Raw genomic sequence first — 55,897 nt, forward strand, 5'->3', positions numbered from 1 at the left:
CCGGATCGACCGGATCAATATGGCGCGCTACGGCCTCGATATTGGTGGCGCGATCATCCTGCGCGAACAGGCCGAAGGGTTGGAGGCTGAGGCCCCTGATACCGTGCGTTTCACCCGCGCCATCAAAGAGGCCGTGGCGCTGGACAACAGAATCGCTGTGATCGAGTCCATGTGGCAGGTCGCCCTTGCGGATGGCGAACGTGACGCCCAAGAAGACGCATTGATGCGGATGGCGGCGAACCTTTTGGGGATCAACGACGTTCAAAGCGCCGCCGCCCGTCAACGGGTCGAAAAAACCACAAACGGCGGTTGAGTGCGCCGATTTTTTCGCCTCACCTTTTATCGATCAGACCAATTATGCCGACAATTTGCATAGAAGGTGGGATCTGCCGCCGGTTTGCCAGTTGCCATTGCCGACATTTTTTGTCCAATTAGTCCGATCAGCATTGAAATGGACTGACTGACCTTGACCGACACATCTTCTGTTCTTGAAATCCGCGGCCTCCACAAATCTTACGGCGAGTTGGAGGTGATCAAGGGCGTCGATGTCAGCGCCAAACGCGGCGATGTGATTTCCCTCATTGGCTCCTCCGGGTCTGGCAAATCCACCCTGCTGCGGTGCTGCAATCTGTTGGAAGACAGCCAACAGGGCGACATCCTATTCAAGGGCGAAGCGATCAAGTGGAACGGCAGCGACCACAACCGCCGCCCCGGTGATGCCAAACAGATCATCCGCATTCGCACCAATCTGTCGATGGTGTTTCAGCAGTTCAACCTGTGGTCCCATATGACCATTTTGGAAAATGTCATGGAGGCCCCGGTGACCGTGTTGGGCCGCGACCGCGACGAGGTGGAAACCAAAGCTCGCCAGTATTTGGACAAGGTTGGCATCGGCGACAAATGCGACGTCTACCCGGCGCAGCTGTCCGGTGGCCAACAGCAACGCGCCGCCATCGCGCGGGCCCTGTGTATGGAGCCCGAGGCGCTGCTGTTTGACGAACCCACATCTGCGCTGGACCCGGAACTGGAACAAGAAGTGATCCAGGTCATCAAAGATCTCGCCGCAGAAGGCCGCACCATGTTGATCGTGACTCACGACATGGACATGGCGGCAGAGATCTCAACCCATGTGATATTCTTGCATAAAGGTTTGATCGAGGAGGAAGGCTCCCCGGATCAGGTCTTTGCAAACACCCAATCTGATCGGCTGCGCAGCTTCTTAAAATCGACGCGCCACGGATAAGACCAATAAACGACAACAAACTATCGGGAGAAACATTCATGAAATCATTGATTTTGGGAACTGCCATTGCCGCATTTACCGGCACATTGGCCTTTGCCGAAACCACCGTGCGTCTGGGCACCGAAGGGGCCTATGCGCCTTGGAACTTCCTCAACGATGCTGGCGAAGTAGATGGGTTCGAGCGCGAGCTAGGCGATGAGCTGTGCACACGCGCAGAACTCACCTGCGAGTGGGTCACCAACGAATGGGATTCGATCATCCCCAACCTGACCTCCGGCAACTATGACGCCATCATCGCGGGCATGTCGATCACCGACGAACGCGATGAGGTCATCGACTTCACCCAGCCTTACACTCCGCCAGATCCCTCGGCCTATGTTGCGCTGTCTACAGATGTTGACCTGGCCAGCGGTGTGATCGCTGCGCAAGCGACCACCATCCAGGCGGCCTTCATCGCGGACCAGGGCTGGACCGTCATTGAATTCGCAACCCCCGAAGAGACCGTAGCAGCCGTGCGCAACGGCGAAGCAGATGCGGTTCTAGCCGACAAAAGCTTCCTCGACACCGTTGTGGATGACCAGCTGGTGATGCTGGAACGCTCCGAGGCCATCGGTGGCGGCGTTGGTCTGGGCCTGCGCGAATCTGACACGGAACTGCGCGACAAGTTCGACGCTGCCATCCAGTCGATGAAAGACGACGGCACGCTGAACACAATGATCGCCAAATGGGAAGTTGCCTCCCAGTGGTAATCTGATCCTTTCCGGATCCCGCAGGCCCGCCAATTGCGCGCGGGCCTGCCTCATTCTCTCCCGCGCCCCACCTGGGCATGATCAGAGAAGACAGGTTTTATATGTTTTCCTACTGCACGGACCCATCAACGCTTGAAGGGTTGTCTTGGCTCAGCTGCTATCTGAGCACCGGCAAACACATGGCGTTTTACGCCTCCTTCGGCACCGTCCTTTTGCTTTTGGCGATCACCGCCCCGACCGCCTTGTTGTTCGGCCTTGGTGGCGCTGTGGCAGCACGCGCCTCTTTTGCGCCGCTCAGCTGGTTTGGGCGCGGCTATATCGCCATTGTGCGCGGCGTGCCGGACATCGCATTCTTTTTGTTCTTTGTGATCGCGCTGGATCAGGGCATCGAATGGCTGCGTCACAAGGTCAAATGCCCCGACTGGTCCGAACCCATCCGCCAGGGCAGCGACTTTCTGGTCTGCGATATCGCCAAAATGCCGCTCAGCGCCTCACCGCAATGGGTGCATGAGATCTATGGCTTCTGGCTCGCGATTTTGACTTTTGCCATCGTGTTTGGCGCCTTTGCGGCCAATGTAATTTATGGTGCGATGCAGGCGGTTCCACGCGCGCAGTTGGAAACCGCCGCCGCCTATGGTTTGAACCCACGCCAGACCTTTCGCCGGATCCTGTTGCCTCAGATGTGGAGTTTTGCGCTGCCGGGCCTGTCGAACCTTTGGATGGTTTTGATCAAAGCCACGCCGCTGCTGTTCCTGCTGGGCGTCGAAGACATCGTCTATTGGGCTCGTGAATTGGGCGGCACCAAGAACGCGCGTTTCACCGACTACCCCCATGGCGATTGGCGCATGTGGTATTTCCTGGCGCTTCTGGTCTTCTACCTTGGCTTCACCAAAGTCTCGGAAATGGTTCTGTCGCGGATCACGGTCCGCCTGTCGCGCGGACAGGCCACAGTTGCAGGCGAAGCCCTGCGCAAAGCGAAGGGGTGATCACATGAACTGTCTTGAGACCATCCAGGCCTATGCCTTCCGCTCCATCGGGTTTGGCGAACGCCTCCTGCCCCGCAGCGATTTTACCTTGTGCGATCAATTCACGCTGATCGGCTCGGGCATGTTGTGGAACATCTATTTCGGAGCCATCGCCCTCGTGTTTGGCTTTGTCTTTGCAACCGCATTGGCGCTGGCCAAGAACAGCCCCTTCCGGGGCCTGCGCAAACCAGCCGAGTGGTTCATCTTCCTGTTCCGAGGCTCGCCGCTGTTTATCCAGTTCTTCTTTGCATACTTCCTGTTTTTGAACCTCAAAGCACTGTCGCCGCTGTTTGATTCCTTCACCGCAGCCGCCGTAGGTGCGTTGATTGTGCTGTTCCTCAACACCTCAGCCTATTCGGCAGAGATCTTTTACGGCGCGCTGCGCTCGGTGCCCAAAAACGATATCGAGGCGGCAGACGCCTATGGGCTGACCGGCATGGCCAAGTTCCGCCGCATCGTCTGGCCGACCATGATGCGACTGGCCTGGCCGTCCTACACGAACGAGGCGATCTTTCTCTTTCACGCCACAACGCTTGTGTTCTTTTCGGGCTTTCCCTCGTGGAAACAACAGGGCGATGCGCTCTATTATGCGAGCTATTTTGCGGACAAGACCTTTAACCCCTTTGTCCCGTACCCGATCCTCGCCTTCTATTTCATCCTGCTGACACTGTGCGTCATCTCTCTGTTTGGCATGGTGAACCGCAGGCTGAACAGACATGTCTCCCAAACCCAACGAAAGCGAATGCGCATCAGGATGAACCTGATCCGATGACCCAAAACCCAACGGCTCCCCTTGCGGGAGCCGTTTTCACATGCAGATGCGAAATATTTTGATCAAATTTCCTTGTCCTTCCCCCGTGACCTCCGCTAGGCTGCGGTCAACGAACAAAGGTTAGCCCATGGATATCAGCAGTTTTTCCACCATTCGCCTTGGCTGTGTCGATCTGAACGGGATCTGGCGCGGCAAACGTCTGGCCAGCGCCCAGGCCGGAAAGCTGGACGCGGGCGGCGTGCGCATGCCTTTGTCCGCGCTCAACGTTGATATCTTTGGCTGCGACATCGAAGACAGCCCGCTGGTTTTCGAAAGCGGCGATGCAGACGGCATGTTGCTGCCCACTGACCGCGGCGCTGTGCCGATGCCCTGGCTGGGCGCGCCGACCGCGTTGGTGCCGATGATGACCTACCGCGACGATGGCACACCGTTCCTGGGCGATCCGCGTCAGGCGCTGGTGCATGTCCTGGACCGTTACGCCGCAAAGGGATGGCAGGTCGTGGCCGGCACCGAGATGGAGTTCTGCCTGATCGACGACAGCGGTGACCAGCCCAAGCCACCCGCAAACCCAATCACCGGTCGCACCCTCGCCCATCAGGAAGTGCTGTCGCTGGCTGAACTTGATGCCTTTGATGCGTTTTTCACTGACCTTTATGACGGATGTGATGCGATGGGAATCCCGGCGCAGGCTGCGATTTCGGAATCGGGCCTGGGCCAGTTTGAGGTAAACCTCAATCATCAGAGCGCCTTGCGCGCCGCAGATGACGCGGTTCTGTTCAAAACTTTGATCCGTGGCATTGCCCGTAAACACGGGTTTGCCGCCAGTTTCATGGCCAAACCCTATGGGGACGAGGCCGGAAATGGCCTGCATGTGCATTTCTCGGTGGTGGATCAGGACGGGCAAAACGTCTTTGACAATGGCGCCGACGACGGCGCCGATCTGCTGCAACAGGCCGTAGCCGGCTGTCTGGCCGCGATGCCTGCCAGCACCCTGCTGCTCGCGCCGCATGGCAATTCCTATGACCGTCTGGTGCCCGGAGCCCATGCGCCCACGGCCGCGTTGTGGGGCTATGAAAACCGCACTGCCGCGCTGCGCATTCCCGGCGGCTCGCCCAAGGCACGCCGGATCGAACACCGCACCGCCGGTGGCGACATCAACCCCTATCTGATGCTGGCAACCGTGTTTGGAGCCGCATTGGTTGGGATCGAAGATCAGATGCAGCCCCCCGCCCCCATCACAGGCGACGCCTATCAGGTCAGCGATGCACCGCAGCTGGCCCCCGATTGGGAAACCGCGATAACCTGGCTAGAGCAAGACCCGATGATGGCGCGCATTCTCCCGGCTGAGACCATTCGCAATCTGGTCATGACAAAACGTCAGGAGCTGCGCAGCTTTGCGGCCCTTGACCCCAAGTCCCATTGGCAGGTGCTTCTGGAAGCCGTATGAAACGGATCAGAGGCACACGCCACCCTGCAATTTGATCATATTTGGTGACCCATGAAGATCGGCATCCTGCAAACCGGCCACTCCCCGGATGAGATGAAGCACAGCCACGGCAATTACGACGAGATGTTTTTCCGTCTGCTCGATGGCAATGGTTTCACGTTTGAGACCTTCTCAGTTGTGGATGGTGTCTTCCCCAGCGGCTTGGATGCGGCTGAGGGCTGGTTGATTACCGGCTCCAAACACGGCGTCTATGAAGATCACGCCTGGATCCCACCACTGGAAGATCTGATCCGCGCGATCCACAACGCGGGCCTGCCGCTGGTTGGTGTCTGTTTCGGCCATCAGATCATCGCCCAGGCAATGGGTGGCAAGGTCGAGAAATTCGCTGGCGGCTGGGCCGTCGGGCGCACCACGTATGAGCTGGACGGCGAACGCGTTGCCCTAAACGCTTGGCATCAGGATCAAGTGGTCGAACCGCCCTCCGGTGCAGAAGTGATCGGCCAAAACGCCTTTTGTCAAAATGCGATGTTGGCCTATGGCGACAAGATCTGGACGGTTCAACCGCATCCCGAATTCGACGCTTCTTTTATCGACGGTCTCATCCAATATCGCGGCAGCGGGGTCGTCCCGGATGACCAGCTGGCCCAAGCCCATGAAGATCTGAACGCCCCCGTCAACAACAGTGATATGGCGCAACGCATCGCCGCCTTTTTCAAACAAGTGAGGTCCTAATGGCCGATTGGTACAAAGACGTCCCTCAGGCGGCGATTGATTATCTGGGCGAGCATCGCCTGGATGAGGTGGAGTGTATCATCTCGGACCTGCCCGGCATCGCGCGCGGCAAGGCGGTGCCCGCCTCCAAATTCGCACGTCAGGAATATTTCCACCTGCCCGACAGCATCTTTTATCAAACGGTGACCGGCGATTGGGCCGATGCCGCAGATGAGGACGGCTGGATCGAAAAAGACATGACCCTGCGTCCGGATTTCTCCACCGTATCAGCCGCGCCCTGGACTGGTGATTGGACGTTGCAGGTCATCCATGACGCCTATGACCGTGACGGCGCGCCGATCCCCTATTCGCCGCGCAACGTGTTGAAACGGGTGGTCGACCTGTATCGCGCCAAAGGCTGGGAACCCGTCGTGGCGCCTGAGATGGAATTCTATCTGGTCGCCCGCAACACGGATCCCGGTCAGGAAATCAAGCCGATGATGGGCCGCTCGGGCCGACCCGCCGCCGCTCGCCAGGCCTATTCCATGACAGCCGTGGATGAATTTGGCCCGGTGATCGACGACATCTATGATTTTGCCGAGCACCAAGGCTTCGAGATCGACGGCATCACCCAGGAAGGCGGCGCGGGCCAGCTGGAGATCAACCTGCGCCACGGCGATCCGGTCAAACTGGCGGATGAGGTTTTCTACTTCAAACGCCTGATCCGCGAGGCCGCACTGCGCCACAATTGCTTTGCCACCTTTATGGCGAAACCGATTGCGGACGAACCCGGCTCGGCCATGCATATCCACCACTCGATCATTGATCGGGAAACCGGTGAGAATATCTTTTCTGGCCCCCAGGGCGGTGAGACGGATGCGTTTTATCACTTCATCGCCGGGCTCCAAAACCACCTGCCCGCAGGTCTTGCGGTGATGGCGCCCTATGTGAACTCCTATCGCCGCTATGTGAAAGAACACGCAGCCCCCATCAATCTCGAATGGGCTCGGGACAATCGCACCACCGGCATTCGTATTCCCCTGTCCGGGCCTGCCGCGCGTCGGGTGGAAAACCGCATTGCCGGCATGGATTGCAATCCCTACCTAGGCATCGCGCTCTCGCTGGCCTGTGGCTATCTTGGCCTCATCAAAGAAGAGCGCCCGCGCCGCCAGTTCAAAGGCAACGCCTACGAAGGGGATGGCGACATTCCCCAGGTCATGGGCCAGGCGCTCGATCTTTTTGATGAGGCGACCGAACTGCACGAGATCCTGGGCGCCGATTTCGCCCGCGTCTATTCGATCGTCAAACGCACCGAATATGATGAATTCCTACAGGTGATCTCACCCTGGGAACGCGAGCACCTCCTGCTCAACGTGTGATTCACCCCGATTTGCGCTGAATTCAATCACCCGTCGCTGCAAAGCGGCGGGTGATTTCGCAACACAGCCACAAAATATCGCCAATTTCGCACCTGTTCGGCGGCTTTGTCTTGGAATGTTTACCTGATTGTTTTACGTTTTTGAAAGTCTGAATTCAGGATTTTGAAATATGCAGCAGATTCCAAACGTTCACGAAGCTGAGCCCATCCCCGAAGCCGCCCGCGCCGAGATTGACGCGCTGCTGCAGTCGGGTGACCTGTTCCGCTACACCGCGCCGGAAAACGCCCCTGTGACCTTGTTGGAGCAGGAATTTGCCAAGCTTCTGGGCACCAAATACGCGCTGGCCGTCTCATCCTGCTCGGCCGCACTGTTTCTGTCGCTCAAGGCGCTTGGCCTGCCGCGCGACGCCCGGGTGCTGATCCCGGGCTTCACCTTTGCCGCCGTGCCCTCAGCCGTGGTCCACGCCGACTGCATTCCGGTTCTGTGCGAAGTGGGTGAAAACTATCGCATCGACATGGCGGATTTCGAGGCCAAGCTGGCCCAGGGCATCCAAGCCGTGATCATCAGCCACATGCGCGGTCATACATCAGATATGGATGCGATCCTGTCGCTGTGTGAGGCGCGTGATATTCCAGTGGTTGAGGACGCAGCCCATTCGCTTGGCACCACCTGGCACGGACGCAATATCGGTACCATCGGCCAGGTCGGCTGTTTCTCGTTTCAAAGCTACAAGATGATCAACGCAGGCGAAGGCGGCATTCTGGTCACCGATGATGCAGACCTTGTGGCGCGGGCGGTGATCATGTCCGGTGCCTATGAGCACAATTGGAAGAAACACAAAGGTCCCGAGGGACAAAACGATCCGGAACTGGCCGAGGCCTTTGCCAAATGGCAAAATCAACTGCCCCTGTATAACCTGCGCATGTCCAACCTGTCGGCGGTAGTGATCCGCCCGCAAATCCCAGAACTGGCACGCCGGGTGACCGATGGGCTGGCCAATCACGATTATGTGGCTGCGCAGCTGAACGCCCACCCGCATTTCCACGTGCCCGCGCCGCTGGCGCCAGAACGCCGCGCGCCGGATTCGATCCAGTTCAATCTGGTCGATCTGTCAGATGCCCAGATCCAGGCCTTCTCAAACGCCTCCGCCGCACGCGGGGTCAAGGTTCAGATCTTTGGCCGCTCAACCGACAACGCGCGGGCCTTCTGGAATTGGCAGTTTATAGGAGAGGTGCCCGAACTTCCGCAAACCCGCGCGATGTTGATGAACGCCTGCGACGTCCGCCTGCCCGTGCTCCTGACGCGAGACGAGCTTGACGTGATCCTCTCGGTCCTGACCGGTGCGATGTCGTACACCCTTGCCAAAGAAGCCGCCTGACAATCTAGACGCAACCGCGCCGCGCGCCAGTGCGGCGCTTGGCCCAACTGTGTGGTTGGATCTGTGATTCAAACAAAACAGGCGGGAGCTCCCGCCCCTTTGACATGGCAGTAAACTGCCACGCAAAGCGTTGGGCGTGGCAGCGGGCTGGCGCCCGCTGCGGTCGCGCAAAACGAAACCAGGCCAAACCAAAAAGGCCGCTCTCCTCCGGAACGGCCTTTTATTGTCGGAGCAGTCGCAGTGCTTTAGCCTGCTACTTCAGTTTGGACAATTTTTCCTGCAACTCCGCCAGCTGTTGTTTGATGGTGTCCAGGTCATCTTCTTCATCCGTTGCACCACCTTCACGCTCTGGACTGCCGCCGCCGGTCCATCCGCTGGAAAACCCGCCAGTCATCGCTTTCAAAAACGCTTCCTGCTGCGCCTTCATGGCTTCAAAGCCGGGCATCTGCGCCATCGGGTTCATAGCCGTCATGTTCTCGACCATCTTCTCCTGGCTCTCGCGCAGCATATCAAACGAAGACTGCAGGAAATGCGGCATCACGCCACCACCGGGCACCATATAGCTGCGCACCAGATCGTTCAGCACATTGACAGGCAGCACATTCTCTCCGCGGCTTTCGTGCTCCGCTATAATCTGCAACAGATATTGCCGCGTCAGGTCATCTCCTGACTTCAGGTCGACAATCTGGACCTCCCGACCTTCGCGAATAAAGCCCGCTATATCTTCCAAAGTGACGTAGTCACTGGTCTCCGTATTATAGAGCCTGCGACTGGCATAGCGTTTAATTAGCAAGGGTTTGTCCTGATCCGCCATATTTTCCCTCTCAAGACCATGATGCGATGCAGAAAATCCTATGCGAGCGCAGCACAAAAAGAAAGCTTTCCTTGCGCTTAGGACAAATGGCTGTCGCCGCACACCCGGCGCAACCAGAAAAATTGCGCTTGACCTAAACCAAGGTTCAGGTCCTATCCAAGGATCCGCAGCGTTTCTGAATGAAGGTTTGTTTATGCGGATTGTAATTCTTGGTGGCACCGGCAGCATTGGCACTTTGGTGACGCAACGGTTGGTTTCGGACGGGCATCACGTCACCGGCGTGGTGCGCAATGAGACTTCTGAACGACGCCTCAAACATCTCGGTGCTCATCCCCACCGGGGCGACATCCGTACCGCTTCCAGTTGGTCCCGACTGCTTGATAGGGCGGATGCTGTGGTTCACTTAGCGGCCACCTTTGATGATCGGATGGCCGAAGCAGATCGCAGTGTCGCCGAGGCAATTTGTGCCCATACCAGCCAGCAGGACCGCAGGTTGCGGGTGCTCTATACCGGTGGCTGTTGGCTTTATGGTGAGACCGGCGACAGGGTGGCGACGGAACGCACGCCGTTGCGCCCGATTGCGCCCTTTGCCTTTATGGCGCGCCATGCGGCGCAGCTGCAGGCGGCCGCGAACCTGTCGGTCGCCACAGTCCACCCTGCGCTTGCCTACCACAAAGCTCCGAACCATGCCCAAGGCGCGTTCCATCGATTTGTCAAAGATGCGCAAACCACCAACCCGATTGAGGTCTGGGGCAGTGTGAAAACCCGTTGGCCACTGGTCGAAGCCGATGACCTCGCCGCTGCCTACGTCGCATTGGTGACACGACCGGATCTGACAGGCGCCTTTAACGTGGCGGCCCAACAGGGCGTGCCTGTGCAGAACATCCTACGCCACATCAGTGAGAGCTTTGACCACGACGGCAGTTTTCTGATCCGGGATGCGGCCTACGTCCTGCGCAATTTTGGCCCCATGGGCCAAGGTCCGATGCTGGATCAGCAAATGGATGCGCAAAAGATCACAGCCGCCACGGGCTGGCAGCCAAAGCTGCGTGATTTTCGCGATGCTTTCAATCTGCACCAACTTGCCTAGACGTCTCAGACCCGCGCGTCACAACAGAAAAAGGACAGGCCGGGCAGCCTGTCCTTTCTTCACGCACGGGAACGGTTGGGAGGAGAGCTTGTTCCCAGGGCGCGGCCGTTTCGATTAAGCGGCAGTTGCTTTCTTTGCAGCCGTTGTCACCTCTTCGGTGGCCTTCTTAACAGCTGCGGTTGCTTCTTCGCCCATGTCTTTGCCAGCCGCCATCAGCAGCTCAACTGTGTCCATCTGAACTTTCTTTGCGATCTCAGCAAAGGCCGCCATGTTTTCGGCAGCAGTTTCAGCAGAAGATGACGCCAGATCAGTTGCCGCTTTTGCGTATTCTGCAGGCTCGGTTTTTGCTTTGGACATTTCGCCCATTTTAGACAGCGCGTCTTTGGCCCAAACAGTTGACAGCTCGGTAGACTTTTCAGCCGCGTCCAGAGCAACAGATGCCAGCTTCTCGTTCAGAGCGGCAGCGCTTTTGAATGCGTCTTCCAGAGCAGCGGTGTCTACTGGAAATGCGCCCATCATTTCTTTCATGAAGGCGGTGAAATCTTGGGTCTTAGCCATTGATCGTAATCCTCTAGATGTGTCGCGGGGCGCTTGCGAACCGCTCTGTGTTACTAAAGACAATATGCATGCTGCGACGCAGCAATTCAAGGAAAATCATGCTGCGCTGCAGAAAAACACCGTAAAACCACTAAATTTAGAGATTATTTCTGCACTGCAGCATTGCGATTTTGGCACGTATTGTGGCGCCCTTCGTCACGCTGCATCTGGCAGGCTCAGGCGACACACGACTCAAAGATATGTCGTTCGACCCGATAAAAGACCCCGCAACCATGTGCGATGCGGGGTCAGCTTATGTTCTCATTGCGACAGCCACATTAAAGGCTCGCCTTGACTTTGACATTCTGTCCCGGCGCGGCTTCGAGCGCGGGAAAGCTCTCCGATCCAGGCACGCGCCCTGGCACCTGTTTGCCGGCCCGCCCCTTTAACCATTCGCCCCAGACCGGCCACCAGGACCCATCGTGGAATTCGGCGTTTTCCATCCAGGTCTCGGCATCGCCCTTAAGGCTCTTGTTCATGTAGTGGCCATATTTGTTGCGGCTTGGCGGATTGACGATGCCCGCGATATGGCCGGATTGCGAGACCAGGAACGTCTTGGAGCGCGATCCCATTTTCTGAACCCCCCGGAAGCAATCCTTCCAACGGGCGATATGGTCGTTTTCACAGGTGATCGCCATCACCGGCACGGTGACGTCTTTGACATGGAGCGTCTCCCCCATCAGTTCAAACCCGTCGCTGGCGAACCTATTGTCCTGACAAAGGCCGCGCAGGTACTCGACCGCCATCTTACCCGGCAGGTTGGTGCCATCGCCGTTCCAATACAACAGATCAAAGGCCGGCGGGGCCTCCCCCATCATATAGCTGCGGATCGCGGGGCCATAGATCAGATCGTTTGACCGCAAGAACGAGAAGGTCCGCGACATGATCCAGGATTTCAAGATACCGTCTTCGTCGATCTGTTCCTCGATGCCATCGACAAAATCATCCTGCAGGAAAGGCGTGAACTCGCCCTGATCGTCAAAATCGGTCAGCGTGGTAAAGAAAGTCGCCGATTTGACCGAGGTATCGCCGCGCTTTTTCAACAAAGCCAACGTCAGGTTCAATGTGGTCCCCGCAATGCAATAGCCCACCGCATTGACCTGTTTGACGCCGCAGATCTCTTTGACAACGTCGAGAACTTTCAGATAGCCGTCCTCAACATACTCCTCCATCCCGACATCGGCGTAGGTTTCATCCGGATTGACCCAGGACACCACAAACAGCGTGAAACCTTGATCGGTGATCCATTTCACCAGACTATTCTTTTCCTTCAGGTCGAGGATGTAGAATTTGTTGATCCATGGCGGGAACAGAACAACCGGCGTTTCACAGACCGTTTCCGTGGTCGGACTGTATTGGATCAGCTCCAGCATCCGATTGCGATATACCACTTTGCCCGGCGTGGTGGCAATATTGCCCCCGACCTCAAAGGCGTCTTCATCCGCTAGCCGTACCACCAATTCGCCATTGTTGGCTTCCAGATCGGCCACCAGATTTTCCAGACCATCAATCAGCGACTGCCCTTCGGTGGTCAGCGCCTTCTCCAGCGCATCCGGGTTGGTGGCCAGGAAATTGGTCGGTGCCATCATCTGTACGATCTGGTCGGCAAAGTAATCTAGACGCTGTTTGTCGACCGGATCTAGATCCTCAATCTCGGTCACCGCGTTGCGCACGGCCTCGGCGTTGATCAGATATTGCTGTTTGACATAATGAAAATATGGGTTGCTGTCCCACAGCGGGTTTTTGAAACGGCGATCCCTCTCTTCGCCTTCAACGGGTTCGCGCCGCAGCACTTTTTTCTGCGCCTCTGCAAAATTCAGAACCGTTTTGCCCCAGAATTCAACCTGCTGTTCCATCAGCTTGGCCGGGTTCATCGCCATTTCGGCCCAATATGCACTCGCTGCGCGTGCGAATAACCCTTGATTCGGTCCGTCTAAACCGGGGTTATGGTGGGGCTTTGCGGACATCACCTGCACCAATCGCTTCGAAAGCCCCTCAACCCGGGCCATATTTTCTTTAAGCCGTTCAAGCGCTTCTGGCGAAGTGGCGGTGGAAATGTCGTCACTAGTTGTCATCTTAATGTTTCCCCCGTAATCTTTCTGCTGTGCAGAATTCTTGCTTAGGTATTCTACGACATAGCGACCCCACCAAGAGAAGGTGAAAATGTCGCAATTCGATGTTACCTAGGGTTGTGGTCCTTTAAGGAGACACAAATGCGATATATGATGGCGTACGACCTAATGGAAACCGTACGTAACACCAATCAATGGCTGGGCGCCTCTGCCCTGTCCCTTGCATCCTACCCCGCTTTTGCCGGCATGCCAAACCCAGCGCTCAGCTGGATGGCCGCCTGGGGTGAGGTCACCGAACGTACGTTTCAGCGCATGATCGCCAAACCCGACTGGGGAATCCACACGATGACCTGCGCGGATGGCAAGGATCATCTGGTGGAAATCGACACGGTGGTTGAACGCCCCTTTGGCGATCTGATCCACTTCCGGGTCTCTGGCCGGGAGGAACAGCCACGCCGCGTTTTGCTGGTTGCGCCCATGTCAGGCCACTATGCGACGCTGTTGCGCTCCACTGTCAAAAGCCTGATGGAAAACTGCGAAGTCTATATCACCGACTGGCACAATGCCCGTGATATTCCAGTCTCCGAGGGCAAATTCGACGTCGAAGACTACACAGCCTACCTGGTTGATTTCATGCGCGCTTTGGGCCCTGACATCCACGTCGTGGCCGTCTGCCAACCGGTGCCACTGACGCTTGCGGCCACCGCCTATCTGGCAGAGCAGGACCCAACCGCGCAGCCCAATTCACTGACGTTGATCGGTGGTCCAGTGGACCCTGATGCGACCCCAACCGATGTGACCGATTTTGGGCGTCGCGTGACCATGGGCCAGCTTGAAGAAACCATGATCCAACGGGTCGGGTTCAAATACCCGGGCGTCGGGCGCAAAGTTTATCCGGGTCTTTTGCAGCTGCAGTCGTTCATGTCGATGAACATGGACCGCCACTCCAAAGCCTTCATGGATCAGATCTCTCGCGTCGCCCAGGGCGAGGCCACGGATCACGATCCCCACAACCGCTTTTATGACGAATACCTTGCGGTGATGGATATGACGGCAGAGTTCTACCTGTCCACGGTCGAGCGTATCTTTAAAAATCGCGAAATCGCCAAGAATGAATTTGTGGTCAACGGCCACAAGATTGACATCGGCAAGATCACTGATGTCGCGGTCAAAACGGTCGAAGGTGCCAACGATGATATCTCGGCCCCTGGCCAATGTATCGCGGCGCTGGATCTGTGTACCGGTCTGGATGAAAGCAAAAAGGCCAGCCACGTCGAACCCGACGCGGGCCACTACGGTATTTTTGCAGGTCGCAGCTGGCGTAACAATATCCGCCCGCTGGTGATCGAATTCATGAACGCCAACACCCGCCATCCGCGCAAACCACAATCGCGGTCAGCGGCCGAATAAGCGACATCTGCCGACCGGGAGGCACGCGGCGATGACACAAGACACAAATCAAAACCCGCTGGCGTTTTCCTGCGCCTGCGGGACCGTCCAAGGGCACCTGTCACCTGATGGGGCCAAGGTCGGCACCCATGTGGAATGTTATTGCGCCGATTGTCGCGCGAATGAATTGCTGCACAACCAACCCGACCCGGCACCAGAGGCCGTGCGCTTGCTGCAAATCTCTCCCGATGCGCTGACCGTGACCCAAGGAGCAGAACACTTGTGCCCGATCCGGCTGAGCCCGCGCGGCATACTGCGCTGGCACGCCAGCTGCTGTAAAACGCCGATCGCCAATTCCCTGCCCAACCCAAAGCTTCCCTTTGCAGGTGTGCGGACCGCGGTTTTTGCCGATCCCAGTACATTCGGGAAAGTCCGGGTCAAAGCCTTTATCCCCCAGCCCGGCAAACAGCCCCGCACCAAAGGGGCGATGCTGATGGTGATATCAATGTTCAAACGGATGGGGGCCGCGCTGTTGTCAGGGGCTTGGCGCAACACGCCGTTTTTTGACACTGACACCGGCAAACCGATTGCTGAGGTCAAGCTGCTGAGCAAAGAAGAGCGCGCGCCGCTCTATCGATAACTGAGACGGTCGACGCTTAAGCCGGCATCGCAAGCCATTCTGCCAGTGCCTGATTGACACCTTGTGGGTTTTCCAATGTGGGCAGATGCGCCGCATAGGGCACCTCGATCACTGTGCCGCGCGGCAGCATTGTCGCCACAAAATCTAGCCGCTTCTTAGGCACCACGCGGTCATATTCACCGCGCAATACCAAGCCAGGACCCGTACACCGCCGCAGCGCATTCTGCATGTCACTGCGCCGCTGCATGGCGCGAGATTGGGCGACAAAGACCTCACCCCCAAGATCCAGCCCCATATCGATCAGACTTTGCGCCAGCTCCATCCGGTTGCTTGCCGGAGCCAGCAGATCGGGTTCGACAATACTGCGCACGGCTTCCGGCAACCGGCCCGTGCGCGCGCCAATGATATGGGGTTCACGTTCAGAGGATGTTCCAGGACTGTCCGGTTGGGCCGAGGCCGACATCAGACACAGACGCGACACGCGTTCCGGCGCGCGGCGCAGCAATTCCATCGCAACCACACCGCCCAGACCCAGCCCCACCAGCGCAAAATGCAGCGGCAGCTGTGGCAGCATCTGTGCGGCGATCTGCTCCACCGTATCACCACTGATCGGGGGCGCGATCATCACCGGCATAAACCCAGAGAACACCTCTAATTGCGGTGCGAACACCCGGGCATCTGACATCATGCCGGGGATCATCACCATGGGCTCCAGTTCCAGCAGAGCGCTGCCTGTCATCATCTCACCACCACATTGCGAAGATCGCCGCCCGTGGGGTCCTCGCATGGCCCCAATTTGCGGCTTTCCCATTGAAATCGCAAGATTTGCATGCGACTCGAACGGGCAACCGTGACTTTAATACCCGTCCCAGCAAAAGGCACCATCTTTGCGCAGTGGTGCAAACGGGTTCATGGTTACCTCCCAGAAATGGCCCTCGGGGTCGCGGAAATATCCGCCATAACCGCCCCAGAACACCTCTTTCGGTTGCTTTAGGATCTCCGCTCCGGCCTTGGCCGCTGCCGCCATCACCGCGTCCACTTCGGAGCGGGTGCGCCCGTTGTAGGACAGGGTGCTTGCGCCCTGCCCCAGGCTTTCGACCGGCAGTCCCATGTCCTTGGCCAGGGCTTCAATCGGGTAGAGCCCCAGCGTCTGCCCTAAAAGATCAAAGACCACGATCCCATCCGGGCTTTCCAGCTCTTCCCAGCCCATCGCGCGGTAAAAAACTGTCGCCTTTTCGATGTTCTGCACGCCCAATGTGATCAAACTGACCCGCTGTTCCAAACCGATACCCTCCCTCGTCTTTTGCGGCCCACCGCCGCCGCCACAACTATAGGTACTGTGCATTGGCGACACCACCGGTGAAGTCAAAACAGATTTCATCTGCGCCAAGATGTCGGCGCGACTGCTTAGCCAACAGGCAGGTGCCTAGGCTTACGTATCAACCGTCTCAATTGCGCGCCATCCGTGGATCAAGCTCCAATCCGCCAGATCGATCGCGATGACATTGCCACCGCCGCCGCCGGGCTGGTCCCATTTGCGATCAATCGCAACGCCCATGACATGGCACAGGGTCAAGGCGCCGACGCCGCCATGGGCCACAACCGCAATATCGCCATCGGGCGCCTCATCTGCGATCTGGCGCAGGGCGGCGATCACCCGGCTCTGCGCGTCAATTGCCCGCTCCCAACCGCGGATGCTTTCGGTGGGGTTGGCAAAAAACGCATCTGCGGTGCGCTCGAATTCTTCCTTGGGCAGGAAGCCGGTGGCCGAGCGGTCATTTTCATGCAACGCCTCAACCACATGGTGGCGCGCGCCGACCTGCGCACACAGGATTTCAGCCCCGTCGCGCGCCTTTTTCTCGGCGCTGGAATAGACGCTGGTGACCCCGCGCACATAGGCGCTGGCCGAAAACACGTCGTGACGGGCGCGGCCTGTGGCGCTTAGCCCCCAATCGGGAACCGGCACTGCGGGGTCAATTTCGACCTCACCATGGGTGACAAACAAAAGACGACGTACCATTTACAAAACCTCGTTTACGGCGGCCTCTATCAAAGCAAGGCAAGCCTCATCAGAAAATCGGTGATCTGCATCTTTGACCAGGGTCAGACGCATGTCGGTGCAGGTGGCGTGATCCATCAACTTCAATGCGGTCTCGGTGCTGACAGCCGTATCAGCCGTGCCTTGCAGGCACCTAACCGGGAACGGCAAATCCAACGGGTCGCGCAGCACCAGATGGGCGCGGCCGTCCTCGATCATCCGTTTGGTCACCACATAGGGCTCCATATAGTCGGACGGCAGGTAGACAACGCCTTTGCTTTGCAATTCGGACTTTTGCGCATCAGTGAAACTTTGCCACCAGCCGTCCTCGGTAAAGTCAGGCGCGGCCGCGATGGTGACCATCCCCTTGATCCGGTCGGCGCGCGCCTTGGCCAACAGAAGGGCCTGCCAGCCGCCCATCGAGGAGCCAACCGGCACGATTTCACCTTCGGTCAACTGGTCAATCACTGCCAGCGTGTCCTGATGCCAATCGCCGATGCAGGTGTCCTCATAGCGCTCAGAGCTGATCCCGTGACCGGAGTAGTCAAACCGCAAAAACGCCCGTCCTTGCGCTGCGGCCCAAGCTTCCAGATGCACGGCCTTTGTGCCCTCCATGTCTGACTTGAGCCCGCCCAGGAATACAATGGTCGGCCCCATGCCCGCGTGCCTGTGATAGGCGATCCGCCGGCCTTGGGGGGTGTCCAGATATTGTGCGTCTTTGGCATCCGACATGGGGGTCTCCGTCACAGGTCTGTTGGTCCTTGGCATGGCATGTTTCGCCAGATTCGCAAACAGCTTCGCCTGTTGGTGGGCGTGTATGCGGTGGACCGCACCTGCACGCCTAAAAGGTGACCATATTGACACGTGACTAAAGAATCACATATCAACACCACATGGACAAGATCTTCAAAGCCCTCAACGACCCGGCCCGACGCGCGCTCCTGGACAGTTTGCGCGCCAAGGACGGTCAAAGCCTCAGCGAGCTGGAAAGCCAGTTCGACATGACGCGGTTCGGGGTGATGAAACATTTAGGTGTTTTGGAGGACGCCGGTCTTGTGCTGTCCAAGAAACAGGGGCGGTTCAAATACCATTATCTGAACGCGGTGCCCCTGCAAGAAGTCATCGATCGCTGGATCGAACCCCTGCTCGCCAAGCCGCTTGCACGCGGCATGATTGATCTCAAATCCCACCTGGAAGGGACTGCCCAAATGTCTGCCACTGCTGCCAAACCCGATTTCATCCATCAAACGCTGATCCGCTGTAGCCAGGACGCCTTGTGGGACGCGTTGACTGTTGCCGATCAGGTCGCAGCCCACCATTTTGCCTGCGACCGCGCAGAAGGCGATGCGATTGCGCCGGATGCGGCGTTGCAAATGATCCGCAAAGACGGCTCCACCATGCTGACCCAGCGGGTGATCTCTCTGACGCCAAAGTCACGCATCGATATGACGTTTGAGCCGAATTTTGGTGGTGGCGATGGCAAAGCCAGCCACATCGCCTTTTTGATCGATGTGGAAGGCGATCACTGCAAGCTGACTTGCGAACATTATGCGGTGCCGCCTGAGATGCAGGCCATTCGCGACGGTTGGATGCGCTTTGCGTCCTCGATCAAATCCTGGCTGGAAACCGGTAAACCCATCAAAATGGACGATTGAATCCTATGATAACGAGTATGACTTCCGAACTTGTCTATCTTACCCTCAGTGCGCTTTTGGCCGGATCGCTGTGGATCCCGTTTGTGATTGGTCAGGGCGGTGATCCCAAGGGCCATACCGATTTCACCCGACCGCCCGATATCACCCAATTGCGCCCCTGGGTGCAGCGGTCCTTTCGCGCCCATCAAAACGCGATTGAGACCACGTTGCCCTTTGCAATTGTGGTTCTGGTTGCCCATGTGGCCGGTCTGTCCAATAGCGTCACGGGCACGGCGGCAGCGGTGTTTTTCTGGACCCGGCTGGTGCATGCGGCGGGGATGATTAGTGGCCTTGCTATCTTTCCCATACGTCCGATCATTTTCTCCGTGAGCTATGCCTGCACGGTGGTGATCGCGGTTATGGTTCTGTTGGGCAGCCTTGGACAGCACGCGCATGTGGAGGGGGCTTAAAGGCAGACCAACCCCTCCCGCCCGTCGCAAGACAATCACAGATTGCCCCGCTCCCGTTGGGCCGCGCGCTGCGCCAAAGGCGCAGCGTACCATCGCCCAGCCGCACCCCTTCAAACATCTCGAAACGGACGTGCCCAAGGGGTTGACGCTGCTGTTTCTTTTCGTCATCAACGCGGGCGAACCATAACCCGCAACCGGGCGTTCTGTGGGCGCCAAACCGACGAGGAGAGCCAGACCTATGGCCCAAGTCTCCCTTACCTTTCCCGATGGCAATGCGCGATCCTATGACGCAGGAGTCACCGCTGCCGAAGTCGCATCCTCCATCTCCACCTCGCTGGGCAAAAAAGCGATCTCGGCCACTGTGAACGGCCAGCACTGGGATCTGCAATGGCCCATCGACGCGGATGCCTCCATCGCAATTCACACCATGAAGGACGATGCGCAGGCCAATGAGCTGATCCGCCACGACCTTGCCCATATCATGGCACGCGCGGTGCAAGAGATCTGGCCCGACACCAAAGTCACCATCGGCCCGGTGATCGACAATGGCTGGTATTATGACTTTGACCGTGCAGAGCCCTTCACCCCCGAAGATCTCGGCGCGATTGAAAAGAAGATGAAGGACATCATAAACAAGCGTGATGCAGTCCGCACCGAGGTCTGGGACCGTAACCGCGCGATCCAGCATTACACCGACAACAACGAACCCTATAAAGTCGAGCTGATCGACGCCATCCCCGGCGACGAGCCGCTGCGGATGTATTGGCACGGTGACTGGCAGGATCTGTGCCGGGGTCCGCACCTGCAACACACTGGTCAAGTACCAGGTGATGCGTTCAAACTGATGTCCATCGCCGGTGCCTATTGGCGCGGTGACAGCGATCGCGCCATGTTGCAGCGGATCTACGGCGTCGCCTTCACCGGCAAGGAAAAGCTGAAAAAGCACCTCAATATGCTGGAAGAGGCCGCCAAGCGCGACCACCGCAAATTGGGCAAGGAAATGGGCCTGTTCCACATGCAGGAAGAAGCCCCCGGTCAGGTGTTCTGGCACCCGAACGGCTGGCGTGTCTACACGACCTTGCAGGACTATATGCGCCGCATGCAGGACAAGGACGGCTATGTTGAGGTCAACACCCCGCAGGTGGTTGACCGCAAACTGTGGGAAAAATCCGGCCACTGGGACAAGTACCAGGAAAACATGTTCATCGTCGAAGTGGATGAGGAACACGCCCGCGAAAAAGCCGTCAACGCGCTCAAGCCGATGAACTGCCCCTGCCACGTGCAGATCTTTAACCAGGGTCTCAAATCCTATCGCGATCTGCCGATGCGGATGGCGGAGTTCGGCTCTTGTGCGCGTTATGAACCCTCGGGCGCGTTGCATGGTATTATGCGGGTCCGTGGCTTTACCCAAGACGACGGCCATATCTTCTGTGCCGACGATCAGATCGAAGCAGAGACCGCAAAATTCATCGCCTTCCTCGCCAAAGTCTATGCCGACCTCGGCTTTAATGACTGGACCATCAAACTCTCCACCCGCCCTGAAAAGCGGATCGGCTCGGATGAGACCTGGGATCAGATGGAACAGGCGCTGGGGGATGCCTGCAAGGCTGCGGGATATGACTATGAGATCCTCGAAGGCGAAGGCGCGTTTTATGGACCCAAGCTGGAGTTCACTCTGACGGACGCCATTGGGCGGAACTGGCAATGTGGCACGCTGCAAGTGGATGCCAACCTGCCAGAGCGTCTGGAGGCCAACTTTATCGGTGCCGATGGCCACAAACATCGCCCGGTCATGTTGCACCGCGCCTGCCTTGGCTCCTTTGAACGTTTCATCGGCATCCTGATCGAAGAGCACGCGGGCAAACTGCCCTTCTGGCTGGCGCCGCGTCAGGTGGTTGTCGCCTCGATCACCTCGGATGCGGATGCCTATGTGGCTGAGGTTGTCGCCGAGCTGCAAGCAGCCGGTGTGCGGGTCGAAGCCGACATCCGCAACGAGAAGATCAACTATAAGGTCCGCGAACATTCGCTGGGCAAAGTTCCGGTCATTCTCGCCGTTGGCCACCGTGAAGTGGAGGAACGCACCGTATCCGTTCGTCGCCTCGGTGAAAAACAAACAAAGGTTGAAACCCTGGCAGATGTAACAAATGCGCTGAAAATCGAAGCAACCCCGCCCGACATTCTGTAACATTTGCTCACGACCCCCAATTAAGCGGCCCGGAGACGGGCCGTTTTTTGTTACAAAACCGTCAACACTGTAGCAAACGGCGGAAATCGGCCCGTAAATTGCGAAATTTCGTAACAGTCACTGACGCGCGCGTTACTAACAGCCTCGTGACTTCACGCAGGCTACACTTCGGGTTAGGTTTTTCATGTCATCACGACGACACCGCATGTGTAATCAAAAGGATTATTGAGATGTCGAACACCGCAAAAACTTTTGCAGTTGCAGGCGCAGTAGCCGCAGCAATGACCGCAACCCTGACCGGTTCCGCTTCCGCTCAGTCCAAAGAGAAGTGCTACGGCGTTTCCCTGGCTGGCCAGAACGACTGCGCCGCAGGCCCCGGCACCACCTGCGCCGGCACCTCGACCGTAGACTACCAAGGCAACGCATGGACCCTGGTTGACGCAGGTTCCTGCGCTTCCATCGAACTGCCAGCACTGGCAGACGGTTCCGAGCGTAACGGTTCGCTGGAAGCCCTGGAGCGTGACCTGCCGGCATAAGCCGCAGACACCGCATATGGTCTGATTTGTACATTTGGGGCGGAGCATGCCGCGTCCGCCCCTTATTCTTCGGTAACCAGGAAACGCGCAGAACGGAGAACAGCAATGCTGGATAAATCCACATTCACGCATCTGCCGCAGACACCTGGCGTTGGCTACAAACCCCAGCATTTCAACGACATTATCTCGGACCCCGGCTCGGTCGGCTGGCTTGAGGTACATGCCGAGAACTATATGGGTGACGGCGGCCGTCCCCTGGCGCAATTGCGTCATCTGGCCGAAGAGTTTCCAATGTCTGTGCATGGTGTTGGCCTGTCCATCGGCGGCGAAGGCCCGCTGGATGGTGACCATCTGGCCCGGCTCAAACATCTTGTCGACTGGCTGAACCCGGCGTCCTTTTCCGAACATCTCGCCTGGTCGACCCACGACAGCGCCTTTTACAACGACCTGCTGCCGCTGCCCTATACGGATGCAACGCTGGCGCGGGTTTGCGCGCATATCAATCAGGTGCAGGACCTCTTGGGGCGCAAGATGCTGCTGGAGAACCCCTCCAGCTATCTGGCCTTTGCCGAAAGCACCTGGAGCGAACCTGAGTTTCTAAACGAAGTGGCCCGTCGCACCGGTTGTGGCCTGCTTTTGGATGTGAACAACGTCTTTGTCTCTGCCACCAATCTCGACTTCAGCCCACAAGGCTACATCGATGCTTATCCGCTGGATCTGGTGGGTGAAATCCATCTGGGCGGTCATGACGAAGATCACGACGACCACGGCAAGCCCCTGCTGATCGACAGCCACGGGCGCGCAGTTGTGGATCCGGTCTGGGCGCTGTTGGACTACACGTTGGAACGCTCCGGCCCCCTGCCCTTGTTGGTCGAATGGGACAATGACGTGCCCGATTGGCCAACGCTTGAACGCGAGGCCGCACGCGCCGCCTCCGCCTTGGACCGCGTTTTGGTCGAGGTCGCCAAATGACCACCGACACGTCCCCCGCCAATGCGGTCAACCAGGCCGCGTTTACCCGCGCGATGATGGATGCCAGCATCACCACACCCCAAGGTCTGCGCGACAGCCAAAACCGCCCCGCCGGACGCCGGTTCAACGTTTATCGCAACAATGTCGCGGTCTCATTAACGGATGCGCTACTACAGGCCTTTCCGGTTGTGACCAAGCTGTTGAGCGAGGAAAACATGAAAGGGCTCGCTGGGATTTTTCTGCGCGCCCATCCGCCGCAATCGCCGCTGATGATGTTTTACGGCGCGGAATTCCCGGATTTCATCGCGCAGATGGAGCAGCTGTCGCATTTGGGCTATTTGGCCGATGTGGCACGCCTGGAACAACACATGCGGCGCGCCTATCACGCCGCCGATGCGACGCCGATTGACCCAGACGCGCTTGGTAGTATCGCCCCCGAAGACCTGATGCAAACCCGCGTCAGTTTTACGCCTGCGATGCAGGTGATCCGCTCTCCCTGGCCGATCTTTGATATCTGGCGGTTCAACATGGAACAGGACGCGCCCAAACCGCAAGCCGGGGCGCAGGACGTCCTGATCACCCGGCCCGAATTCGACCCAACGCCCCAGCTTTTGCCGGTTGGAGGTGCTGCGTGGATCACTGCCCTGACAGGGGGCAAAACGATTGGTGAGGCTTTTGAGGTCGCCAACCAAGACGCTGATAACTTTGACCTTTCGACAACACTTGCCTTGCTTTTGCAAGGGAACACACTCACCGCACTTCACAGGAAAGACTAACGCATGACTTCCCTCCTCTCGCTCCACGATAGCCTTGTTGCTTGGGTTGACAAGATCGGCGATCAGCTGACACCCCTGCTCGCACGGTTCATTTTTGCAGCCACGCTGACGCTCTATTACTGGAACTCTGGCCTGACCAAATTGGGCGATGGGATCCTGGGGCTGTTCTCCCCGTCCATCGGCGCCTACAGCCAGATTTTCCCCAAAAAGCTCGAAGCGGTTGGCTATGATGTCTCCCAATTCGGCCTCTTTGAATGGGCTGTGGTCATGGGAGGTACCTATGCCGAATTCATCCTGCCCGCGCTGATCATCCTGGGCCTGCTGACCCGCCTGGCTGCCGCCGGCATGATCGGTTTTGTCGTTGTGCAGTCCCTGACAGATGTCTACGGCCACCACGCCACAGATGACAAAACGCTGGGCGCGCTGTTTGACCGCTTCCCAGATGCGGTCATCCTGGACCAACGTCTGTTCTGGTGCTTCCTGCTGCTGATTATCGTGATCAAAGGCGCAGGCATCCTGTCGCTGGACACGCTGTTGCGCAAGAAACTGACCGCGTCTGCGACCATGGTTTAAACGCCAATCTGAAGACGGCTTAATCGCCAACACCACTCACATAAAACACTCAAAACACCCCGCCCAACCGGCGGGGTGTTTTGTTTTTCACCCCAGTCCCAGGGCCGTCTGCGCGGCCTTGTCAAACCCCAGCACCATGCGCACACCGTCCACAATCAATGGCCGTTTCATCAAGGTTGGGTGCTCTGCCAGCAGTTCAAGCGGTGCTTTTGTGCGCTCCGCCTCGTCCAACTGGCGCCACGTTGTTGACCGCGTATTCAGCAGCTTGCTTTCAAATTGCGCATGGGCCTGTTGCAGCACCTCTGCTGGCACACCCTCGCCGCGCACATCAACGAATGTGGCATCTGGTAATAGTTTCAACGCCTTACGGCAGGTGTCACAGTTTTTCAGCCCGTAAAGGATCATAAAAAGCTCCTATCGCACAGCTCACTCCAACACAATTTATGGTAGTAGACCTGTGTTTTGCTTGATTTTTGCAATCCGCGTGCAACAGTTAATGCAGGTTCGTCAAGCCATTCAGACCTTTGCGCGGTCATATTTTTGATCAAGCTCAGATCCGGGGTGCGGCGTAACCAACTCATGGGGGAGGCCTCGTGAGAATGTGCAAGGTAGAAGGAGACACGGGATATGCCAACCGGCACCGTGAAGTGGTTCAACACCACAAAGGGATATGGCTTCATCGAACCAGACGAAGGCGGCAAGGATGTGTTTGTACACATTTCTCAAGTTGAACGTTCTGGGCTGACGGGCCTGACAGACAATATGAAGGTAGACTTTGAGCTGACCGAAGGGCGTGACGGGCGCCAGATGGCCGGCGAGATCAAGCCGCTCTGAACTAAATCAATCCGCTGCGCCCATCTCAGGGGGTGGGCGCAGCAGATGCTTCTCCCCTTTTTAATATCCTGCATCTTCCCCTTGGGGATGCAGATATCTGCGCTGCGCCAAGCGTCCTGTCGCGGCCTTACGGCTGTTGCGGCAGAAAAAGCAACACAACCCCAATAACATATATTTTAGATGCGCCATTTCAGAACCGACCTAAAGTCGCCCGTGTTCTTACGGGCGTTCCTGTCGGCCTGCCATCCACGCAAAGCTTTGGGATGGATCAACTGCGCTCCGGCAGGTCACGTCCGAATACATTGATCGGAGTAATCTAAATGACCCATTTCCCCGCATCCCGCACTGTTTTGACCGCAGTTGCACTGACCCTTGGAGTCGCAACGCCGGTTCTGGCCGCTGGCGATGCCCATGTCGACGACGGCGTGATCGCCGAGCAACGCGCCGCCCTGGCCACCGCGACCAAAGATGCCGGCTTTGGCCCGCAAGCACCGCGCGACTTGACCAAAACCGACGGCGTCAACACCCGCGCCTTTTCCACCGCGCCGGCCTATACGACCATGAACCTGTGCGACATCCACTTCCATGAAAACGCCGAACACAAAGGCGGCGAATTCACCACCTTTGCCGGCAATGGCGACGGGCATGGCTATGGCACCGGGTTCAAATACGATGGCACCTTGACCACTGCCGAGCTGGCGCCGGTCGGCCACCCTGTTGGCGCCGGAGAGCACGGTGATCTGCAAAGCGGCGACACCATCGAAATCCACTTTGTCCACTCCACCGCCCAGGCCCAGCCCGGTCCCACTCTTGGCACCTGCCTCAGCGATGCCATCGCCAATCCGCAGCTGCGCGTGGAAACCGTGGTCGCCGTGTTGGTCAACGATGCCGAGGCCACTGATTTCACCGAAATGGCCGCCATCAGCACCGTGGACGGTCTGCATCAGGCCGAAAACATTCCCAATACGCTGGGCACGCCCATTGTCTACGAAGGTTCCACCACCGGTCCCAGCTACAATGAAAAAGGTTCACCGTTTCAAGTCACATGGAGCGTCCGCCCGCAGGTGATCAAAGTCGACATCAACTCGGTCGATGCCTGGTTCAAAGCCAATGTGTTTGAAGAAGACCATGCACACGGCGTCCGCAATCTGGTCGAAAATCTCGAACTGCTGTCGCCGATCTCTCACTAAACGGGTTCAAACCGCCTCTGCCACAACAGGAGCGGTTATTCCTGTCGGATCAAACGCGTAGGTATTCCACCATGACGCAAGCCGGATCGGCAGTGCGCAGCGAATTGCGTGCGGCAACCTTCCAGTTGGTCTCCTGCACCTCGGGGAAGAACGTATCCGCTCCCTCGACCTCGGTCTCGACCTCGGTGATCAACAGACGATCCGCGATCTCCATCATGCCCCGATAGATCCCGGCCCCGCCGATCCCATAGATGCGCATATACCCTTGCGCGCGGGCCTCAACGACAGCCAGATCGACGGACGACACCACCAGATCGGCACAGTCCGGGTTGGACGACACCACGATATTCAGCCTATTTTTCAACGGCTTCACCGGCAGGCTATCCCAGGTGTTGCGCCCCATGATGATCGCACCGCCATGGGTCTCCCGCTGAAACGCTTTCAGATCTTCGGGCGCAAACCAGGGGATCGTATTGTCCTTGCCAATCGCCCCATTGCGGTCACGGGCAACAATCAATGTAATCATAACTCAGCCTCTTAGACGGCAACTGGTGCTTTGATGTTGGGGTCGGCCTCATATCCAACCACTTCGAAGTCTTCGAATTTGAAGTCAAAGATTGATGTGACGTCGCGCAGAATATTCAGCTGAGGCAAGGGTTTTGGCGTCCGGCTCAGCTGCCGATCCACCTGTTCCAGATGGTTGGAATAGATATGCGCATCCCCCATCGTGTGAATAAAATCGCCTGCCTCATAGCCGGTCACATGGGCCAGCATTTTGAGCAGCAACGCATAAGAGGCGATGTTGAACGGCACGCCCAGGAACATATCGGCCGAGCGTTGATAAAGCTGCAGATGCATTTTGCCGCCCGCAATCCGTACCTGCCACAAGGTGTGACACGGCGGCAGCGCCATATCCGGCACATCGCCCGGGTTCCAAGCAGTGACCACCATGCGGCGGCTGTCGGGGCTCATTTTGATCAGCTCCACCAGGTCTGTGATCTGGTCCACCGTGCCCGCACGATACAGCGGCTCGTCGCCGGTGGTGCCCTCTACCAGCTCTAGCTTGGGAAATTGCCGCCATTGGTGGCCATAAACCGGCCCCAGATCGCCATTTTCATCGGCCCATTCATTCCAGATCCGCACACCATTGTCCTGAAGATAGCGGATATTGGTGTCACCCGACAAAAACCACAGCAATTCATGGATGATCGATTTCAGATGCAGCTTCTTGGTGGTGGTCAGCGGAAAGCCATCAGCCAACGGATACCGGCACTGCATGCCAAAATGCGAGATCGTGCCGGTGCCAGTACGATCAGTTGATTTTACGCCGTGATCGCGCACGGTGCGCAGGGCTTCAAGATATTGCTGCATGGCTCTTCCCCCGGGACAAACCTCTATCTGTTGTGGTCTTTTTTGCATGCCCCCCCAGAAATAGCCAGAGCCCCGCCCAGGGCATGCTTGGGAAATTTTATGCAGCCTCTGGTTTTATCGCGATGCGCGCCCTAGATGTTGAGCGCCAACATGGCTCCAACATCGGAGAATGAGATGCCCCTCACCTATTTGCACACAATGGTCCGCGTGAAGGATCTGGAAAATTCCATGGCCTTTTTTGAGCTTCTGGGCCTCAAAGAGACCAAGCGCATGGACAGCGAAAAAGGCCGCTTTTCGCTGATTTTCATGGCCGCCCCCGGTCAGGAAGACACGCCGATCGAGCTGACCCATAACTGGGACGGCGATGACGCGCTGCCCAGCGACAGCCGTCACTTTGGCCACCTAGCTTACGGCGTTGATGATATCTATGCGGTCTGCCAGCACCTGATGGACAATGGCGTCACCATCAACCGCCCGCCGCGCGACGGTCACATGGCTTTTGTCCGCTCGCCCGACAATATTTCAATCGAATTGTTGCAAAACGGCGAACGACTGGAGCCCGCAGAACCCTGGGCCAGCATGGAAAACACCGGTAGCTGGTAGTCGGTCTCTGGTTTGTCCCGACAAGAAAATAGTGTTGGCCTGCGGGAAGGGCCAACACAACACTGCTCAATGCTCGATTGGCTACGAGCCGTTTTGATCCCAAGAGTTTTCCAACCAAATGGGCGCGCTTACCGCTTGTGGGATTTGTAGTTATGACCCCTACGCGACAAGGGGTCTTTATCCTCATGTTGGCACGCAAACTGTTCCGGCCAATGTTTTTGAGCGATCACTCATCTTTTCAATTCTACCTTCACGTGCCCTTAACTCAACACATAGGAGTATTCAAATTACGTATTTACACCTAATCTGAATAAGGTCCCCCTATGAAACCTACACTTCTGAGCACGGCAATTTTGCTGTCAACTAGCGCAACGCTTGGACAAGCCGCCACGGTGAACTGGGCGCTAGAAGGCACTGCAACCGTATCGGCAGGGGCGTCAAGCGCGTCCTTGGCAATCGATGGCGACACAAATACGTCTTGGAACGCAGGCAGGCATCCGTTTAACTTCATTGAAATCGACCTTGGTCAAGTACGCGAGTTTTCCGCAGTGCGTGCTTTGGTGGGACAGCGGCCAAATGGAAACACGCTGCACAATGTCTTTTTGGACAACGTACTTAGTTACACCTGGGACCAACACACGAGTGGCGGCGACTGGTTGACCTTTGAACTGCCTGAACCCACTCAAGCGCAGGTCGTCCGGATTGATACTGTACGCTCACCCAGCTGGACAGCTTGGAACGAGATCCAGGTTTTGCAAGGGGACATCGCCCCCGTTCCCTTGCCTGCCTCGGCTTTGCTTCTTCTTGGAAGCTTCTTTAGCTTTGGTTGGCTCAAGCGGCGGTCAACCAAAGGAGGCCTTCGCATCCTGACCTCTTGAGCATAAGAGGTTGCGCGACAATAATATTCTCTAAGGGCGACGTTTCCTGAGGCCGTGCATAACAGCGCGGCCTCTTTTACATCTTAAGGTAAGTGCTTGTTGAATGACCAAACGCAAAACGACCGCCCCTTTAAGAGCGGCCGCTTTGGAATTTGTGTTCACCGTTGCATTCTACAACGTGCATCGAGACGGTCGTCCGGGCCATTCTGGCCGCTCCGTCAAGACGCGGAATTCTTCAGATCTGATCTACGTTTAGTAGATGTAGCGGATCTGGTCAGACCAGTACCGCTCCACGCGCTTTAGCGACGTGGTAATATCGGCAATCCCTTCGACGCTGATCACGTCTCGGTTTTCCAGCCCCTCAGCGTGGCGCAGGAATAATTCGGTAACGATGTCCCGAATTTCACGCCCCTTAGTAGTGAGGCGAACACGGACAGAACGACGGTCGATTTCACATCTTTGATGGTGCATATACCCCATCTCGACCAACTTCTTGAGGTTGTAGCTTACGTTACTGCCTTGATAGTAACCACGGGATTTAAGTTCCCCCGCCGTCACCTCATTGTCCCCGATGTTGAACAGCAGAAGAGCCTGAACCGCGTTTATTTCAAGAACGCCTACGCGTTCAAATTCATCCTTGATCACGTCCAGCAGCAGACGATGCAGACGCTCGACTAGCGCAAGCGCTTCAAGGTAGCCAGTCATGAACCCTTTGGAGTCCTGCTGGCCAATTGGCATTTCCATACTCATGCGCATCTCCGACTCGAATTTGCTAGGGACAGAATGCGCTGAATTTCCGAAAATTGCGTTAAGGCATTTCAGATTTATTTTTGATAAGTTTGCGAGACTTTCTTAACCAAATCAGCAAGTTCTTCTGGCGGGCTCATTTGGCCGGTCACCCATTGCAGCAGATCCTGGTCGTTCTCGTTCAACATCGCCTCATACAGATCCAGCTGGGCCGTATCCATCCCGGTAAGATTGGCCTCGGCATATCCCTGCAACAGAATATCCATTTCCTTGATGCCGCGCCGGATCGACCGCATATAAAGCCGCTTTTTGCGCACATCGATTGGTTCATTTTTGGGGCTGTGCTCTTTCAGGCTCAACGCGGCTTCGCGCAAGGGATCGTTCACGGGGTCATCTCCTCGATGATGGTTTTCAGCCGTTTTTCCAAACGGGCAGCGCGGTCGGAATTTTCGCGCATTTCGCTGCGCAATTGCCGCAGATCCCGCAAAAGGTCACGTAGATTCTGCGGTGCGCTGTCGTCCTCGGGCGACGATGTGCCCTCACCTTCGCCGGTCATCAACCACATGATCGAGACATTCAGGATGCCCGCCATCATCGACGTCCGGTTGGCGCGCGGCTCCGACAGGTCCTGTTCCCAGCCCACCAACGTCGCCTTTTTGACCCCCAAACGGCGCGCCAGTTGCGCTTGCGTCATGTTCGCCGCATCGCGTGCCGCCGCAATCCGATCCCCCAATGTGGCCATATCCGGGCCGTACCAGTCCATCTCTGTTTCGACTGTTTCGCCATCGTTCATTGCCACACTCCTGTATCGATACGCGATCTCGCTTGAACGCTTCTGGGTCGCACCCTATGACAGTCGCGTTCAACTTTCAAACTGAGGCGTAAAATGTCCGATCTGCCCGCAGAATTCCTCTCGTCCACCCTGTCCCGCGTCAAACCGTCTCCGACGATCGCGGTCACGAACAAGGCGCGTGAGCTGAAGGCCGCAGGCCGCGACGTTATCGGCCTTGGCGCCGGTGAGCCGGATTTTGACACGCCACAAAACATCAAAGACGCCGCTGTACGCGCCATCGCCGAGGGCAAGACCAAATACACCGCCGTTGATGGCATTCCTGAGCTGAAAGAGGCGATCTGCGCCAAGTTCAAACGCGACAACGGGCTGGATTACACCCCGGCTCAGGTCACCGTAAACTCGGGCGGTAAACACACGCTTTATAACGCGCTGGTCGCGACCTTGAATGCTGGCGATGAGGTTGTGATCCCGGCCCCCTACTGGGTGTCCTACCCCGATATGGTCCTGCTGGCAGGCGGCACCCCCGTCGCGGTTGAGGCGACGCTTGAGAACAACTTCAAACTGACCCCCGACCAGCTCGAAGCCGCCATCACGCCAAAGACCAAATGGTTCATCTTCAACTCGCCCTCCAACCCGACCGGTGCTGGCTACACAGCGGATGAGCTGAAAGGGCTGACCGACGTTTTGATGCGCCACCCCCATGTCTGGGTGATGTCGGACGATATGTACGAACACCTCGCCTATGATGATTTCAAATTCGCCACCCCGGCCGAGATCGAGCCCGCCCTCTATGCGCGCACGCTGACCTGCAACGGGGTTTCCAAAGCCTATGCGATGACCGGCTGGCGCATTGGCTACGCCGCAGGCCCGGAAAACCTGATCGCTGCCATGCGCAAGGTTCAGTCGCAGTCGACCTCAAACCCTTGTTCCGTCAGCCAATACGCCGCGGTTGAGGCGATCAACGGCACCCAGGACTATCTGGCCCCCAACAACGAAAAATTCGTGCGCCGCCGCAATCTGGTGGTCGATATGCTCAGCGCGATTGAGGGCATAACCTGTCCCAAGCCCGAAGGTGCGTTCTACGTCTACCCCTCCATCGCCGGTCTGATCGGCAAAACCACTCCAAAGGGCGTGATGATCGAGAATGATGAGGTTTTTGCAACCGAACTGTTGGAAGACACAGGCGTTGCAGTGGTCTTTGGCGCGGCCTTTGGTCTGTCGCCAAATTTCCGTGTCTCTTACGCCACCACGGATGAGGCCCTGACCGAGGCCTGCACCCGCATCCAAACCTTCTGCGCCGCACTAACCTGATGACGGGCGCGCAGATTACCGCAAATCTGCCCAGCCGGGACTTTGATCGAACCGAAGCCTTCTATCATCGTCTCGGCTTTGCCACCGCTTACCGCGACGGCAACTGGATGATCCTCACCTATGGCGACACCCAGGTTGAGTTTTTTCCGCACCCAGATCTAGCCCCCGCCGACAGCTGGTTTTCCGCCTGCCTGCGGGTAGCTGACATCACGCCGCTGTATGCGCGCTGGTCCAAACTGGGGCTAGCAACGGACGCCCCCGCCGCCCCGCGCCTTGGCGATGTGATCCCGGTACGGGGCACAGTGCCGCGCATGTTTCCCCTGATCGACCCCGATGGCACACTCTGGCGGGTGATTGATCTAAAGGGGTTAGGCTGACGCATCCGCCATGCTAAACAGGTATGCGGCCCCAGATGTACGTGACTTGAAAGGACGATTATGAGCGTTGAGCTTCCCGAATATTATTTCCGCATCCGCGAAAACGGGGCAGTTGTGTTCAAAGTCGACACCGAAAATCGCCACCGCCGCATCGACATGGACCAGATCGCCATGGTCAATATCCGCAACGGCGATGTTAAACCCCATGGCAGCCGGGTGCTGTCACCGGAAGATCTCGCCGCGATTGAGACCTGGAAAGAGGAGCGCCGCGCCACATTGGCCAGCCGCGATCTCGACGACATTCACCGCACCATTGACCATCTGAACCTGACCACTCAATGGGCGCAGTCCAAGGCCGAACCGGAGCACCTCGACGCTGTCACCGACCGTCTGTTGATGGCGATGCACGACCTGCGCACGGTTCTGGTGCGTAAAAAAGCGGACCGGCTGAACAAAGGCTAAACGCGAGCCTTTCGCAGGGCGACGCCCCGCGGGACTGGCGCATCATAGCGGTTTTTCGAAATACACCCGGTTAAACCCATCTTCACTGCGCCGCCCCGTCTCATGGTAGCCAAGATGGGGATAGATCTTCAGGTTCTTGACCATCTTTTCATTGGTGTACAGTTTGATTGCGGGCAGATCCGCCCGGCGCGCCGCATCCTCACAACAGGCCATCAGCGCCTTGCCCACACCGCGTCCCGCGGCCTCGGGCTGCACCGCGATGTTTTCCAGGAACATATGTCCACCCCTCGGAAAGAAAACAATACATCGCCCGCATCCACTGCCACCTGCACGACGCTTGCAGCGATCAATCCTGCAAAATCCGCCACCATCGGCGCAGGTTTGCGCCCGATCACCGCCACATAGGGCGCATAGGCCGCCTCTGCACAGGCGCGCACCGCAGCAACATCCGCTGTCCGCGCCTCTCGGATCACCACATCACTGCCCACAGCATCCTCCTGCATCTTCGTTTTGCTCACCCCTGAACACTCTGCCAACCAGCTAATCCAAGCCAAACGCAGTTGCTTCCATCTGTGGCACGCGTTTCGCTTCCATTTTCATCTCTCCTACTTAAACTACAACCACACGCGAAAAGAGGTAAGAGGCATGTCATTGCAACCCGTCGGTCGCCTCGTCAAAGCCGATAAGAAAGGCATTCTTCCCCGCATCGGGCGCCCGCCGCATCTGGACTGGTCTTCTGTGCTGCAAGAAGTCACCTCAAAACTTCAACAGGAATTTGCAAACGGTGCTTTTTCGGTCGTGGTCCGGGGTTCAGTAGCTCGCGGTGCGTCGGCCGACGAAGCCGCTGACCTGGATCTTGTCATCCTAACAGATGGCAGGCCATCGGGTGGCAAAGCCCACCCTGCAAACCTGCTACGTAGCCAGACAATGCCGACGCTGTCGATTGAGGTTTCTTGTGTAGATTACAAAGCTCTGCAAACGGAAAGTAGATGGGCCTGGATGCAGTTTATGTTGGCTCACAATGGCCACACATTCTTTGGCCCTGATAGGCTTGCACGCCTACCTGAACCGCGCCTTGGCCCACACTGCTATGCGCATTTGGCGCATGCAGACAGATGGCTAAATGATTGGCCCATCTACTGGGAGGAGGACAAAGACTATACCGCGATTTGCCAGTGGCTGATGAAACGCATCGTACGTTCTTTGTTTGAAAGCCAGATCATGCGGATCAACGCATTCAGCCGAGATATTTATCCCTGTACCCTTGTCGCAATGGAGGCCTTTCCCGGCCTAAGATCAACGATTTACCACGCGGCAGAACTTGCAATCAACCCAACTACGGATCGTCACATCATAGAGAAAGTCGTGCGAGTTCTCACCGAACTCTTGCTTTTGAAACAGGCTGAATTCACAGTTTGACGTGTAAACTGCGCACTAATGCGTGCACTCGCCGACCAGTTCTTGAGTGTCGAACTGCCCCCAGCCCACCGACGAGGAATGCCCTAAATGATTGCCTATGTCACAGTTGGCGCCACCGATATCGCGCGCGCGAAACGGTTTTACACCGCGTTCCTGCCCGCCCTTGGTTATGGGTTGACCGAAGGGGCCGAGGGGCTCAGCTTTGTGTTGCCAGTCCCGACAGGCGAACGCCCTGTATCGCCTGATTTCTATGTAAAACCGCCCTTTGATGGCGGCCCAGCCACGGCGGGAAATGGTGCGATGGTCGCGTTTGAGGCACATAGCCAGCAACAGGTCTGCGACCTTCATGCAGCGGCGCTCGCGACTGGTGGCACGAACGAGGGGCCGCCGGGATTTCGCCCCGATTATGGCGCGCATTTCTACGTCGGCTACTTACGCGATCCAGATAGCAACAAGATCGCGCTGTTTTCCAGCGACCCTGATGAGCCCGGGCGAGACGACTAACCCAGCGTGGCAACCATCGACCGCAAAGCCTCGCCGCGTTAACGCAAGCAGTGCTTACTTGCCGTCGCGGGCGGCTTTTTCTTCTTTGGTCAGCTTGCTGTTCCACACATTGTTGCTGAGCCCCATTTCAGGTTTTTGCGGCTTGGTCTTGCCAACAGTCACCTTGCCGCCCTTGTTCAGAAATTCCTGAATGAGCGCATCATCGGTGGTGTCTTTGGGAACATGTTTCATCGGCTATCCTATCCGCAGTTGCGCGACCTGCCCCATTTGGGCATCCGGTCGCTCCACGCTGACAGGTTACCGAGGCAAGCACAACAGAATGTGACAATGCGCCCGCCGACCAAAACGGAAAACTGGCCTCCCACGATATCCCATCACACGGAGGGACATCGCAAAAGGCCAGCATCTCTTCTTTCATTCAGCGCGCGCTCTCAGGCTGCGTTGAAGATGTCATCCTCGGAGCTATGAGCCGAATATGACGTCCCGCTAGAAGACAGCTGGAACCGAGTCACAAGCCCTGCCAGTTTCTCCGCATCGGAGTTCAACATGTGACCAACGGCCGTGGTTTCTTCGACCATGGCGGCGTTTTGCTGGGTCACACGGTCCAGCTCGGACACGCCGGTGTTGATCTCGTTCAACCCGTTCGCCTGTTCCGAAGCGCCTTCGGCAATACCCGACATCAGACCAGAGAAATGGTTGACCTGCTCCACGATTTTCTGGATCGCGGTGCCTGCTTTGCTGACCAGGTCCACACCGGTTTCAACCTGACGGGAGCTGTCGCCGATCAATGTCTTGATCTCAGTCGCCGCATCGGTCGAGCGTTGCGCAAGGCCACGCACTTCCGAGGCACGGGCAATCTCACCAGCGCCATTGTTGATCCCATGGGTGACATCCATCACCTGCACAATCGTCTCTTTCAAAGCGTTGACAGTGGTGTTGAAGTTCTGCCGCAAAGTCTCGTATTCAAAGGTGAATTTCGTCTCGATCTCGCAATCCAGCTTGCCCTCTACCAGATCGCCCAAATGATCGCCCAGGGTTTCAACCACCTCGTTGGCAGCTTTCTGGCTGGCGGTCGCCTTGGCTTCGGCTGCGGCGGCTGCTTTGGCTTGTGCCTCTGCTTCGGCCTGTTTGGTTGCCAATTCGGCATCTGCGGCGCGGCGTTGCATCTGGCTGACCAACAGACAGCCGGTCTCCAGCACCACAATACCTGCGTGCAACACGGTGCGGGCCAGATTGTCCATCACGGCGCCGCCCGGGTAGACCAGTTCTGGAAGAAAAACGCTTAACGACAGGTGATGGGTCACCACCAGAACACAGGCATAAATCAGCGCCGCCATACTGCCTACTGTGGGGACAATCTCTAAAGCCACAAAGAACAGCATTTGCGCGTCAATCTGCCAGGCGTGGCCGCCCGGCGCAGAGGTGAACAAAATACAATGCCCCACAAAGCAGAAGCTGAGCACAAATTCTCGCTTGGCTATGCTGACACTGTTCGACAAAAACGCCGCAAACCCTAACGCGAGACTGAGCGCGCCAAACAGACACAAATTTTCCAGGCCACTCAGAAAATGTGCGGCCAAGGCAGGGTTCGGCATCAAAATCCAACTTGCGATCTTTAGCACAAGGCCTTCTTTGGCATTGCTTTGGGGTGCGGAAGCAGACTCCTCCGTTCCTTGTACGCGCTTAGTTCTAACACTTTCTCTCCGTTGACCACGACCAAAGCTCCATTGTCAAAAAGTCGTTCAATAACTTCGCTGCTTTCCAATTTCACAAACGCGCTAAGAGGCGGCTTTACCGAGGACACCTCTGGCGCATTCGTCAGCTCCGCAATTTCATGTGCAGCCCTCAGATTTGATTTTGACAAAACCAAGGCAACTTCTCCTACGGCTGGCTTTTCCTGCATGACAAGCGAAAGCGCCATGAAAATCGCTGCAATAATCATGAAAATCGGCCTGTGCATTGCACCCTCTTGACAGCTTCGTTAGAGTAAAGATGCCTCAATAAAGGCGTTCAGTTTAAGAATTTCGAATACCTCACGTTCGCCCATTACGTGCAACTTTATAGAGTCTCAATCAAATCTCGGCACATCTTCGCGCGTACGCCAAACCGAAACCGACCCGCAACTTGCAACCGGGCCCTCCCCCCGCTACCTGTAGAATATGCGGATAAAACCCCTTCTTGCTCCCTTGGCTCTAGCAGCCGCGATTGCGCCCGCGATGACAGCGGCGCATCCCCATATCTTTGTTGACTTGTCGCTCTCGCTCAGAATCGACGATCAGGGACAGCTTTTGGGGGTCGAGGTGACATGGGCATATGATGACTTTTACTCACTGCTCATTTTTGAGGACCGCGCCCTGGACAATGACTTCGACGGGGAGCTGAACGCGCCAGAGTTGCAACAGCTTCAGGGCTTTGATCTGAACTGGAGCGACGGGTTTGAAGGCGACACCTATGTCACACGGTCCGAGACCCCGCTTGCGCTTGCCGCGCCGCAACCTCTTAGCACCGAAGTCCGCGCAGGCCGGATCACTACGACCCATTTCCGCCCGCTGGCCGAGCCGCAGGATGTCGATGGGTTGACCATCCAGATTTACGATCCGACCTATTACACTGCCTATGATCTGGAAATGCGCGTGCAGCTGCCCACCGCGACCAATTGCGTCGCCAGCGTGCAGGAAGCCAACCTCGACCAGGCCTATACGCTGGTTGAGGAAAGCCTTTATTCGCTATCGACCGCTGAGGCGGAGGATGCCTTCCCCGAAATCGGTCAATCCTTTGCAGATACAGTCAGGATCTCCTGTGCCCACGGATCATAGCTCTTCCAGCAGTTTTCAAATGCCAACCCGGTCAGTCTGGCTAGGGATCGGCGCACTTGTGTGTCTGGCGGCTGCGATCTGGTTATGGGGGGGTGGCGGCGCCAATCGGTTGGCCGCTTGGGCGGCGAATGAACAGCATCAGGTGCAAAACGCCCTCGCCCAGGCGCTGCGCGCGCTCAAGACCAACCAACCTGGCGCGCTTTTGTCCCTGCTCAGCCTGTGTTTCGCCTATGGTTTCTTTCACGCGGCCGGCCCCGGACATGGCAAGCTGGTGATCGGCGGCTATGGTTTGGGTCAGAAAGTAGCGATGAAACGGCTGATCGGCCTAGCCATCGGCTCTTCCCTGGCGCAGGCCGGCACTGCGATCCTGTTGGTCGTGGGCGGGCTGTCGCTATTGGACTGGGGCCGCGTGGAGCTGACGGGCCTGACCGAAGAGGTTCTGGCACCGCTGTCTTATGGTTTGATCGCGCTGCTGGGCCTATGGCTGGCGCTGCGGGGCGGACGCAAACTGTGGCCGCACATCCGGCATCAGGCACTGCATGGAACTCTGCAAGGTCATGGGCACAATCCCTCCAAGGATGGCACACAGCACAACAGTTTGGGACGCAGGCTCAGACACAGCCTGAACCCACACGGTGTGGATGATCACACGCACGCCCACTCGCATATTCACCCCACACACCATCACGACGCGGACCTTCACGACGCCAGTGTTTGCCCAGATTGCGGCCATCGACACGGTCCAACATTAGACGAGGTCGCAAACACCAAAACCCTTCGTGATGCGCTGGCCATTATGGCTAGCGTCGCTGCGCGTCCCTGTACCGGAGCCGTGTTTCTGCTGTTGCTGACATGGCGGCTGGATCTGATGACGGCGGGTGTTCTGGGCACTCTGGCCATGGGGCTGGGCACCGCCAGCATTACCATCGCAGTTGCCGTCGCCTCGGTCACCTTTCGGACTGGCACCCTGTCGCGCTTGTCCGGACCTCGCGCCCGAACAAGCGCGGCAACAATGGAACTGGTCGGCGGTCTGATCATCCTGCTGGTTGCCAGCCAAATCGTTTTGCGTCTGATCTGATCCGTCAGTCTCAGCTCCACACAGAGCATGTCGCAAACTGACATGAGTTGGCCGCAAACGACGCCTTTGATCGGTGCCAAAGAGCACAGCTCTCTGTGTGCGGCCTTGCGGGCAAAAAATTCCCTTGAAGCCCAAAATTTCCGCATCTAAGCAAAAGCATGACAAACGCGGCAACACCCTCCCCCACAGTTATGACGCCAACAGGCCATGCGCGCGCGATTGCGATCCTGGGCCTGCCTTTGATCGGCGGCCATGTGGCACAATTCACCATCAGCCTGACCGATGCCGCCATGCTTGGCTGGTACAGCGCTTCGGCACTGGCAGCGGTGACATTGGCGGCGTCGTACTTCCACGCGATCTTCCTGTTTGGCGCGGGCTTTGCCTTTGCAGTGCTGCCACTGGTCGCCAAAGCCGCAGGTGCCGGGGACAACCGCTTGGCGCGGCGCGCCAATCGCATGGGCATGTGGCTGTCGATCCTCTATGGTGCCATAGCTTTGCCGGCCTTTGTCTGGTCGGAACCGATCCTGCTCAGCCTCGGCCAAGATCCACAAGTCGCCATGGACGCGGCTGAATACCTGACGGTGATGGGCTGGGGCATTATTCCGGGCCTGTCCATCATGGTGCTGAAATCGACCTTTGCGGCGCAGGAACACACCAAGATCATCCTGATCACCCAGATCGCCACCGCGGTGGTGAATGCGGCGGTGAACTATGTGCTGATCTTTGGCAACTTCGGCGCACCGGAATTGGGTCTGATGGGGGCTGCTCTTGCCTCGCTGGTGACTGTCAGCATCAGCACCATCATTTTGTTGATCTGCAGCCAGCGCATTCTGCCCGAACAAGAGTTGTTTCGCAATTTCCACCAGCCCGACTGGGAAATGTTCACCCGCCTGCTGCGCCTGGGCGTGCCGGTCGGCCTGACCACCCTGGCCGAAGTCTCGCTGTTTACCGCCTCGGCCCTGATGGTTGGCTGGATTAGCCCGCTGGCCCTGGCCGCACATGGGATCGCCGCCAACCTGTCGGGCATCACATTCATGGTGCACATAGGGCTGTCCAATGTGGCCACCATCCGGGTTGGCAATGCGATCGGACGCAAAGACATGTTCCACCTGATGCGCGGCGCACGCGTTTTGATGGCCATATCTCTGGGTGCTTCTGCAACGACTGTCCTGGTATTTCTGCTGTTTCCCGAAACCTTGATCGGGTTGTTCATCAGTCCTGACGACCCCGACCGCCCCATGATCCTGGCGACAGGCGTCAGCTTTGTAATCGTCGCCGCATTCTTCCAATTGGTTGATGGGCTGCAGTCGCTTGAACTGGGCCTTCTGCGCGGTATGCAGGACGCCACGGTACCCATGGGCGTCGCCGCTTGCGGCTATTGGCTCATCGGCCTGCCCGCAGGCTATGTGTTGGCCTTCCCGCTGGGGTTTGGCGGAGTTGGCGTCTGGTACGGTATGTTGATCGGCCTGAGCGCGGTCGCAGGCGCCCTCCTGTGGCGGTTCCGTCGCCTGACCGCAGAGCCACACGCGCTCTTTTGAGGCCTGCCTAAACACAGGGATCGCGCGCCCGGCAAAACACCGCATGCACGCCCTCTTATCCACAGCCCCTAGCGTCCCCCTTTCGCTAGCCCACAACTGCTGCCATAATGGTAGCCAACAAACATCAAATCACATCCATTTGAGAGCAGCCCCAACACATGGCAGACGATCTTCTTTCTACGCCCCAAGCCGAAGTCTATGATGCATCCTCCATCGAAGTCCTCGAGGGATTGGAACCGGTGCGCCAACGACCTGGCATGTATATCGGTGGTACGGACGAACGCGCGCTGCACCATATGGTGGCTGAAATCCTCGACAACTCGATGGACGAGGCTGTGGCTGGCCACGCCAACCGGATCGAGGTCGAGCTGCACGCCGACTACTCCATCACCGTACGCGACAATGGCCGCGGCATCCCGATTGACCCCCACCCCAAGTTTCCGGACAAATCCGCGCTTGAGGTGATCCTGTGTACCCTGCACGCCGGTGGTAAATTCTCGGGCAAGGCCTATCAGACCTCCGGTGGTCTGCACGGCGTTGGCTCCTCGGTTGTGAACGCGCTCTCGGACATCATGGTGGTGCAAGTCGCCAAGAACAAAGAGCTATATGAACAGAAATTCTCACGCGGCCTGCCCTTGGGCGGCGTGGAAAAGATCGGCGCAGCCCCCAACCGGCGCGGCACGTCTGTAAACTTCCACGCGGATGAGATGATCTTTGGCTCCCACCGGTTCAAGCCCAAACGCCTGTTCACACTGGTCCGCTCCAAGGCCTATCTGTTCTCGGGCGTTGAGATCCGCTGGAAATCCGCCATCGACGACGGCGAGACCCCAACCGAGGCCACATTCCACTTCCCCGGCGGCCTGCGCGATTATTTGTCCGAAGTTCTGGGCAAAACCACCACCTATTCCGAGGCCCCCTTTGGCGGCAAAGTCGAGTTTGGCGACAAGTTTGGCGAACCTGGCTATGTGGAATGGGCGATCAACTGGACACCCGCGCGTGACGGCTTCACCCAGTCTTATTGTAACACCGTCCCCACCCCCGAAGGCGGTACCCATGTCGCTGGCTTCTGGGCCGCCATCCTCAAGGGGATCAAGGCCTACGGCGAGCTGGTCAGCAACAAAAAAGCCGCCCAGATCACCCGCGATGACCTGATGGTGGGCGGCTGCGCGCTGGTCTCCTGCTTCATCGCGGATCCTGCATTTGTCGGCCAGACCAAGGACCGCCTGTCGACAGAAACCGCCGCCAAAATGGTGGAACAATCGGTGCGCGATCACTTTGACAACTGGCTGGCCGCCGACACCAAATCCGCCGGTGCCATCCTTGATTTCCTGATCCTGCGCGCCGAAGAACGTCTGCGCCGCAAACAAGAAAAAGAGACCCAGCGCAAATCAGCCACCAAGAAACTGCGCCTGCCGGGTAAGCTGACCGACTGTACCGCCAAAAACCGCGCGGGCACCGAACTGTTCATCGTGGAGGGCGACTCGGCTGGCGGCTCCGGCAAAGGCGCGCGCAACCGCGAGAACCAGGCGCTTTTGCCGCTCAAGGGTAAGATCCTGAACGTGCTCGGCGCGGCCTCCTCAAAACTTGGCTCCAACGCGGAAATTCGCGATCTATGTGAGGCGCTTGGCGTCGGGCTTGGCACTAAATTCAACCTCGATGACCTGCGCTATGACAAGATCATTATCATGACCGATGCGGACGTCGACGGCGCCCATATCGCATCGCTCCTGATGACCTTCTTCTTCACCCAGATGCGCCCGCTGATCGACACCGGCCACCTGTACCTCGCCTGCCCGCCCCTGTTCCGCCTGACCCAAGGCGCCAAACGCGTCTATTGTCTGGACGAGGCAGAACGTGATGCGTGGATGGAAAAAGGTCTAGGCGGCAAAGGCAAAATCGACGTCTCCCGCTTTAAGGGCTTGGGTGAAATGGACGCCAAAGACCTGAAAGAGACCACAATGGACCCCAAAACCCGGAAATTGATCCGGGTCACCATAGACGAGGATGAACCGGGTGAGACCGGCGACCTTGTCGAACGTCTGATGGGCAAAAAACCCGAGCTGCGCTTCCAATACATTCAGGAGAACGCGAAGTTCGTGGAGGAGTTGGATGTTTGAGCTTCAGTATTAGGGTCCCATTGCCAACTATTAAAATCCACCATCCTATTGACTACCCAGAAACGTACAATTGATAGGCCTAGCCTTCTATTCCATTCCGTCGCCGCTTGAAATCCGCCATCGTCTGCATACTCCGGCTTGTTTCGGCCAACAACCTCGACCGTTTTACCCGCAAAGTAGTGTCGGATCATGTTATTCAAATGAATGTCGTTTCCACCATACCCAAACAGCACCAGAGAGTCAGATTCGGTCATTGCCTCGCCTAATTTAGCCCAATAGTTACGTAGTAATGGACTTGCGGAAATAACAGCAGCTTTGTGTTGTACTGGTGCCAACACTAAATGTGTCGAAGAGTGCCCTATAAGGCCATTCACGCCAGCCAAGCTTGTCTTCTTAATGTCGCCTGCCTGACTCGTGTAATACAAGGGGCTGCCGTGCAGATGTAAGTAGAACCCTTGCTCCGACGGTCGATAGCGAACTAAGTTCTCCTCACTAAAGCTACCTTGAAAACCGTCAATTAGGCTCGGTCGGTTCCCAAACAAGGAACTTCCAATAAACGACTGGTATAGCAAAGCGTCGTAGTTCAATGTGGCGATATGGCTACCTGTGTCTTTCACACTTTCGACCAGGGCAGTCACAAACTCATTCGGGAGAGAATGATTGAGCTGGTGAAAGTAGGTAGCTGCCCGGTGGATATATCGCCTGATCGCGTCTGGGAACTGCCTCCCTGTGTCATTAAGCCAACCAACGCTTCCAGAAATTTCCACTTTAGCGATTTCATCACAGGCAGCGAGCACCCGCTGTAATTTATCGAGCTGTTCTTCCTCCTTCGGTGCCATAGTAATATCGCTTTCCAATACCTCTTCAGGCAAGCAACGATGGATGAGCTTTTTGTGCTCATTTGATAATACTGCATTGTCGTCCCATGCAGTCTGAAGAGCCATAGACAAATCATACTCTTCGTTGGACAACGACCTCCCTAGGCCGTTGCCAAAAACATATAACTTCCTCAAGGCCACACCCTGTATCTGCAATATAAAAGATCGAATCAACCATAAGCATATCAAAAAAACATGCTTTAGATGTCAAGAGCAGGACGGCTCCCCTCAACAAATGTACCACCGGCTTGCCAAATACGCCTGTAACCTCCGCATCAAAGAACAAAGGCAGCCCAATTTCAGGCCGCCTTTTTCATCTTTTTTCAAATACTTTCGCCGAAGGCTCTCCTAGCATGAACCCGCGCAGTCGCCCGAAACTAAAACGCCAACGTACTCTCCACCGCGCGTTTCCAGGCAGTGTATTTGTCGGCGCGCACCTCTGCGTCCATCGTGGGACGGAACTCGCGATCAAGCGCCCAACCCTTGGCGAACTCTTCCTGATCGGGCAGCACGCCCATTTTCATGCCCGCAAGCCAGGCCACACCCAGCGCCGTGGTCTCCAGCACTTTGGGACGGTCCACCGGCGCGTTTGTGATGTCAGCGAGGAACTGCATCGTCCAGTCCGACGCGCTCATCCCGCCGTCGACCCGCAGCACCGCCTCGCCGGTATTGGCCCCCCCCGTCTGCTCCCAATCGGCGCGCATGGCATCGATCAGATCGCGGGTCTGGTAGCCGACACTTTCCAATGCCGCCTTGGCCAGTTCACTAGGGCCAGAGTTACGCGTCAGACCATAGATCGCACCGCGACATTCCGGGTTCCAATAGGGCGCGCCCAATCCGGTGAAGGCGGGCACCATGACCACGGATTGCGCGGGGTCTGCGGTATCGGCGAGCCCTTGGGTTTCCGACGCCTCGCGGATGATCTTGAGCCCGTCGCGCAGCCATTGCACCACCGCGCCTGCGATAAAGATCGACCCTTCCAGCGCGTAAGTAGGCTTGCCATTCAGTTGATAGGCAATGGTGGTCAGCAGACGGTTATTGGATTTAACCGGCACATCGCCGGTATTGAGCAGCGCAAAACACCCCGTCCCATAGGTGGATTTCAGCATCCCCGGCTGGAAACAGGCCTGCCCGACCGTGGCCGCCTGTTGGTCCCCCGCCACCCCCCGGATCGGCAGCGCACGGCCAAAGAGATCTGCGCGGCAGTCTCCGAACTCATCGGCGCTGTCCTTAACCTCGGGCAGCATATTCATCGGGATATCAAACAGATCACAGATCGTCTGGCTCCACCGCCCCTTGCGGATGTCATAGAGCATGGTGCGCGCGGCATTGGTTGCATCGGTGACGTGGCGCTGACCGCCGGTCATTTTCCAAATCAGGAAACTGTCGATGGTGCCAAACAACAGCTCCCCCCGACGGGCGCGGTCGCGCGCGCCCTCCACATGGTCCAGGATCCACTTCACCTTGGTGGCTGAGAAATAAGGGTCAATCAACAGCCCAGTGCGGTCGGCGAACATCTCGCTATGGCCGGCCTCTTGCAGGCTGCGGCAATATTCGGCCGTGCGCCGGTCTTGCCAAACTATGGCGTTGTAGATCGGCTTGCCGGTTTCTGCATCCCAAACCACCGTTGTCTCACGCTGGTTGGTGATCCCAATCGACACGATATCCGCGACACTCACGCCCGCACGTTCTATTGCCGCGCGGCAGGTTCCCGCCGTTGTCGCCCAAAGATCATCCGGATTGTGTTCAACCCAGCCAGATTGTGGGAAAAACTGTGGAAATTCTTCCTGCGCAGAGGCCACCGGCAACAGGCTTTGGTCAAACACAATGGCGCGGGTGGATGTGGTGCCCTGATCAATGGCAAGAACATATGTCATGGGTGTGTCTCTTGTTGGGTCCGCCGCTTGGGGGCGGTTGTGTGACTGTGGCGCAGATGCGCCGAACTGGCCAGTCTTGCGATACAGCGTGGGCCCCCGGTGGGCGATCGGCAAGATCTAGAATTCAACAGGATGGGGGCGTCGCTCAGACGCCCCCATCCCCCGCATGTCAAACCAGGCTTACTGCCAGGATTTGATCAGCTCATCATAGGACACCGTCTTGGGAGCCTCATCTTCATTGGCGAGCTTGGCATAGGGTGCACCCGGCTGGGCGTACCAATAATCCGCGTCTTGCTCGTCATTCAGCACTGGCCCCAGATCACCCTGAACGCCTGCGCGCTCCAGACGTTGCAGCACGCGTTCTTGGTCGGAACACAGTGCATCCAGCGCCTCTTGTGGGGTTTTGGCACCGGACATTGCGTCGCCAATGTTCTGCCACCACAGCTGCGCTAGCTTTGGATAGTCAGGAACGTTGGTGCCGGTGGGCGACCACTGAACGCGCGCAGGCGAACGGTAAAATTCCACCAGACCACCCAGCTTGTCAGCACGGTCGGTAAAGTGCTGGCTGTCGATTGTGCTTTCACGGATGAAGGTCAAACCTACGTCTGATTTTTTGAGATCCACAGTTTTCGACACCACAAACTGGGCATAAAGCCAGGCCGCTTTGGCGCGATCAACAGGTGTGGATTCCATCAACGTCCAGGACCCGGCGTCTTGATACCCGATCTTCTGGCCGTCTTTCCAATAAGCGCCATGCGGGCTGGGTGCCATGCGCCATTTGGGGGTGCCGTCCTGGTTCATCACCGGCAAACCAGGCTCTACCGTTGCGGCGGTAAAGGCGGTGTACCAGAACATCTGCTGCGCCACATTGCCCTGCGCCGGGATCGGACCCGCCTCAGAGAATGTCATGCCAGCAGCTGCGGGCGGTGAGTATTTATCAAGCCATTCAATGGCTTTGGTCACCGCGTAAACCGCAGCAGGTGCGTTGGTTGCGCCGCCACGTGCCACACAGGATCCGGTGGGTTGTGAGTTCTCGTTGACACGAATGCCCCACTCATCAACCGGCAGGCCGTTAGGCTCGCCCGCGTCGCCCATGCCAGCCATGGACATCCACGCATCGGTATAGCGCCAACCCAGGGATGGGTCTTTCTTGCCGTAATCCATGTTACCAAAGACATCGCCTTTGACGTCAAGGTGGCTCAGATCGCGACCGGTGAAGAACTCGGCGATATCCTCATAGGCGGACCAGTTCACCGGCACGCCCAAGTCATAGCCAAAGGCGGCTTTGAAATCGGCCTTGTTCTTTTCGTCGTTGAACCAATCGTACCGGAACCAATAAAGGTTCGCGAACTGCTGAGTTGGCAGCTGGTACAGTTTGCCATCAGGGCCAGTGGTAAAGCTGGTGCCGATAAAGTCATCCAAGTCTAGGGTCGACAGGGTCACATCCGCGCCCTCACCCGCCATCCAGTCGGTCAGGTTACGCACCTGCTTGTACCGCCAATGGGTCCCGATCAGGTCACTGTCGTTGATATAGGCGTCATAGATGTTTTCACCAGACTGCATCTGTGTCTGCAGCTTTTCAACCACATCACCTTCGCCGATCAGGTCATGTGTAACCTTGATGCCGGTGATCGCTTCAAAGGCCGGTGCCAGCACTTCGCTTTCGTACTGGTGGGTAGTGATGGTCTCGGACACTACTTTGATGTCCATGCCGGCAAAAGGCTTCGCTGCATCGACAAAGAATTGCATCTCGGCTTCTTGCTCTGCACGTGGCAGAACCGACAAATCGCCGATTTCCGAGTCCAGGAACGCTTTCGCGGCCTCCATATCCGCCAAAGCCGGACCGCTCAACATGCCAAGTGCCAGCGCAAGCGCGGTACTCGATTTTAGTGTGAACTTCATAATTTCCTCCCATTTATAAGCTCATACTCGTTTCACTGCCTCCCAATGCCGCGCGTGGCAAAGGGAAGTCAGATCTTTGTGCTACACCCAGCGAAACACCGCTGTGGCGTAGATCAGGCAGACCACCAGCGCCAAAGGCTGGTTAGTGCCCACAAGTCCCAGCCAGCCCAAATTGATAAAGGCCGAACCAAGAAGCGTGATAAAAAGACGATCTCCACGTGTCGTCTCAGTTCCCAGAACACCGCGGCGCGGCGTTTCGGGGAATTTGATTGCTAGAACGGTGAAGGTGATCAGCGTTGTGGCAATAAAGATGAAGAACAAAGCCGTCGGCCAGGTCCAAGCCATCCAATCCATGATGTCTCTCCTCCGGTCTGGTTACACACGGCCCAGGGCAAAACCCTTGGCGATGTAATTGCGTACGAAGTAAATCACGAGCGCACCGGGCACGAGCGTCAGCACACCTGCTGCGGCCAATACCCCCCAGTCAATGCCTGCGGCTCCCTGGGTTCGGGTCATGATTGCTGCGATGGGTTTTGCATCCACTGTGGTCAACGTCCGGCTCAGAAGCAGTTCCACCCATGAAAACATGAAGCAGAAGAACGCCGCGACCCCGATGCCTGATGAAATCAGCGGCATAAAAATCTTCACGAAGAACCGACCAAAGCTGTAGCCGTCGATATATGCCGTCTCGTCGATCTCCTTGGGCACGCCGCGCATGAAGCCTTCCAAGATCCAAACCGCCAGTGGCACGTTGAACAGACAATGCGCCAGCGCCACCGCGATATGGGTGTCAAACAACCCCACGGATGAATAGAGCTGAAAGAACGGCAGCGCAAAAACAGCGGGCGGCGCCATACGGTTGGTCAGCAGCCAAAAGAACAGATGCTTGTCACCAAGAAAGCTGTACCGGCTAAAGGCATATGCCGCAGGTAAAGCGACCGCGAGCGAAATCACCGTATTCATCACCACATAGGTCAATGAGTTGACATAGCCCATGTACCAGGCCGGATCGCTGAGGATCGTGGCGTAATTGGCAAATGTCAGATCCCGTGGCCACAGGGTGAAACTGTTCAGGATCTCGGTATTGGTCTTCAGGCTCATATTCAGCAGCCAGTAAATCGGCAGCATCAAAAAGATCAGGTAGCAGGCCATCACAAGGACCGAACCTTTGATGGCGATGCGCTTTTTCTTCGCCGGGGCAATCGCCAAAGTGTTTGTCGCAGTTGCGTCACTCATCGCTCAACCCTCCCGTTTTTCCATAGTGGTCATGATGGTGTAGAACACATAGGCAAGCGTCAGGATCACCAGGTTATACATGATCGAAAACGCAGCCGCCGGTCCCAGATCGAATTGGCCAAGCGCCATTTTCACAAGGTCAATGGACAGCAACGTCGTTGCATTGCCCGGACCACCGCCAGTGACCACAAATGGCTCGGTATAGATCATGAAACTGTCCATGAACCGCAGCAAAATGGCGATCATCAAAACACCCATCATCTTGGGCAGCTCGATATAGCGGAAGATTTTCCAACGCGACGCCTGGTCAATTTTGGCGGCCTGATAGTAAGCATCCGGAATGGATTTCAATCCGGCAAACGCCAACAGTGCCACCAATGAGGTCCAGTGCCAGACATCCATCACAATGATGGTGGCCCAGGCAGCAAACACATCCTGCGTATAGTTGTAATTGATGCCCAGCGCATCCAGCGTATAGCCAAGCAGCCCGATATCGACCCGACCAAAGATCTGCCAGATCGTGCCGACAACATTCCACGGCACCAACAATGGCAGTGACATCAGAACCAGACAAAAGCTGGACCAGAACCCGGATTTGGGCATGTTCAACGCTACAAAAATGCCCAGCGGGATCTCGATCGCCAGAATAATGCCCGAGAACATCAACTGACGGCCCAACGCATCCCACATCCGTTCGGAATGCAGCATCTCTTCAAACCATTCGAGCCCAGCCCAGAAGAACTGGTTGTTGCCGAAAGTGTCCTGTACCGAATAATTCACCACGGTCATCAACGGGATAACCGCCGAAAACGCGACCAGGATCAGAACCGGTAGGATCAGGAACCACGCTTTTTGATTGACTGTCTTTTCCATCAAGCAGCCTCCCCTTCCTGCAACCAGTCGTTCTGGTAGACATTGACCCGTCCCGGCGCAAAGGTGACCCGGTTCATATCAGCTGAGATTTCGGTGCCTTCGGCCGCGACAATATTCATCTCGGTGCCGAACAGGTCGACGCGCACGATTTTGTGGCGGCCTACGTCTTCGACGCGACGTACATTGACCGGCAGGCCATCGCCTTGTGTCAGGGTGACAAATTCGGGTCGCACGCCAATCTCAACCTTACCGTCGAGGCTTTGAAATGCGCGATCCAGCTGTACCTGTGCCCCGTGTACGGTGGCCACGGTGCCCGTCACCGAAGCCGGGACAACATTCATTCCCGGCGAGCCGATGAAATAGCCCACAAACGTATGTTGCGGCTTGTTAAACAGCTCTTCCGGTGTACCGATCTGCACCACACGTCCATCATACATCACCACAACCTTATCCGCGAAAGTCAGCGCCTCGGTCTGGTCATGGGTCACATAGATCATCGTGTGGCCAAATTGGTGATGCAGGGATTTCAGCTGGGTGCGTAGTTCCCACTTCATATGCGGGTCGATCACGGTCAGTGGCTCGTCAAACAACAGCGCATTCACATCTTCGCGCACCATCCCACGGCCAAGAGAGATCTTTTGCTTTGCATCGGCTGTCAGGCCCCGCGCGCGTCGATCCAGCTCGGCTTCCATACCGATCATCTGGCCGATTTGTTGCACACGGTCGGCAATGTATTTGGGATCCGCACCACGGTTTTTGAGCGGAAACGCAAGATTGTCGCGTACGCTCATAGTGTCATAGACCACCGGGAACTGGAACACCTGCGCAATATTGCGATCCGCAGTCGATGCGTGTGTTACATCCACGTCATCAAACAGAATGCGCCCTTGGCTTGGCTGTAGCAGACCCGAGATGATGTTCAACAGCGTTGACTTTCCACAACCGGACGACCCCAAAAGCGCATAGGCTTCCCCATCGGTCCAGACGTGGTTCAGTTCTTTCAGCGCAAAGTCATCCTCGCCTGTCGGTCTCGACAGATAAGAATGCGCTAGATTATCAAGCGTAATTTTTGCCATGCTATGACCCCCTCCTCATGCGGCCAAAGCGTATGAGGCCGGAGCAACAAGCGCCCCCTCCTCATCAAAGATGTAGACATGCGCCGGATCCAAATAGACGTTCAGCGCCGCACCGAGTTCAAGGTTATGAACGCCGTGTACCAGCCCAACCCAGTTCTCACCGTGATGATCCAAATGGACAAAGGTCTCAGACCCGGTAAGCTCGGTCACCACAAGGCGGGTTTCAAACGTCATCAGACCGGCACTATGGGCCTTGATCTCAACATGGTTGGGCCGGAACCCAGCCACATAGCGACCATCTGCCAGATCTGCCATCGGACCCACCGCAGGCGCGGTCTGTCCATCGCCAAACATGATCTTTTGACCGGTCTTGGCGACCTTTAGGAAATTCATCGGCGGATCGCTAAAGACCCGCGCCGTGGTCGCGTCCACAGGCTGGCGATAAACCGTAGGCGTTAGACCGAACTGGGTCACCCGCCCTTCCCACAAGGCTGCTGTATTTCCCCCCAACAAAAGCGCCTCTTCAGGCTCGGTTGTGGCGTAGACAAAGATTGATCCAGCCTCTTCAAAGATCTTGGGGATTTCCACCCGCAGCTCTTCGCGCAGTTTGTAATCAAGGTTCGCCAAAGGCTCATCCAGCAGTACCAAGCCTGCATCCTTGACCAAGGCGCGCGCCAGTGCACAACGTTGTTGTTGACCTCCCGACAATTCCAACGGTTTACGCTGCAACATAGGTGTCAGCTGCATCAGATCCGCAGCCTTGTTCACCGCCGCCTCGATCTCTGCGTTGGATTTCCCCATCAAACGCAAAGGTGAGGCGATATTGTTAAAAACCGTCATGGACGGGTAGTTGATGAACTGTTGATAGACCATCGCCACCTGCCGGTCCTGGACCCGCTGGCCGGTTACATCTTCTCCTTCCCAGAAGATCCGGCCTTTGGTCGGCGCATCCAAGCCCGCCATCAGCCGCATCAAAGATGTCTTGCCAGATTGGGTCGGCCCCAACAGCACGTTCATTGTGCCTTTGTTCAACGTTAGATCTGTTGGATGAATATGCGTCGCACCATTCACCACTTTTGAGACGTTCTTAAATTCGAGCGTCATGCCTCCCCCTTACTCCGCTGCTGCGACAACCCCCGCAGCTCGACGGGTTTTCATCCATTGGTCCAAGGTGGAAATCTCTTCCTCACTCAGACGTAGACCCAATTTGCTCCGCCGCCACACAACATCCTGTGCGCTGCGGGCATATTCCTTATCCATCAACCAGCAGACTTCGCGCTCGCATAGCGTCGCTCCAAAGTCTTGGCCTAGATCCTCCTGGGTTGTGACGCCCTCCAACATTTCACCACATTCGGTTCCATAGGCCCGCACCAGTCGCAACGCCCAACGTTGCGTCACAAAGGGCAGGCGCGCGCGCAGGTTCGCCACTAGCTGATCAACGCCGTCCACCGGGAAATCTCCGCCCGGCAGCGCGACACCTGCGGTCCAGGGCGCGCCCACTTTGGGAAAGACTTCTGTAATTTTCTCCAGCGCGCTTTCGGCCAGACGACGATAGGTGGTGATCTTGCCACCAAAGACATTCAGCGCCGGTGCGCCGCGTGAGCGATCCAACTGCAAGACGTAATCTCGTGTCGCCGCCGTCGCGCTGCTGGCCCCATCATCATAGAGCGGCCGAACCCCGGAATAGCTCCAAACCACATCATCCGCGGCAATTGGATTAGCCAGATACTGGTTGATGAACTGGATCAGGTAATCGCGTTCTTCGTCGGTGCATTCAGGTTTGCTATCGGCGTCCGTGTGATCGGCATCGGTGGTGCCGATCAAGGTGAAATCTGTCTCATAGGGTATGGCAAAGATAATGCGTCCGTCTGTGCCTTGCAAGAAATAGCATTTATCGTGGTCAAACAGACGCTTGGTGATGATATGTGATCCACGTACCAGGCGCACGCCACTGGTGACATTACTGCGCAAAGTGCCGCGCAAGACGTCGCCAACCCAAGGCCCCGCTGCATTGATCACCATACCCGCCGTCACGGTCTGCTCTTCGCCGCTGGCCATATCACGCAAGGTGACGTGCCAAATGCCATCCACAACATCGGCTGAGGTGACTTTATGCCCGGGCATGATCTTGGCACCGCGCGCTTCGGCGTCACGGGCATTCAGCACCACCAGTCGAGAGTCTTCGATCCAGCAATCGGAATATTCATAGGCTTTGGCGAATTTTGATATGAGTCCCCGCCCCTCCACACTGGTTTTTAGATCCAATTTGGCCGTCCCCGGCAGGATCTCGCGCCCGCCCAGATTATCATACAAGAACAGCCCCAACCGGATCAGCCACGCAGGTCGCCGCCCCTTCATCCAAGGCATCATCCGGCTCAACAGTTTCGAGGTCGGCGTGGTGGCGTCAAACCGCATGCTCTTGTGATAGGGCAGCAAAAAGCGCATCGGCCAGGCGATATGGGGCATTGCCCGCAACAACGTCTCCCGCTCGATCAGCGCTTCGCGGACCAGCCGAAATTCGAAATACTCCAGATAGCGCAGACCTCCATGAAACAGCTTGGTCGAGGACGCCGATGTGGCAGAGCCAATATCGTTCATCTCGGCCAGACCCACGTTCAATCCGCGCCCTGCTGCATCGCGTGCAATGCCGCAGCCATTGATCCCCCCACCAATTACCAGCAGGTCGAATGTCGTTTTCATCTGATCCTCCGCTTCCACCAAATTTGGTGTGCGCGCAGAAATTGACAAAAAACGATCGCAAATGGAAGCGTAAAATGTTCGTTTTCGCGCGAAATTTGACAAATATATAAAAATAAACGAAAAGAATCGCGCATCAAACGCGAAAGTACGCGCATCTTTGGTCGCTCAATTCGTGACACTCCGAACAGAGCTGTTTGCGCCAATGCGCGGTTTCGCGCTATGACGCCCCAACGGCCCACCAGACACAAAGGCACGCCAGCATGGTGCAGACGCTGCGAAAACCCGAGATCATCAATATCGCCCGCCGGGAAGGCAAGGTGACAGTTGATGGTTTGGTGGAGCATTTCGGCGTCACGCCCCAGACCATCCGCCGCGATCTGACCGAACTGGCAGATGTGGGAGAGCTGGAGCGGGTCCACGGCGGTGCCATCCTGCCCTCGACCACCGCCAATATCGGTTATAGCGAGCGGCGCGATCTGAACCTCGCAGCCAAAGTCGACATCGCACGCGAATGTGTCAAACACATCCCCAATGACTGCTCGCTGTTTCTCAACATTGGCACCACGACCGAAGCGGTCGCCGCCGAGCTGCAAAACCACGTGGGCCTTCTGGTGGTCACCAATAACGTCAATATCGCCACCATCCTGTCAGCTAAGCCGGACATTCAGGTGGTGGTCACCGGCGGCAATCTGCGGCGCTCTGACGGAGGGTTGATTGGCGAGCTGGCACGTAACACCATCGCCCAGTTCCGTTTTGACTATGCGGTGATTGGCTGCTCGGCCCTTAATGCCCAGGGCGACATCATGGACTACGACATCCAAGAGGTCGGCGTCAGCAAGGCGATCATCAATCACAGCGATCAGGTAATCTTGGCCGCTGATGTCTCCAAATTCGAGCGCAAGGCACCGGTGCGCATCGGCTCCCTTGCGGATGTGGACATGTTTATTACCAATGCCGCCCTGCCCCAAAGCTGCAGCGATGCCTGCAGTGCAGGCGCGACCAAAGTGATTGCTGTCAGCTAGATCCAAAGCGTTGCCGATGCAGCGCACGCCCCGCTTTCGGCTCCTTAACCGCAAGTCGCCATACTGCGCTGGTCCGGACAGACCCGCCCCATGGCCTGACACCCCAAGGGGCACCACGCACCAGGAGAGACGGGACAGCGCGCCTCCCCCGACACCTTGCCGCGGGCCTAAAACCCCCGCCAACAGGTGCAGGACCGCGCCCAAGGACCCGAGCGCTCACCCCTTGCCGGGGATTTCCCGGCCCGGTCTCCGCCCTTTGGCGGCCGCCACTTTTAAACGACCCCAATCGCCGACCCTGATCGCCACCGCCGTGTTTCGCAAAGGTCCAGATCAGCACAGCCGTAAAATTGTGAACCCGCCAACCTGCACAAACGGTTGATCGGGCCTCTTGTTGCGCCCTAAGCTTGGGCCCAGTTCACCCGACGGAGCCCATCCCATTTCATGAGTTTTATTGCCGACAATCAGCTGCCCCTGATCTCCTTGTTCTTTGTGATGGGCTGCGGCGGCACCCTGTTTCTGTTTCGCAAACCCGCAGGCCACCGCGCCTGGCGTATCGCCGATCTGGTCTGGGTGGTTCTGGGCGGCTTTGGCGCCATTGCCGCCGTGATCGCCGGGATCTACGCTGAGGATTCCTCGCGCATCGACCGCCAGATCGACATTGCCTTTGCCGCCACCGACGCTTTTGACCGCGACGCCGCCCGTTTCCGCCTGCGGTTCTGTGACCCCGCCTATGACCCGGATACGGCGGTGTTATGTGACAAGGTCGAGTTCCTGTCCGCCTCCACCGCAGGCAATGCCGAACTGCCACTGTTCCTCGCCGTCACCCGCGAGGTCGCGCCCCTGCAGGGCTTGCAGATCTTTGCCCCCGACACACCGATGGCCGAGATGTCCGACAAGAAAGCTCGCGTCGATGCCTTTGACCCTGAACCGTTTTTGATCTTTACCGCCCTGGATGTCAGCACCAGAATCGCTGTCGACAATCTGCGCCGCAAAGTGCCCGCCATCGCGGGCGACTATCTGATTATCGCACGCGCCTATGATGATCTGATTGCCCAAGTCGACCAGCTCAAAACCGAATGGGAGGTCCTGCAGGCCAATGCCCATATCCTGCTGCTGCAAGTCATCGCCCTCTGCCTCGTCAGCTTTGCCGCGCCCTTTCGCCTTGGCAAATCACTGGTCGAACTGGCCCCAAAACGGAACTGACCCCCATGCGCCCCTTTGATGAGATCTACGATATCGCCGCCGACCGTCAGGGCGGGGTCGCAGCGCTCGAGGCACGTCTCGACGACGGCCTGCGCGGACCAGCCCCGGATATCACCAACCTGCCCGAGGACCGCTGGCTGGCCACCATGACCAAATGCGTCTTTCAGGCTGGTTTCCAGTGGAAGGTGATCCAGGCCAAATGGAACGGGTTTGAAGCGGCCTTTCACGGCTTTGACATCGGCCGCAATGCGATGATGAATGACGAAGGGTTCGACGCGCTGATCCGGGACACCCGCATAGTGCGCAACGGTGCCAAGATCCAGACCGTGCGCGACAATGCCGCCCTTCTGCTGGAGTTGCGGGCGGAAGGCGGCGCGGGCAAGGTTCTGGGCGGTTGGCCATCCGAGGATTACATCGGCCTGCTGGAGATGCTCAAGAAACGCGGCAGCCGGTTGGGTGGTGCCACCGGGCAAATTGCCATGCGATTTGCGGGTCGCGATGCCTTTATCCTGTCCCAGGACGTCACCGCGCGGCTGATTGCTGAAGGGGTGATCGACAAGCCTGCCACCTCCAAGGGGGCGTTGAAAAACGTGCAAGAGGCC

60 protein-coding genes and 1 pseudogene (2 of these 61 only partly in view) are annotated in these 55,897 nt (G+C 57.2%); 35 read left to right on the forward strand and 26 right to left on the reverse strand.

What is annotated here, in order from left to right; all coding sequences use genetic code 11:
* The 9 genes from KMP13_RS03315 to KMP13_RS03355 all read left to right on the forward strand — a co-directional run.
* Positions 1–313, forward strand: partial view of a TerB family tellurite resistance protein gene (locus tag KMP13_RS03315; protein ID WP_251363659.1) — the 3' portion only. It extends 140 nt beyond the left edge of the window; only the last 313 of its 453 coding nucleotides appear in the window; its start codon lies off the left edge, out of view; its stop codon occupies positions 311–313.
* 153 nt (positions 314–466) lie between these two features.
* Positions 467–1,243: an ABC transporter ATP-binding protein gene (locus KMP13_RS03320; protein WP_215264132.1), complete on the forward strand. Its 777-nt coding sequence runs from the start codon at positions 467–469 to the stop codon at positions 1,241–1,243.
* A 38-nt stretch (positions 1,244–1,281) separates the two neighbouring features.
* Positions 1,282–1,992: a transporter substrate-binding domain-containing protein gene (locus KMP13_RS03325; RefSeq protein WP_215264133.1), complete on the forward strand. Its 711-nt coding sequence runs from the start codon at positions 1,282–1,284 to the stop codon at positions 1,990–1,992.
* A gap of 101 nt (positions 1,993–2,093) precedes the next feature.
* Positions 2,094–2,978 carry an ABC transporter permease gene (locus KMP13_RS03330; protein ID WP_215264134.1) on the forward strand — a complete coding sequence of 295 codons (885 nt, stop codon included), beginning with the start codon at positions 2,094–2,096 and terminating at the stop codon, positions 2,976–2,978.
* Between the two features lie 4 nt (positions 2,979–2,982).
* Positions 2,983–3,789, forward strand: a complete 807-nt coding sequence (locus KMP13_RS03335; RefSeq protein WP_215264135.1) for an ABC transporter permease — start codon at positions 2,983–2,985, stop codon at positions 3,787–3,789.
* A gap of 127 nt (positions 3,790–3,916) precedes the next feature.
* Positions 3,917–5,236 carry a glutamine synthetase family protein gene (locus KMP13_RS03340; protein WP_215264136.1) on the forward strand — a complete coding sequence of 440 codons (1,320 nt, stop codon included), beginning with the start codon at positions 3,917–3,919 and terminating at the stop codon, positions 5,234–5,236.
* Positions 5,237–5,287: 51 nt separating this feature from the next.
* Entirely contained in the window at positions 5,288–5,968 is a 681-nt protein-coding gene (locus KMP13_RS03345) for a type 1 glutamine amidotransferase (RefSeq protein WP_215264137.1), read from the forward strand.
* Positions 5,968–7,326: a glutamine synthetase family protein gene (locus KMP13_RS03350; RefSeq protein ID WP_215264138.1), complete on the forward strand. Its 1,359-nt coding sequence runs from the start codon at positions 5,968–5,970 to the stop codon at positions 7,324–7,326. The genes KMP13_RS03345 and KMP13_RS03350 overlap by 1 nt, the downstream gene beginning before the upstream one ends.
* Positions 7,327–7,495: 169 nt before the next feature.
* Positions 7,496–8,704, forward strand: coding sequence for a DegT/DnrJ/EryC1/StrS family aminotransferase (locus KMP13_RS03355; protein ID WP_215264139.1), 1,209 nt, complete (start codon positions 7,496–7,498; stop codon positions 8,702–8,704).
* A gap of 253 nt (positions 8,705–8,957) precedes the next feature.
* Here KMP13_RS03355 and phaR read toward each other — a convergent pair whose 3' ends face one another.
* Positions 8,958–9,518, reverse strand: a complete 561-nt coding sequence (phaR, locus tag KMP13_RS03360) for a polyhydroxyalkanoate synthesis repressor PhaR (protein WP_215264140.1) — start codon at positions 9,516–9,518, stop codon at positions 8,958–8,960.
* 193 nt (positions 9,519–9,711) lie between these two features.
* On the opposite strand from phaR, the gene KMP13_RS03365 reads away from it, so the two are divergent.
* Positions 9,712–10,608 carry an NAD-dependent epimerase/dehydratase family protein gene (locus KMP13_RS03365; RefSeq protein WP_215264141.1) on the forward strand — a complete coding sequence of 299 codons (897 nt, stop codon included), beginning with the start codon at positions 9,712–9,714 and terminating at the stop codon, positions 10,606–10,608.
* A gap of 114 nt (positions 10,609–10,722) precedes the next feature.
* Here KMP13_RS03365 and KMP13_RS03370 read toward each other — a convergent pair whose 3' ends face one another.
* Together KMP13_RS03370 and phaC are read right to left on the reverse strand one after the other, a co-directional pair.
* On the reverse strand, positions 10,723–11,166 hold the full coding sequence (locus tag KMP13_RS03370) for a phasin family protein (protein ID WP_215264142.1): 444 nt from the start codon (positions 11,164–11,166) through the stop codon (positions 10,723–10,725).
* A 317-nt stretch (positions 11,167–11,483) separates the two neighbouring features.
* A complete protein-coding gene (gene phaC / locus KMP13_RS03375; protein WP_215264143.1) occupies positions 11,484–13,280 on the reverse strand; it encodes a class I poly(R)-hydroxyalkanoic acid synthase in 1,797 nt (598 codons plus the stop codon).
* A 138-nt stretch (positions 13,281–13,418) separates the two neighbouring features.
* On the opposite strand from phaC, the gene phaZ reads away from it, so the two are divergent.
* Positions 13,419–14,687, forward strand: a complete 1,269-nt coding sequence (phaZ, locus tag KMP13_RS03380; protein WP_215264144.1) for a polyhydroxyalkanoate depolymerase — start codon at positions 13,419–13,421, stop codon at positions 14,685–14,687.
* 31 nt (positions 14,688–14,718) lie between these two features.
* Complete coding sequence (locus KMP13_RS03385; RefSeq protein ID WP_215264145.1) at positions 14,719–15,306, forward strand: DUF6151 family protein; 588 nt, start codon at positions 14,719–14,721, stop codon at positions 15,304–15,306.
* A gap of 16 nt (positions 15,307–15,322) precedes the next feature.
* Here KMP13_RS03385 and KMP13_RS03390 read toward each other — a convergent pair whose 3' ends face one another.
* The 4 genes from KMP13_RS03390 to KMP13_RS03405 all read right to left on the reverse strand — a co-directional run bounded on the left by KMP13_RS03390 (position 15,323) and on the right by KMP13_RS03405 (position 18,076).
* Positions 15,323–16,048 carry an alpha/beta fold hydrolase gene (locus KMP13_RS03390; RefSeq protein ID WP_251363660.1) on the reverse strand — a complete coding sequence of 242 codons (726 nt, stop codon included), beginning with the start codon at positions 16,046–16,048 and terminating at the stop codon, positions 15,323–15,325.
* Positions 16,049–16,162: 114 nt separating this feature from the next.
* Positions 16,163–16,588, reverse strand: a complete 426-nt coding sequence (locus tag KMP13_RS03395; protein WP_215264199.1) for a VOC family protein — start codon at positions 16,586–16,588, stop codon at positions 16,163–16,165.
* A gap of 150 nt (positions 16,589–16,738) precedes the next feature.
* The gene (locus tag KMP13_RS03400; protein ID WP_215264146.1) at positions 16,739–17,326 is read right to left on the reverse strand and encodes a histidine phosphatase family protein; all 588 of its coding nucleotides are present in this window, start codon (positions 17,324–17,326) and stop codon (positions 16,739–16,741) included.
* The gene (locus KMP13_RS03405; RefSeq protein WP_215264147.1) at positions 17,327–18,076 is read right to left on the reverse strand and encodes an alpha/beta hydrolase; all 750 of its coding nucleotides are present in this window, start codon (positions 18,074–18,076) and stop codon (positions 17,327–17,329) included.
* Between the two features lie 161 nt (positions 18,077–18,237).
* On the opposite strand from KMP13_RS03405, the gene KMP13_RS03410 reads away from it, so the two are divergent.
* The 7 genes from KMP13_RS03410 (at position 18,238) to KMP13_RS03440 (ending at position 24,490) form a co-directional block, all read left to right on the forward strand.
* The gene (locus KMP13_RS03410) at positions 18,238–18,999 is read left to right on the forward strand and encodes an ArsR/SmtB family transcription factor (RefSeq protein WP_215264148.1); all 762 of its coding nucleotides are present in this window, start codon (positions 18,238–18,240) and stop codon (positions 18,997–18,999) included.
* A 17-nt stretch (positions 19,000–19,016) separates the two neighbouring features.
* Positions 19,017–19,448 (forward strand): MAPEG family protein, encoded by a 432-nt coding sequence (locus KMP13_RS03415; protein ID WP_215264149.1) that lies wholly within the window; start codon positions 19,017–19,019, stop codon positions 19,446–19,448.
* A gap of 238 nt (positions 19,449–19,686) precedes the next feature.
* The gene (thrS, locus tag KMP13_RS03420) at positions 19,687–21,633 is read left to right on the forward strand and encodes a threonine--tRNA ligase (RefSeq protein ID WP_215264150.1); all 1,947 of its coding nucleotides are present in this window, start codon (positions 19,687–19,689) and stop codon (positions 21,631–21,633) included.
* A 230-nt stretch (positions 21,634–21,863) separates the two neighbouring features.
* Positions 21,864–22,169: a BufA1 family periplasmic bufferin-type metallophore gene (locus KMP13_RS03425; RefSeq protein WP_215264151.1), complete on the forward strand. Its 306-nt coding sequence runs from the start codon at positions 21,864–21,866 to the stop codon at positions 22,167–22,169.
* Between the two features lie 105 nt (positions 22,170–22,274).
* Positions 22,275–23,141: an MNIO family bufferin maturase gene (gene bufB, locus KMP13_RS03430; protein ID WP_215264152.1), complete on the forward strand. Its 867-nt coding sequence runs from the start codon at positions 22,275–22,277 to the stop codon at positions 23,139–23,141.
* The gene (locus KMP13_RS03435; RefSeq protein ID WP_215264153.1) at positions 23,138–23,917 is read left to right on the forward strand and encodes an HvfC/BufC N-terminal domain-containing protein; all 780 of its coding nucleotides are present in this window, start codon (positions 23,138–23,140) and stop codon (positions 23,915–23,917) included. The genes bufB and KMP13_RS03435 overlap by 4 nt, the downstream gene beginning before the upstream one ends.
* Positions 23,918–23,920: 3 nt before the next feature.
* A complete protein-coding gene (locus KMP13_RS03440; protein ID WP_215264154.1) occupies positions 23,921–24,490 on the forward strand; it encodes a DoxX family protein in 570 nt (189 codons plus the stop codon).
* An 87-nt stretch (positions 24,491–24,577) separates the two neighbouring features.
* Here KMP13_RS03440 and KMP13_RS03445 read toward each other — a convergent pair whose 3' ends face one another.
* Positions 24,578–24,895, reverse strand: a complete 318-nt coding sequence (locus KMP13_RS03445; RefSeq protein WP_215264155.1) for an arsenate reductase family protein — start codon at positions 24,893–24,895, stop codon at positions 24,578–24,580.
* Positions 24,896–25,117: 222 nt separating this feature from the next.
* Here KMP13_RS03445 and KMP13_RS03450 point away from each other — a divergent pair, with 222 nt between their 5' ends.
* Entirely contained in the window at positions 25,118–25,324 is a 207-nt protein-coding gene (locus KMP13_RS03450) for a cold-shock protein (protein WP_215264156.1), read from the forward strand.
* A 320-nt stretch (positions 25,325–25,644) separates the two neighbouring features.
* On the forward strand, positions 25,645–26,514 hold the full coding sequence (locus tag KMP13_RS03455; RefSeq protein ID WP_215264157.1) for a delta-class carbonic anhydrase: 870 nt from the start codon (positions 25,645–25,647) through the stop codon (positions 26,512–26,514).
* Positions 26,515–26,563: 49 nt separating this feature from the next.
* Here KMP13_RS03455 and KMP13_RS03460 read toward each other — a convergent pair whose 3' ends face one another.
* Together KMP13_RS03460 and KMP13_RS03465 are read right to left on the reverse strand one after the other, a co-directional pair.
* On the reverse strand, positions 26,564–27,040 hold the full coding sequence (locus KMP13_RS03460; protein WP_215264158.1) for a dihydrofolate reductase: 477 nt from the start codon (positions 27,038–27,040) through the stop codon (positions 26,564–26,566).
* An 11-nt stretch (positions 27,041–27,051) separates the two neighbouring features.
* Entirely contained in the window at positions 27,052–27,885 is an 834-nt protein-coding gene (locus KMP13_RS03465) for a thymidylate synthase (protein ID WP_215264159.1), read from the reverse strand.
* 174 nt (positions 27,886–28,059) lie between these two features.
* Between KMP13_RS03465 and KMP13_RS03470 the strand changes: the two genes are divergently transcribed.
* Positions 28,060–28,488 (forward strand): VOC family protein, encoded by a 429-nt coding sequence (locus KMP13_RS03470; protein ID WP_215264160.1) that lies wholly within the window; start codon positions 28,060–28,062, stop codon positions 28,486–28,488.
* 323 nt (positions 28,489–28,811) lie between these two features.
* Positions 28,812–29,366: a discoidin domain-containing protein gene (locus KMP13_RS03475; protein ID WP_215264161.1), complete on the forward strand. Its 555-nt coding sequence runs from the start codon at positions 28,812–28,814 to the stop codon at positions 29,364–29,366.
* Between the two features lie 252 nt (positions 29,367–29,618).
* Here the strand turns inward: KMP13_RS03475 and KMP13_RS03480 are convergent, their stop codons facing one another.
* The 3 genes from KMP13_RS03480 to KMP13_RS03490 all read right to left on the reverse strand — a co-directional run bounded on the left by KMP13_RS03480 (position 29,619) and on the right by KMP13_RS03490 (position 30,906).
* The gene (locus KMP13_RS03480) at positions 29,619–30,110 is read right to left on the reverse strand and encodes a MarR family winged helix-turn-helix transcriptional regulator (RefSeq protein WP_435370336.1); all 492 of its coding nucleotides are present in this window, start codon (positions 30,108–30,110) and stop codon (positions 29,619–29,621) included.
* An 80-nt stretch (positions 30,111–30,190) separates the two neighbouring features.
* A complete protein-coding gene (locus tag KMP13_RS03485) occupies positions 30,191–30,409 on the reverse strand; it encodes a succinate dehydrogenase assembly factor 2 (protein ID WP_215264200.1) in 219 nt (72 codons plus the stop codon).
* A gap of 86 nt (positions 30,410–30,495) precedes the next feature.
* Positions 30,496–30,906 carry a helix-turn-helix domain-containing protein gene (locus KMP13_RS03490; protein WP_215264163.1) on the reverse strand — a complete coding sequence of 137 codons (411 nt, stop codon included), beginning with the start codon at positions 30,904–30,906 and terminating at the stop codon, positions 30,496–30,498.
* 93 nt (positions 30,907–30,999) lie between these two features.
* Between KMP13_RS03490 and KMP13_RS03495 the strand changes: the two genes are divergently transcribed.
* From KMP13_RS03495 to KMP13_RS03505, 3 genes are read left to right on the forward strand one after another with little or no spacing between them, the layout of a single operon-like run.
* Positions 31,000–32,217 (forward strand): pyridoxal phosphate-dependent aminotransferase, encoded by a 1,218-nt coding sequence (locus KMP13_RS03495; RefSeq protein ID WP_215264164.1) that lies wholly within the window; start codon positions 31,000–31,002, stop codon positions 32,215–32,217.
* Positions 32,217–32,594: a bleomycin resistance protein gene (locus KMP13_RS03500; RefSeq protein ID WP_215264165.1), complete on the forward strand. Its 378-nt coding sequence runs from the start codon at positions 32,217–32,219 to the stop codon at positions 32,592–32,594. The genes KMP13_RS03495 and KMP13_RS03500 overlap by 1 nt, the downstream gene beginning before the upstream one ends.
* 60 nt (positions 32,595–32,654) lie before the next feature.
* Entirely contained in the window at positions 32,655–33,056 is a 402-nt protein-coding gene (locus KMP13_RS03505; protein ID WP_215264166.1) for a hypothetical protein, read from the forward strand.
* Between the two features lie 42 nt (positions 33,057–33,098).
* Here KMP13_RS03505 and KMP13_RS20385 read toward each other — a convergent pair whose 3' ends face one another.
* Positions 33,099–33,332, reverse strand: a complete 234-nt coding sequence (locus tag KMP13_RS20385) for a GNAT family N-acetyltransferase (protein WP_251363661.1) — start codon at positions 33,330–33,332, stop codon at positions 33,099–33,101.
* Positions 33,333–33,701: 369 nt separating this feature from the next.
* Between KMP13_RS20385 and KMP13_RS03515 the strand changes: the two genes are divergently transcribed.
* Together KMP13_RS03515 and KMP13_RS03520 are read left to right on the forward strand one after the other, a co-directional pair.
* On the forward strand, positions 33,702–34,475 hold the full coding sequence (locus tag KMP13_RS03515) for a hypothetical protein (RefSeq protein ID WP_215264167.1): 774 nt from the start codon (positions 33,702–33,704) through the stop codon (positions 34,473–34,475).
* A gap of 87 nt (positions 34,476–34,562) precedes the next feature.
* The gene (locus KMP13_RS03520) at positions 34,563–34,979 is read left to right on the forward strand and encodes a VOC family protein (protein WP_215264168.1); all 417 of its coding nucleotides are present in this window, start codon (positions 34,563–34,565) and stop codon (positions 34,977–34,979) included.
* Positions 34,980–35,033: 54 nt separating this feature from the next.
* On the opposite strand, the gene KMP13_RS03525 is transcribed toward KMP13_RS03520, so the two are convergent.
* The 3 genes and pseudogenes from KMP13_RS03525 to KMP13_RS03535 all read right to left on the reverse strand — a co-directional run bounded on the left by KMP13_RS03525 (position 35,034) and on the right by KMP13_RS03535 (position 36,921).
* A complete protein-coding gene (locus KMP13_RS03525; RefSeq protein WP_215264169.1) occupies positions 35,034–35,210 on the reverse strand; it encodes a hypothetical protein in 177 nt (58 codons plus the stop codon).
* Positions 35,211–35,464: 254 nt separating this feature from the next.
* A pseudogene (locus tag KMP13_RS21060) lies at positions 35,465–35,848 on the reverse strand (methyl-accepting chemotaxis protein); the annotation flags it as partial.
* Between the two features lie 746 nt (positions 35,849–36,594).
* On the reverse strand, positions 36,595–36,921 hold the full coding sequence (locus KMP13_RS03535) for a hypothetical protein (RefSeq protein ID WP_215264170.1): 327 nt from the start codon (positions 36,919–36,921) through the stop codon (positions 36,595–36,597).
* Between the two features lie 217 nt (positions 36,922–37,138).
* Here KMP13_RS03535 and KMP13_RS03540 point away from each other — a divergent pair, with 217 nt between their 5' ends.
* The 4 genes from KMP13_RS03540 to parE all read left to right on the forward strand — a co-directional run bounded on the left by KMP13_RS03540 (position 37,139) and on the right by parE (position 42,528).
* Complete coding sequence (locus KMP13_RS03540; RefSeq protein ID WP_215264171.1) at positions 37,139–37,795, forward strand: DUF1007 family protein; 657 nt, start codon at positions 37,139–37,141, stop codon at positions 37,793–37,795.
* Between the two features lie 19 nt (positions 37,796–37,814).
* Positions 37,815–38,873, forward strand: a complete 1,059-nt coding sequence (locus KMP13_RS03545; RefSeq protein ID WP_215264172.1) for a nickel/cobalt transporter — start codon at positions 37,815–37,817, stop codon at positions 38,871–38,873.
* Between the two features lie 158 nt (positions 38,874–39,031).
* Positions 39,032–40,411 carry an MATE family efflux transporter gene (locus KMP13_RS03550; RefSeq protein ID WP_251363663.1) on the forward strand — a complete coding sequence of 460 codons (1,380 nt, stop codon included), beginning with the start codon at positions 39,032–39,034 and terminating at the stop codon, positions 40,409–40,411.
* Positions 40,412–40,569: 158 nt separating this feature from the next.
* A complete protein-coding gene (gene parE / locus KMP13_RS03555; protein WP_215264173.1) occupies positions 40,570–42,528 on the forward strand; it encodes a DNA topoisomerase IV subunit B in 1,959 nt (652 codons plus the stop codon).
* Here the strand turns inward: parE and KMP13_RS03560 are convergent.
* The 9 genes from KMP13_RS03560 to glpD form a co-directional block, all read right to left on the reverse strand.
* Positions 42,489–43,499: an SIR2 family protein gene (locus KMP13_RS03560; protein ID WP_215264174.1), complete on the reverse strand. Its 1,011-nt coding sequence runs from the start codon at positions 43,497–43,499 to the stop codon at positions 42,489–42,491. The genes parE and KMP13_RS03560 overlap by 40 nt on opposite strands.
* A gap of 284 nt (positions 43,500–43,783) precedes the next feature.
* Complete coding sequence (gene glpK / locus KMP13_RS03565) at positions 43,784–45,283, reverse strand: glycerol kinase GlpK (RefSeq protein ID WP_215264175.1); 1,500 nt, start codon at positions 45,281–45,283, stop codon at positions 43,784–43,786.
* A 180-nt stretch (positions 45,284–45,463) separates the two neighbouring features.
* A complete protein-coding gene (locus tag KMP13_RS03570) occupies positions 45,464–47,185 on the reverse strand; it encodes an ABC transporter substrate-binding protein (protein ID WP_215264176.1) in 1,722 nt (573 codons plus the stop codon).
* Between the two features lie 81 nt (positions 47,186–47,266).
* Positions 47,267–47,539: a DUF2160 domain-containing protein gene (locus KMP13_RS03575; protein ID WP_215264177.1), complete on the reverse strand. Its 273-nt coding sequence runs from the start codon at positions 47,537–47,539 to the stop codon at positions 47,267–47,269.
* 21 nt (positions 47,540–47,560) lie between these two features.
* The gene (locus tag KMP13_RS03580) at positions 47,561–48,421 is read right to left on the reverse strand and encodes a carbohydrate ABC transporter permease (protein WP_251363664.1); all 861 of its coding nucleotides are present in this window, start codon (positions 48,419–48,421) and stop codon (positions 47,561–47,563) included.
* 3 nt (positions 48,422–48,424) lie between these two features.
* Positions 48,425–49,294 carry a carbohydrate ABC transporter permease gene (locus KMP13_RS03585; protein ID WP_215264178.1) on the reverse strand — a complete coding sequence of 290 codons (870 nt, stop codon included), beginning with the start codon at positions 49,292–49,294 and terminating at the stop codon, positions 48,425–48,427.
* Positions 49,294–50,370, reverse strand: a complete 1,077-nt coding sequence (locus tag KMP13_RS03590; protein WP_215264179.1) for an ABC transporter ATP-binding protein — start codon at positions 50,368–50,370, stop codon at positions 49,294–49,296. Before KMP13_RS03590 ends, KMP13_RS03585 begins: the two co-directional genes overlap by 1 nt.
* A gap of 15 nt (positions 50,371–50,385) precedes the next feature.
* Positions 50,386–51,474 carry an ABC transporter ATP-binding protein gene (locus KMP13_RS03595; protein ID WP_215264180.1) on the reverse strand — a complete coding sequence of 363 codons (1,089 nt, stop codon included), beginning with the start codon at positions 51,472–51,474 and terminating at the stop codon, positions 50,386–50,388.
* Positions 51,475–51,483: 9 nt separating this feature from the next.
* Entirely contained in the window at positions 51,484–53,070 is a 1,587-nt protein-coding gene (gene glpD, locus KMP13_RS03600; RefSeq protein WP_215264181.1) for a glycerol-3-phosphate dehydrogenase, read from the reverse strand.
* Positions 53,071–53,330: 260 nt separating this feature from the next.
* On the opposite strand from glpD, the gene KMP13_RS03605 reads away from it, so the two are divergent.
* The 3 genes from KMP13_RS03605 to KMP13_RS03615 all read left to right on the forward strand — a co-directional run.
* Positions 53,331–54,092, forward strand: coding sequence for a DeoR/GlpR family DNA-binding transcription regulator (locus KMP13_RS03605; protein WP_215264182.1), 762 nt, complete (start codon positions 53,331–53,333; stop codon positions 54,090–54,092).
* Between the two features lie 441 nt (positions 54,093–54,533).
* Positions 54,534–55,295 carry a hypothetical protein gene (locus KMP13_RS03610; RefSeq protein ID WP_215264183.1) on the forward strand — a complete coding sequence of 254 codons (762 nt, stop codon included), beginning with the start codon at positions 54,534–54,536 and terminating at the stop codon, positions 55,293–55,295.
* Positions 55,296–55,300: 5 nt separating this feature from the next.
* Positions 55,301–55,897, forward strand: partial view of a DNA-3-methyladenine glycosylase I gene (locus tag KMP13_RS03615; RefSeq protein WP_215264184.1) — the 5' portion only. Its footprint extends 72 nt past the window's final position; the window shows 597 of its 669 coding nt (coding positions 1–597); it begins with the start codon at positions 55,301–55,303; the stop codon falls past the right edge of the window.

It is taken from the genome of Epibacterium ulvae, assembly GCF_018678075.1.
Taxonomy (GTDB): domain Bacteria; phylum Pseudomonadota; class Alphaproteobacteria; order Rhodobacterales; family Rhodobacteraceae; genus Epibacterium; species Epibacterium ulvae_A.

Coding starts and splice junctions, on each gene's coding strand:
- KMP13_RS03325 (WP_215264133.1), top strand. CDS start 1,282: ATGAAATCATTGATTTTGGGAACTGCCATTGCCGCATTTACCGGCACA.
- KMP13_RS03330 (WP_215264134.1), top strand. CDS start 2,094: ATGTTTTCCTACTGCACGGACCCATCAACGCTTGAAGGGTTGTCTTGG.
- KMP13_RS03335 (WP_215264135.1), top strand. CDS start 2,983: ATGAACTGTCTTGAGACCATCCAGGCCTATGCCTTCCGCTCCATCGGG.
- KMP13_RS03340 (WP_215264136.1), top strand. CDS start 3,917: ATGGATATCAGCAGTTTTTCCACCATTCGCCTTGGCTGTGTCGATCTG.
- KMP13_RS03345 (WP_215264137.1), top strand. CDS start 5,288: ATGAAGATCGGCATCCTGCAAACCGGCCACTCCCCGGATGAGATGAAG.
- KMP13_RS03350 (WP_215264138.1), top strand. CDS start 5,968: ATGGCCGATTGGTACAAAGACGTCCCTCAGGCGGCGATTGATTATCTG.
- KMP13_RS03355 (WP_215264139.1), top strand. CDS start 7,496: ATGCAGCAGATTCCAAACGTTCACGAAGCTGAGCCCATCCCCGAAGCC.
- phaR (WP_215264140.1), bottom strand. CDS start 9,518: ATGGCGGATCAGGACAAACCCTTGCTAATTAAACGCTATGCCAGTCGC.
- KMP13_RS03365 (WP_215264141.1), top strand. CDS start 9,712: ATGCGGATTGTAATTCTTGGTGGCACCGGCAGCATTGGCACTTTGGTG.
- KMP13_RS03370 (WP_215264142.1), bottom strand. CDS start 11,166: ATGGCTAAGACCCAAGATTTCACCGCCTTCATGAAAGAAATGATGGGC.
- phaC (WP_215264143.1), bottom strand. CDS start 13,280: ATGACAACTAGTGACGACATTTCCACCGCCACTTCGCCAGAAGCGCTT.
- phaZ (WP_215264144.1), top strand. CDS start 13,419: ATGCGATATATGATGGCGTACGACCTAATGGAAACCGTACGTAACACC.
- KMP13_RS03385 (WP_215264145.1), top strand. CDS start 14,719: ATGACACAAGACACAAATCAAAACCCGCTGGCGTTTTCCTGCGCCTGC.
- KMP13_RS03390 (WP_251363660.1), bottom strand. CDS start 16,048: ATGATGACAGGCAGCGCTCTGCTGGAACTGGAGCCCATGGTGATGATC.
- KMP13_RS03400 (WP_215264146.1), bottom strand. CDS start 17,326: ATGGTACGTCGTCTTTTGTTTGTCACCCATGGTGAGGTCGAAATTGAC.
- KMP13_RS03405 (WP_215264147.1), bottom strand. CDS start 18,076: ATGTCGGATGCCAAAGACGCACAATATCTGGACACCCCCCAAGGCCGG.
- KMP13_RS03410 (WP_215264148.1), top strand. CDS start 18,238: ATGGACAAGATCTTCAAAGCCCTCAACGACCCGGCCCGACGCGCGCTC.
- KMP13_RS03415 (WP_215264149.1), top strand. CDS start 19,017: ATGACTTCCGAACTTGTCTATCTTACCCTCAGTGCGCTTTTGGCCGGA.
- thrS (WP_215264150.1), top strand. CDS start 19,687: ATGGCCCAAGTCTCCCTTACCTTTCCCGATGGCAATGCGCGATCCTAT.
- KMP13_RS03425 (WP_215264151.1), top strand. CDS start 21,864: ATGTCGAACACCGCAAAAACTTTTGCAGTTGCAGGCGCAGTAGCCGCA.
- bufB (WP_215264152.1), top strand. CDS start 22,275: ATGCTGGATAAATCCACATTCACGCATCTGCCGCAGACACCTGGCGTT.
- KMP13_RS03435 (WP_215264153.1), top strand. CDS start 23,138: ATGACCACCGACACGTCCCCCGCCAATGCGGTCAACCAGGCCGCGTTT.
- KMP13_RS03440 (WP_215264154.1), top strand. CDS start 23,921: ATGACTTCCCTCCTCTCGCTCCACGATAGCCTTGTTGCTTGGGTTGAC.
- KMP13_RS03445 (WP_215264155.1), bottom strand. CDS start 24,895: ATGATCCTTTACGGGCTGAAAAACTGTGACACCTGCCGTAAGGCGTTG.
- KMP13_RS03450 (WP_215264156.1), top strand. CDS start 25,118: ATGCCAACCGGCACCGTGAAGTGGTTCAACACCACAAAGGGATATGGC.
- KMP13_RS03455 (WP_215264157.1), top strand. CDS start 25,645: ATGACCCATTTCCCCGCATCCCGCACTGTTTTGACCGCAGTTGCACTG.
- KMP13_RS03460 (WP_215264158.1), bottom strand. CDS start 27,040: ATGATTACATTGATTGTTGCCCGTGACCGCAATGGGGCGATTGGCAAG.
- KMP13_RS03465 (WP_215264159.1), bottom strand. CDS start 27,885: ATGCAGCAATATCTTGAAGCCCTGCGCACCGTGCGCGATCACGGCGTA.
- KMP13_RS03470 (WP_215264160.1), top strand. CDS start 28,060: ATGCCCCTCACCTATTTGCACACAATGGTCCGCGTGAAGGATCTGGAA.
- KMP13_RS03475 (WP_215264161.1), top strand. CDS start 28,812: ATGAAACCTACACTTCTGAGCACGGCAATTTTGCTGTCAACTAGCGCA.
- KMP13_RS03480 (WP_435370336.1), bottom strand. CDS start 30,110: ATGGAAATGCCAATTGGCCAGCAGGACTCCAAAGGGTTCATGACTGGC.
- KMP13_RS03485 (WP_215264200.1), bottom strand. CDS start 30,409: ATGCGGTCGATCCGGCGCGGCATCAAGGAAATGGATATTCTGTTGCAG.
- KMP13_RS03490 (WP_215264163.1), bottom strand. CDS start 30,906: ATGAACGATGGCGAAACAGTCGAAACAGAGATGGACTGGTACGGCCCG.
- KMP13_RS03495 (WP_215264164.1), top strand. CDS start 31,000: ATGTCCGATCTGCCCGCAGAATTCCTCTCGTCCACCCTGTCCCGCGTC.
- KMP13_RS03500 (WP_215264165.1), top strand. CDS start 32,217: ATGACGGGCGCGCAGATTACCGCAAATCTGCCCAGCCGGGACTTTGAT.
- KMP13_RS03505 (WP_215264166.1), top strand. CDS start 32,655: ATGAGCGTTGAGCTTCCCGAATATTATTTCCGCATCCGCGAAAACGGG.
- KMP13_RS20385 (WP_251363661.1), bottom strand. CDS start 33,332: ATGTTCCTGGAAAACATCGCGGTGCAGCCCGAGGCCGCGGGACGCGGT.
- KMP13_RS03515 (WP_215264167.1), top strand. CDS start 33,702: ATGTCATTGCAACCCGTCGGTCGCCTCGTCAAAGCCGATAAGAAAGGC.
- KMP13_RS03520 (WP_215264168.1), top strand. CDS start 34,563: ATGATTGCCTATGTCACAGTTGGCGCCACCGATATCGCGCGCGCGAAA.
- KMP13_RS03525 (WP_215264169.1), bottom strand. CDS start 35,210: ATGAAACATGTTCCCAAAGACACCACCGATGATGCGCTCATTCAGGAA.
- KMP13_RS03535 (WP_215264170.1), bottom strand. CDS start 36,921: ATGATTATTGCAGCGATTTTCATGGCGCTTTCGCTTGTCATGCAGGAA.
- KMP13_RS03540 (WP_215264171.1), top strand. CDS start 37,139: ATGCGGATAAAACCCCTTCTTGCTCCCTTGGCTCTAGCAGCCGCGATT.
- KMP13_RS03545 (WP_215264172.1), top strand. CDS start 37,815: ATGCCAACCCGGTCAGTCTGGCTAGGGATCGGCGCACTTGTGTGTCTG.
- KMP13_RS03550 (WP_251363663.1), top strand. CDS start 39,032: ATGACAAACGCGGCAACACCCTCCCCCACAGTTATGACGCCAACAGGC.
- parE (WP_215264173.1), top strand. CDS start 40,570: ATGGCAGACGATCTTCTTTCTACGCCCCAAGCCGAAGTCTATGATGCA.
- glpK (WP_215264175.1), bottom strand. CDS start 45,283: ATGACATATGTTCTTGCCATTGATCAGGGCACCACATCCACCCGCGCC.
- KMP13_RS03570 (WP_215264176.1), bottom strand. CDS start 47,185: ATGAAGTTCACACTAAAATCGAGTACCGCGCTTGCGCTGGCACTTGGC.
- KMP13_RS03575 (WP_215264177.1), bottom strand. CDS start 47,539: ATGGATTGGATGGCTTGGACCTGGCCGACGGCTTTGTTCTTCATCTTT.
- KMP13_RS03580 (WP_251363664.1), bottom strand. CDS start 48,421: ATGAGTGACGCAACTGCGACAAACACTTTGGCGATTGCCCCGGCGAAG.
- KMP13_RS03585 (WP_215264178.1), bottom strand. CDS start 49,294: ATGGAAAAGACAGTCAATCAAAAAGCGTGGTTCCTGATCCTACCGGTT.
- KMP13_RS03590 (WP_215264179.1), bottom strand. CDS start 50,370: ATGGCAAAAATTACGCTTGATAATCTAGCGCATTCTTATCTGTCGAGA.
- KMP13_RS03595 (WP_215264180.1), bottom strand. CDS start 51,474: ATGACGCTCGAATTTAAGAACGTCTCAAAAGTGGTGAATGGTGCGACG.
- glpD (WP_215264181.1), bottom strand. CDS start 53,070: ATGAAAACGACATTCGACCTGCTGGTAATTGGTGGGGGGATCAATGGC.
- KMP13_RS03605 (WP_215264182.1), top strand. CDS start 53,331: ATGGTGCAGACGCTGCGAAAACCCGAGATCATCAATATCGCCCGCCGG.
- KMP13_RS03610 (WP_215264183.1), top strand. CDS start 54,534: ATGAGTTTTATTGCCGACAATCAGCTGCCCCTGATCTCCTTGTTCTTT.